This window comes from Janthinobacterium lyxosi (genome assembly GCF_051380665.1).
GTDB lineage: Bacteria > Pseudomonadota > Gammaproteobacteria > Burkholderiales > Burkholderiaceae_D > Janthinobacterium.
In genome coordinates, this window is record NZ_JBNYXM010000003.1 from 254091 (window position 1) to 295126 (window position 41036).

General features: G+C 63.1%; 39 protein-coding genes (1 of these 39 only partly in view). 29 read left to right on the forward strand and 10 right to left on the reverse strand.

What is annotated here, in order from left to right; genetic code table 11:
• The 12 genes in view from ACQ4WP_RS04495 to ACQ4WP_RS04550 are tightly spaced (at most 52 nt apart) and all read left to right on the forward strand, a layout consistent with a single transcriptional unit that may run on beyond the window.
• A protein-coding gene (locus tag ACQ4WP_RS04495) for a DUF8689 domain-containing protein (protein WP_436518866.1) crosses the window boundary here: on the forward strand, positions 1 to 350 show its final stretch. Its footprint begins 997 nt before the window's first position; the window shows 350 of its 1347 coding nt (coding positions 998-1347); its start codon lies off the left edge, out of view; its stop codon occupies positions 348 to 350.
• Positions 347 to 1195 carry a Flp pilus assembly protein CpaB gene (gene cpaB / locus ACQ4WP_RS04500; RefSeq protein WP_436518867.1) on the forward strand — a complete coding sequence of 283 codons (849 nt, stop codon included), beginning with the start codon at positions 347 to 349 and terminating at the stop codon, positions 1193 to 1195. Before ACQ4WP_RS04495 ends, cpaB begins: the two co-directional genes overlap by 4 nt.
• A 22-nt stretch (positions 1196 to 1217) precedes the next feature.
• On the forward strand, positions 1218 to 2807 hold the full coding sequence (locus ACQ4WP_RS04505) for a type II and III secretion system protein family protein (RefSeq protein WP_436518868.1): 1590 nt from the start codon (positions 1218 to 1220) through the stop codon (positions 2805 to 2807).
• Positions 2808 to 2816: 9 nt separating this feature from the next.
• A complete protein-coding gene (locus ACQ4WP_RS04510) occupies positions 2817 to 3095 on the forward strand; it encodes a hypothetical protein (protein WP_436518869.1) in 279 nt (92 codons plus the stop codon).
• 46 nt (positions 3096 to 3141) lie between these two features.
• On the forward strand, positions 3142 to 4692 hold the full coding sequence (locus tag ACQ4WP_RS04515; RefSeq protein WP_436518870.1) for a pilus assembly protein TadG-related protein: 1551 nt from the start codon (positions 3142 to 3144) through the stop codon (positions 4690 to 4692).
• A gap of 7 nt (positions 4693 to 4699) precedes the next feature.
• On the forward strand, positions 4700 to 5167 hold the full coding sequence (locus tag ACQ4WP_RS04520) for a TadE/TadG family type IV pilus assembly protein (RefSeq protein WP_436518871.1): 468 nt from the start codon (positions 4700 to 4702) through the stop codon (positions 5165 to 5167).
• A 10-nt stretch (positions 5168 to 5177) separates the two neighbouring features.
• Positions 5178 to 5696 (forward strand): TadE/TadG family type IV pilus assembly protein, encoded by a 519-nt coding sequence (locus ACQ4WP_RS04525; RefSeq protein ID WP_436518872.1) that lies wholly within the window; start codon positions 5178 to 5180, stop codon positions 5694 to 5696.
• A gap of 23 nt (positions 5697 to 5719) precedes the next feature.
• Positions 5720 to 6871: a CpaE/TadZ family protein gene (locus tag ACQ4WP_RS04530; protein ID WP_436518873.1), complete on the forward strand. Its 1152-nt coding sequence runs from the start codon at positions 5720 to 5722 to the stop codon at positions 6869 to 6871.
• A gap of 52 nt (positions 6872 to 6923) precedes the next feature.
• Complete coding sequence (locus ACQ4WP_RS04535) at positions 6924 to 8291, forward strand: TadA family conjugal transfer-associated ATPase (protein WP_436518874.1); 1368 nt, start codon at positions 6924 to 6926, stop codon at positions 8289 to 8291.
• A gap of 10 nt (positions 8292 to 8301) precedes the next feature.
• Positions 8302 to 9276, forward strand: a complete 975-nt coding sequence (locus ACQ4WP_RS04540; protein ID WP_436518875.1) for a type II secretion system F family protein — start codon at positions 8302 to 8304, stop codon at positions 9274 to 9276.
• 19 nt (positions 9277 to 9295) lie between these two features.
• Positions 9296 to 10243: a type II secretion system F family protein gene (locus ACQ4WP_RS04545; protein WP_436518876.1), complete on the forward strand. Its 948-nt coding sequence runs from the start codon at positions 9296 to 9298 to the stop codon at positions 10241 to 10243.
• A 13-nt stretch (positions 10244 to 10256) separates the two neighbouring features.
• The gene (locus tag ACQ4WP_RS04550; protein WP_436518877.1) at positions 10257 to 11276 is read left to right on the forward strand and encodes a LytR C-terminal domain-containing protein; all 1020 of its coding nucleotides are present in this window, start codon (positions 10257 to 10259) and stop codon (positions 11274 to 11276) included.
• Between the two features lie 20 nt (positions 11277 to 11296).
• On the opposite strand, the gene ACQ4WP_RS04555 is transcribed toward ACQ4WP_RS04550, so the two are convergent.
• The 3 genes from ACQ4WP_RS04555 to edd form a co-directional block, all read right to left on the reverse strand.
• Positions 11297 to 11809 carry a Rhs element Vgr protein gene (locus ACQ4WP_RS04555; RefSeq protein ID WP_436518878.1) on the reverse strand — a complete coding sequence of 171 codons (513 nt, stop codon included), beginning with the start codon at positions 11807 to 11809 and terminating at the stop codon, positions 11297 to 11299.
• Between the two features lie 76 nt (positions 11810 to 11885).
• Positions 11886 to 12515, reverse strand: a complete 630-nt coding sequence (gene eda, locus ACQ4WP_RS04560) for a bifunctional 4-hydroxy-2-oxoglutarate aldolase/2-dehydro-3-deoxy-phosphogluconate aldolase (RefSeq protein ID WP_070260457.1) — start codon at positions 12513 to 12515, stop codon at positions 11886 to 11888.
• Positions 12516 to 12518: 3 nt separating this feature from the next.
• The gene (gene edd / locus ACQ4WP_RS04565; RefSeq protein ID WP_436518879.1) at positions 12519 to 14432 is read right to left on the reverse strand and encodes a phosphogluconate dehydratase; all 1914 of its coding nucleotides are present in this window, start codon (positions 14430 to 14432) and stop codon (positions 12519 to 12521) included.
• Between the two features lie 335 nt (positions 14433 to 14767).
• Between edd and pgi the strand changes: the two genes are divergently transcribed.
• Positions 14768 to 16432, forward strand: a complete 1665-nt coding sequence (pgi, locus tag ACQ4WP_RS04570) for a glucose-6-phosphate isomerase (RefSeq protein WP_436518880.1) — start codon at positions 14768 to 14770, stop codon at positions 16430 to 16432.
• A 9-nt stretch (positions 16433 to 16441) separates the two neighbouring features.
• A complete protein-coding gene (locus tag ACQ4WP_RS04575) occupies positions 16442 to 17338 on the forward strand; it encodes an SMP-30/gluconolactonase/LRE family protein (protein ID WP_436518881.1) in 897 nt (298 codons plus the stop codon).
• Between the two features lie 70 nt (positions 17339 to 17408).
• Here the strand turns inward: ACQ4WP_RS04575 and ACQ4WP_RS04580 are convergent, their stop codons facing one another.
• Positions 17409 to 18362 carry a chemotaxis protein gene (locus tag ACQ4WP_RS04580; RefSeq protein WP_282406805.1) on the reverse strand — a complete coding sequence of 318 codons (954 nt, stop codon included), beginning with the start codon at positions 18360 to 18362 and terminating at the stop codon, positions 17409 to 17411.
• 549 nt (positions 18363 to 18911) lie between these two features.
• On the opposite strand from ACQ4WP_RS04580, the gene zwf reads away from it, so the two are divergent.
• The 3 genes from zwf to tal all read left to right on the forward strand — a co-directional run bounded on the left by zwf (position 18912) and on the right by tal (position 22527).
• The gene (zwf, locus tag ACQ4WP_RS04585) at positions 18912 to 20384 is read left to right on the forward strand and encodes a glucose-6-phosphate dehydrogenase (protein ID WP_436518882.1); all 1473 of its coding nucleotides are present in this window, start codon (positions 18912 to 18914) and stop codon (positions 20382 to 20384) included.
• 211 nt (positions 20385 to 20595) lie between these two features.
• Entirely contained in the window at positions 20596 to 21450 is an 855-nt protein-coding gene (locus tag ACQ4WP_RS04590) for an SIS domain-containing protein (protein WP_436518883.1), read from the forward strand.
• A gap of 141 nt (positions 21451 to 21591) precedes the next feature.
• Positions 21592 to 22527 carry a transaldolase gene (gene tal, locus ACQ4WP_RS04595; RefSeq protein ID WP_436518884.1) on the forward strand — a complete coding sequence of 312 codons (936 nt, stop codon included), beginning with the start codon at positions 21592 to 21594 and terminating at the stop codon, positions 22525 to 22527.
• Here the strand turns inward: tal and ACQ4WP_RS04600 are convergent, their stop codons facing one another.
• Positions 22528 to 22788 carry a hypothetical protein gene (locus tag ACQ4WP_RS04600; protein ID WP_436518885.1) on the reverse strand — a complete coding sequence of 87 codons (261 nt, stop codon included), beginning with the start codon at positions 22786 to 22788 and terminating at the stop codon, positions 22528 to 22530.
• Between the two features lie 117 nt (positions 22789 to 22905).
• Between ACQ4WP_RS04600 and ACQ4WP_RS04605 the strand changes: the two genes are divergently transcribed.
• Together ACQ4WP_RS04605 and ACQ4WP_RS04610 are read left to right on the forward strand one after the other, a co-directional pair.
• On the forward strand, positions 22906 to 24636 hold the full coding sequence (locus ACQ4WP_RS04605; protein WP_436518886.1) for a methyl-accepting chemotaxis protein: 1731 nt from the start codon (positions 22906 to 22908) through the stop codon (positions 24634 to 24636).
• Between the two features lie 130 nt (positions 24637 to 24766).
• Entirely contained in the window at positions 24767 to 25963 is a 1197-nt protein-coding gene (locus tag ACQ4WP_RS04610; protein WP_436518887.1) for a tetratricopeptide repeat protein, read from the forward strand.
• 6 nt (positions 25964 to 25969) lie between these two features.
• Here ACQ4WP_RS04610 and hemW read toward each other — a convergent pair whose 3' ends face one another.
• The 3 genes from hemW to rph form a co-directional block, all read right to left on the reverse strand.
• Positions 25970 to 27244 carry a radical SAM family heme chaperone HemW gene (gene hemW, locus ACQ4WP_RS04615; protein WP_436518888.1) on the reverse strand — a complete coding sequence of 425 codons (1275 nt, stop codon included), beginning with the start codon at positions 27242 to 27244 and terminating at the stop codon, positions 25970 to 25972.
• Positions 27241 to 27825 (reverse strand): RdgB/HAM1 family non-canonical purine NTP pyrophosphatase, encoded by a 585-nt coding sequence (gene rdgB, locus ACQ4WP_RS04620; RefSeq protein WP_425253697.1) that lies wholly within the window; start codon positions 27823 to 27825, stop codon positions 27241 to 27243. The genes hemW and rdgB overlap by 4 nt, the downstream gene beginning before the upstream one ends.
• Before the next feature lie 138 nt (positions 27826 to 27963).
• Positions 27964 to 28692: a ribonuclease PH gene (rph, locus tag ACQ4WP_RS04625; RefSeq protein ID WP_152284699.1), complete on the reverse strand. Its 729-nt coding sequence runs from the start codon at positions 28690 to 28692 to the stop codon at positions 27964 to 27966.
• Between the two features lie 277 nt (positions 28693 to 28969).
• Between rph and ACQ4WP_RS04630 the strand changes: the two genes are divergently transcribed.
• From ACQ4WP_RS04630 to ACQ4WP_RS04650, 5 genes are all read left to right on the forward strand, one after another.
• Positions 28970 to 29860: a YicC/YloC family endoribonuclease gene (locus ACQ4WP_RS04630; RefSeq protein WP_034787070.1), complete on the forward strand. Its 891-nt coding sequence runs from the start codon at positions 28970 to 28972 to the stop codon at positions 29858 to 29860.
• A gap of 3 nt (positions 29861 to 29863) precedes the next feature.
• Entirely contained in the window at positions 29864 to 30190 is a 327-nt protein-coding gene (locus tag ACQ4WP_RS04635) for a hypothetical protein (RefSeq protein ID WP_436518889.1), read from the forward strand.
• A 136-nt stretch (positions 30191 to 30326) separates the two neighbouring features.
• Positions 30327 to 30965 (forward strand): guanylate kinase, encoded by a 639-nt coding sequence (gene gmk, locus ACQ4WP_RS04640; protein ID WP_099762610.1) that lies wholly within the window; start codon positions 30327 to 30329, stop codon positions 30963 to 30965.
• 59 nt (positions 30966 to 31024) lie between these two features.
• Complete coding sequence (rpoZ, locus tag ACQ4WP_RS04645) at positions 31025 to 31228, forward strand: DNA-directed RNA polymerase subunit omega (protein WP_010400723.1); 204 nt, start codon at positions 31025 to 31027, stop codon at positions 31226 to 31228.
• Between the two features lie 81 nt (positions 31229 to 31309).
• Positions 31310 to 33592 (forward strand): RelA/SpoT family protein, encoded by a 2283-nt coding sequence (locus tag ACQ4WP_RS04650; protein WP_436518890.1) that lies wholly within the window; start codon positions 31310 to 31312, stop codon positions 33590 to 33592.
• A 39-nt stretch (positions 33593 to 33631) separates the two neighbouring features.
• Here ACQ4WP_RS04650 and ACQ4WP_RS04655 read toward each other — a convergent pair whose 3' ends face one another.
• On the reverse strand, positions 33632 to 34453 hold the full coding sequence (locus ACQ4WP_RS04655; protein WP_436518891.1) for a PEP-CTERM sorting domain-containing protein: 822 nt from the start codon (positions 34451 to 34453) through the stop codon (positions 33632 to 33634).
• A gap of 213 nt (positions 34454 to 34666) precedes the next feature.
• Between ACQ4WP_RS04655 and ACQ4WP_RS04660 the strand changes: the two genes are divergently transcribed.
• Entirely contained in the window at positions 34667 to 35377 is a 711-nt protein-coding gene (locus ACQ4WP_RS04660) for an IS630 family transposase (protein WP_436518892.1), read from the forward strand.
• 188 nt (positions 35378 to 35565) lie between these two features.
• Here ACQ4WP_RS04660 and greB read toward each other — a convergent pair whose 3' ends face one another.
• A complete protein-coding gene (gene greB, locus ACQ4WP_RS04665; protein WP_436518893.1) occupies positions 35566 to 36138 on the reverse strand; it encodes a transcription elongation factor GreB in 573 nt (190 codons plus the stop codon).
• A 115-nt stretch (positions 36139 to 36253) separates the two neighbouring features.
• Here greB and ACQ4WP_RS04670 point away from each other — a divergent pair, with 115 nt between their 5' ends.
• The 4 genes from ACQ4WP_RS04670 to ACQ4WP_RS04685 all read left to right on the forward strand — a co-directional run bounded on the left by ACQ4WP_RS04670 (position 36254) and on the right by ACQ4WP_RS04685 (position 40812).
• Complete coding sequence (locus ACQ4WP_RS04670; RefSeq protein WP_436518894.1) at positions 36254 to 36841, forward strand: hypothetical protein; 588 nt, start codon at positions 36254 to 36256, stop codon at positions 36839 to 36841.
• A gap of 17 nt (positions 36842 to 36858) precedes the next feature.
• A complete protein-coding gene (locus ACQ4WP_RS04675; protein ID WP_436518895.1) occupies positions 36859 to 38361 on the forward strand; it encodes a sensor histidine kinase in 1503 nt (500 codons plus the stop codon).
• Positions 38362 to 38391: 30 nt separating this feature from the next.
• Positions 38392 to 39039 (forward strand): response regulator, encoded by a 648-nt coding sequence (locus tag ACQ4WP_RS04680; protein WP_436518896.1) that lies wholly within the window; start codon positions 38392 to 38394, stop codon positions 39037 to 39039.
• Positions 39040 to 39240: 201 nt separating this feature from the next.
• Positions 39241 to 40812 (forward strand): diguanylate cyclase, encoded by a 1572-nt coding sequence (locus ACQ4WP_RS04685; RefSeq protein ID WP_436518905.1) that lies wholly within the window; start codon positions 39241 to 39243, stop codon positions 40810 to 40812.
• The last annotated feature ends 224 nt before the right edge of the window (positions 40813 to 41036 follow it).

Here is a 41036-nt window from a genome sequence, read left to right on the forward strand (position 1 = left end):
ACTCCTTCCTGCGCCGCATCGGCTACAAGATTCACGTGGGCCCCCTGAGCGCCTACCACTACCTGGCCGTGTTCCGCAGCACCTGCGCCCAGCTGGGCATCAATTTCGACGAAGCCTCGTACACCTATCTGCTGCACCTGCACAGCCAGTACCGGCGGCCTTTGTTGGCCTGCTATCCGCGCGACATCCTGGCACAGATCTGCGACCAGGCACGCTATGAAGACCACGCGGCGCAACTGTCTCCGGAAATCCTGTTCTGGGCATGGGAAAACTATTTCGGCAGCGATGACGACCTTGCAAGCACACATAACGGACCGGCAGCGGTCCAGCACAAAGGGGAAGCAAAATGAGAAACGCACGCGCTCTGACGATGATGGCCATCGCGGTCATCCTGGCGTTCGCCGCGGTCATCGTGGCCGCGCGCTGGATCAATGCCCAAGCCTCGGGCAATATCAACAAGGTGGCCGTGGCCCAGGTCGACATCAGCTTGGGGGCACGCCTCACGCCCGACATGGTGCGCATGGTCGACTGGCCATCGAACGCGCTGCCGCCGGGCGCCATCAACGATCCGAAACTGCTGGAAACACGCGTCACGCGCACCAGCATCCAGCACGGCGAACCGATCATGGAAGGCAAGCTGGCGCCTCCCGGCACGCAAGGCGGCCTGTCGGCCGTCGTCGCCGAGGGCAAGCGCGCCATGACCGTGCGCGTCAACGATGTGGTGGGCGTGGCCGGCTTCGCCCTGCCCGGCAACTTCGTCGACATCCTCGTCAATACCCAGGGCGAAGGGGCGCGCAAGACGCCGGACCGCGATCCGAACATTTCCAAGATCGTGCTCGAACGCATACTCGTGCTGGCCATTGCCCAGGAATCGAGCCGCGACGACACCAAACCCAAGGTGGTCAACGCCGTGACCCTGGAGCTGACGCCGGAGCAGGCGGAAAAACTCGACCTGGCGCGCAGCGTGGGCACCCTGTCGCTGGTGCTGCGCAATCAGGTCGAGGACAAGCCCGTCAACACGGAGGGCGCTACCAAGTCCAGCTTGCTCGATGAAAAAGTCGCCATTGCCGCCCCCGCCGCCATGGCACAAGCCAAGCCGCTCCCACGTCGCCGTCCTGCCGCCGCAGCTGCGCCACAGGCCGGTCCACGCGTCGATGTCATCAAGGGGCTGGAACGCAGCTCCCAACAATTCTAACCTGCACCAGAGGAGTCACGCCATGAGCACATATTGCACAGCAAGCGGAAGCCGGGTACTCAGCCTGGCGCTTGCCCTCGCCATGATCGGCGCCCTGGCGCCCCAGGCACGCAGCGAACCCGTCGCCGCTACCACCATCGCTGTTGCCGCTGAAACCGGCACAGCCAGGAGCAGCCGGGCCGCCGTCCGTCCCAAGTCCACGCCGCCGCAAAGCGAATCGCGCGCCGGCCGCACCGAAATGGCGCCGCAAATGAGCCTGGCCGAAGGCAAGTCGACCCTGATGCGCCTGCCGTTTGCCGCCAGCCGCATGTCTGTCGGCGACCCGCGCATCGCCGACGTCATCCTGCTCAACCCCAACGAGGTGTACCTGCTGGGACGTTCCGTCGGCACCACCAACCTGATCCTGTGGAACAAGAGCAACGACGCCACCATCATCGACCTGGCCGTCGGCATCGACAGCAGCAGCCTGCAGGCACGCATGGCCGAGCTGCTGCCGAACGAAAAAATCCACGTCACGGTGGCAGGCGACACCCTGATCCTGTCGGGCATGGTCAGCGATGTCGTCAAGGCCGACCAGGCCCTGTCGCTGGCCAACGCCTATGTGCAGCGCAGCGCCCGCAGCGGTAGCGCCACCTCCGGCGCCGCGCCAGCCGCAGGCGCCTCCGCTCCCGCTCCCGCAGCTGCGCCGGATGCGGGCATGCCGCGCGTGATCAATCTGCTGTCGATCGCCGCGCCGCAGCAGGTGATGCTGGAAGTGAAGGTGGCCGAAGTGTCGAAGGTGCTGGTCGACCAGCTGGGCGCCAGCCTGGGTATCAACAAGACCATCGGCAGCTGGTCGTATTCGCTGCTGTCCAGCCTGCTCAGCAACAATCCCAGCGGCTTGAGCGGCGCCAGCAAGAACAACTTCTTCAACCTCGACGCGCAAAAACGCGATGGCCTGATCAAGGTGCTGGCCGAACCGAACATCATGGCCATCAGCGGTCAGGAGGCGAGCTTCCTGGCCGGCGGCAAAATCTTCATCCCCGTCAGCCAGACCAACAATAACGGCGTACCCACCATCACGCTGGAAGAGAAGGAGTTCGGCGTGGCCGTGAAATTCACGCCCACCGTGCTGGAAGGGGGACGCATCAACCTGAAGGTGGCGCCGGAAGTGTCGGACCTGAACAAGGACGGCATCGGCATCACCGCCACCGGCATCTCGGCCACGGCCATCCTGCCTTCGTTTACGACGCGGCGCGCCACCACCACGGTGCAGCTGTTCGATGGCCAGAGCTTCGCCATCGGCGGTCTGATCAAGAACAATGTAACCAGCAATATCAAGGCCCTGCCAGGCCTGGGCGAAGTGCCCGTGCTGGGCGCCCTGTTCCGCAGCACGGACTTCCAGACGGACCGTTCGGAACTGGTCTTCATCATCACGCCGCACCTGGTCAAGCCGCTGCCGGCCGACTACAAGCTGCCCACCGACGGCTACATCCAGCCGACACGCGGCGACATATTCATGCAGGGAAAAATGGAAGGCAGCGCACCCGCGCCCGCCCCCGCAGCGCCAGCAGCGCCCATGCAGCCGCAAGCAGCCGCGCCCCAGCCTGCCGCCGGCTTCGACCTCAAATAGGAGAACACCATGAAAACCGCACATTGCCTGCCTTGCGCCACCCTGCTGGCCCTGCTGGCCGGCTGTACCGCCACCACCACGCCCGTGCTCGATTCGCACTTTGGCGAATCGGTAGCCCTGCTCAAGGCCCAGCAGATCATGTATCCGGACGCCTACCGCAATGCCAACCCGGTCAGCGGCATCGACGGCAAGGCCGGCGCCAGCGCCTACCAGCGCTACCAGAAATCGTTTGCGGCGCCGGAACCGCAACCGAATGTCTTCACCATCGGCGTGGGCGGACGCCAGTAGGCGCCAATCCCGCGATGCACTCCCCCCAGGCCACCAGGAGACAGCCATGAACACCGTATTCCGCAGGCACGACAAGCAGCAGGGCGCGATCGCCATCGTGCTGGGGCTGACCCTGGTGGTGCTGTTTGCCATGGGTGGCCTGGTGCTGGACCTGGGCCACCTGTACATCGCCAAGACGGAACTGCAGAACGGCGCCGACAGCTCGGCGCTGGCAGGGGCAGTGGAACTCAATCAAAGCGCCACCGGCATCGATAACGCGCAAGCCAAGGCCATCGCCATCGCGCAGAAGAACCGCTACGACTTTTCCACCACACTGACCATCACGGCCGCCAACATCGGCTTCGGCCCCAGCCCGGACGGTCCCTGGTCGTCCGGCGCCAGCGCCCGCACCAGCCCCCAGGGAATGACCTTCATCCGCGTCGACACGGGCAGCAAGACCTTCGCCACCTACCTGATGGGCATCGCCGGCATCGCCAGCACCAGCACCTCGGGCATGGCCGTGGCGGGCCGCTTCGTCAACGACGTCACGCCGATCGGCGTGTGCGCCGTCGATCCGGCCAACAAGACGGCGCAGTACACGTATCCGGCTGCACCGGCCGGCACGGGCCTGACGGAACTGGTGGAATTCGGCTTTCGCCGCGGCGTCACCTACAACCTGTTCGGCCTCAATCCGCTGGGCGGCCCGTCCGACCCCTACCTGATCAACCCTGTCGATGCGCCCCCTGGCGCCTGCGATTCTTCGCATTCCAGCGCCAATTCCACCGCGCCGTTCATGTGTACGGGCAGCAGCGCCGTCGTCAGCAGCGGCTCGGGCAAGGTCTACACGAACACGGGTTTGAGCGCCGGCAAGATAGCGGCCGCCCTCAATTCGCGCTTCGACGATTACTCCTCGCCGTCCGTGTGCGACCCCGCGACGGCACCGCCCGATACCAACATCAAGGAATATCCATGCAAGGGTGGCTCGTCCCCCTGCGTCGCCAGCGCGGCCAACTCGCCGCCTACCGGCTGGATGGAGCCGGGCGCCAGCACCTTGCCCAACCAGCAGTCGGTCAGCCTGGCCGGCAGCAAACCGAATTACCGCCTGCCGCCAACCTTCACCACGCCCGTGACGGCCGCCCAGGCGCAGTTCGCCGGCTACGGCGTGCTGTGGTCCTACGGCCCCGCCTACCAAAGCAATGGCGCCACCCCCGCCAAGGCCGGCACGGCTTATAGCGTCGCGGACGGCAACGCTAATCCCATGTACAGCACGGCCAAGGCGAATTACTTCGACACGGCCAGCTACCCCGTCAGCCCCGGCGCAGGCTTTCCTGCCAGTACACCGCCTTCGCCGTACAACCAGACCAGCGGCCCCACGTTCCAGGCGCCATCGGGGGCCCATCCGGGCCAGCGCAACCGGCGCATCCTCAACGTGGTGCTGGTCGATTGCCGCACGGCCCCCGTGGGGCCGGCCTCGTGCGGCGCCATGGACGCGGTGGGCATCGGCAAATTCTTCATGACGATGAAGGCCGATTTCAGCGGCGGCACCAAGCGCCTCGACGTCGAGTTCGCGGGCTTGATCGAGCCCGTGCCGAATTCCGAAATCAAACTCTACAAGTGAGGCGGCCATGCGTACCCACCTTTCCCCCCTCAAACAGCGCGGCGGCGCCGCCGTCGAATTCGGCATCGTGCTGGCCCTGCTAATCACCCTGCTGGCCGGCATCTTCGGCTTCGGCCGCGCCTTCTGGTACTACGACGCGCTGACCAAGGCCACGCGCGACGCGGCGCGCAACATGTCCGTCAAGGCCAAGGCCGGCATCGCCTCGCAGGGCGTGCCGGCGGCCAGGCAGACGGTGGTCGATGCGGCCATCAGCGCCGGCATCAGCGACTTCACCACGGCCAATGTGACGGTCACCTGCCTGGACGCGGCGTTCAACGACAGCAGTTGCACCGATGGCACGGCGCCGGGCGGCATCCGCGTCGAAGTCGTCAACTACACGCTGTCGGTGGGCCAGTACCTGCCTTTCGTGATCGGCGCGGCCAGCAGCTATGCCACACCGCTCTCGCCGCGCACCACCATGCGCTACATGCTGTAAGGAGAACGCCATGCGCCACCGCTTTTCATCGTATCCCCCAGCCAGGTGCCAGCGCGGCGCCGCCGCCGTCGAATTCGCCCTGGTGGCGCTGCTGTTTTTCACCCTGCTGTTCGGCATCCTCGAATTCGGCCGCATGCTGTACCTGTACAACACGGTGCAGGAAGTGAGCCGCCGCGCCGCGCGCGAAGCGGTGGTGCGCTGGATCGACCAGACGGACACCGTCAAGACCCTGGCCCTGTTTGGCGGTACGGCCCTGCCGGCCGCCCCGGAACTGACGGCCGCCAACATCACCATCCGCTACCTGAACAAGAGCGGCGCCGAAGTGACCTTGCCGCCGCTCGACCCGGGCGACAACCTGTCGGCCTGCGGCGACATCACGCGCACGGCCAGCTGCATCGACAGCGTGCGCGTGTCGATCGACAACGTCAGCTATACGCCGATGGTCAGCCTGTTCGGTTTTCTCAATATCGCCGTGCCAGCCTCGGTGGTGGTCATGCACGCCGAAAGCCTGGGCTTCCAGATTAACTGAATGCCTTTACCAGGGAGTGCCAAGTGAATATCGTCATCGTCTCGAAGAATGAAGCCCAGCTCAAGCGGCTCACCCGCCTGCTGCGCGAACGCAGCGCGGCCGACCGCGTCGCGCTGCTGGCGAGCATACCGGATGTATTCGACAATGGCGTCACGCCGGACTTGCTGTTGCTGGAGCAGGAGCAGACGGGCGAGGCGGAGCTGGAACGGCTGGAGCTGCTGGGCGGGCGCCATCCGAACCTGGCCATCATCGTGCAATGTCCGCAGCAAAGTCCGCAATTCCTGCTGCGCGCGATGCGCGCGGGCGTGCGCGAAGTGCTGCCGCCGGACGACGACGCGACCCTGTGCGCCGCGCTGCGCCGCATCGAGGACAAGCTGCAAAAGCAGGTCACGCGCAAAGGCCAGGTGCTGGCCTTCGTCTCGTGCAAGGGCGGCAGCGGCGCCACCTTCATCGCCGCCAACCTCGGCTACGCGCTGGCCGCCGGAGAGCAGCGCAAGGTGGCGCTGTTCGACCTGAACCTGCAGTTCGGCGACGCCGCCCTGTTCGTCTCGGACCACAAGCCGGCCACCACCCTGTCGCAGCTGTCGCAGCAGATCGTGCGCCTCGACGCCTCGCTGCTCAGCGCCAGCATGATCCAGATCACGCCCGCCTACAGCGTGCTGGCCGCCGCCGACGATCCCGCCCATGCGGCCGACGTCGAAGCGGAGCATATCGACCGTTTGTTGACCCTGGCGCGCAGCCAGTACGACTACATCCTGCTCGACGTGGGACGCGGCCTCGACCCCGTCAGCGTGCGCGCGCTGGACCGGGCCGACCTGATTTTCCCTGTGCTGCAGGCAACCTTGCCGTATGTGCGCGACGGCAAGCGCTTGCTCGATGTCTTCCGTGGCCTCGGCTACCGCGAAGACAAGATTCGCCTGATCCTGAACCGCTATGCCAGCAGCGACAGCATCCGCGTGGCCGACCTGGAAGCGGCGTATGGCAAGCACGTCTACAAATCCATCCCCAACCACTACGAGGCGGTAGCGGCCTCCGTCAGCCAGGGCGTGCCCATCCTCAAGCTGGCGTCGCACAATCCCGTCTCGCGCGCCCTGCAGGAACTGGCCGCCAGCCTGGCCGGCGAAACCCCGCCTGCCGCGCAAGGCTGGGTTTCGCGGCTGCTGGCGCGTGCCTGATGCCCCAGCCTGATACTCAAGCCGAATACGCCCCATTCACCGGAGACCGACCATGACTGCCGAAAAACTCACCCTGCGGGACCGCCTGGGCTATGCCCAGGATGACGCCAGCCTGAATGACGATGCCGCGCACCAGGGCGCAGCTAGCCAGAGCTACCAGCAACTCAAGCACCGTACCCACCAGGCGCTGCTCGACCGCGTCGACCTGGAAGGCATGCAGCGCCTGTCGCGCGAGCAGATACGCGAAGAGCTGAAAATCCTCGTCAGCGACGTGCTCACGGAAGACAATGTGGTAATCAACGAGCTGGAACGGCGCTCGCTGATCCGCGACATCCAGGACGAGGTGCTCGGCTTCGGCCCGCTCGAACCGCTGCTGGCCGATCCCGGCGTGTCCGACATCCTCGTCAACACCTACCGCCAGGTGTATGTCGAGCGCCATGGCCGCCTGGAGCTGAGCGACATCTGCTTCACCGACGATGCCCACCTGATGAAGATCATCGACAAGATCGTCTCGCGCGTGGGCCGGCGCATCGACGAATCGAGCCCCATGGTCGATGCGCGCCTGCCCGACGGTTCGCGCGTCAACGCCATCATCCCGCCGCTGGCCATCGACGGTCCGGTGATGTCGATCCGCCGCTTCTCGGCCCAGCCCCTGCGGCTGGCCGACCTGATGCTCAAGCACAGCCTGACGGAGGAAATGAGCACCACCTTGCAGGCGCTGGGCAAGGCCAAGGTCAACATCCTGATTTCGGGCGGCACGGGCAGCGGCAAGACCACCATGCTGAATGCAATTTCCGGCTTCATCAGCACGGCCGAACGCATCGTCACCATCGAGGACGCGGCCGAACTGCAGATGCAGCAGCCGCACGTGGTACGCCTGGAAACGCGTCCCGCGAACATCGAAGGCAAGGGTGAAGTGACGCAGCGGGCGCTGGTGCGCAACGCGCTGCGCATGCGGCCCGACCGCATCATCCTGGGCGAGGTGCGCGGCGCCGAGGCGCTCGACATGCTGCAGGCGATGAACACGGGCCACGAAGGGTCGATGGCCACCATTCACGCGAACACCCCGCGCGACGCGCTGACACGGCTGGAGAACATGATCAGCATGGCCTCGGCGGGCCTGCCCGTGAAAGCCATGCGCCAGCAGATCAGTTCTGCCGTCAGCGTGGTGGTGCAGGTGGCGCGCCTGACGGACGGCAAGCGCAAGATCATTTCGATCCAGGAAATCACTGGCATGGAGGGCGAAATGATCACCATGCAGGAAATCTTCACCTTCCGCCAGACGGGCATCGGCGAGGATGGCACGGTGCAGGGGCATTTCCATGCCAGCGGCGTACGGCCGCACTTCCTCGAGCGCCTGCGCGCCTTCGGCATCAGCCTGCCGGAAACCCTGTTCGATCCCGCCCGCCAGTACCATTAAGGGGAGCATCATGGACTATCTCTATTACGTATTCGCCATCCTCACCTTCATCGCCGTGGTGCTGCTGATCGAGGGCCTGTACCTGGCGTGGAACACCTCGCGCGGCCCGGAAGCGGAAAGGGTGGCGCGCCGCCTGCGCATCATGTCGGCCGGCGCGCATGGCGACACGGGCAGCTCGATGATCAAGAAGCGCCTGCTGAGCGACACTCCGGCCCTGCAGCGCGTGCTGCTCAGCGTGCCCCGCGTGCATGCGCTCGACCGCCTGCTGGAGCAATCGGGCCTGAGCTGGAGCGTGGCCAGCCTCGCCGGCGTGATGCTGGCCACGGCCGGCACCGCGTTTTTGCTGCTGAGCTACTTCAGCGTGCCGTGGCTGCTGCGCCTGCCGCTGGTGGCCGGCGCGGCCCTGCTGCCGCTGCTGCTGGTCTTGCGCGCCAAGGCCAAGCGCCTGCAGCGCATCGAACAGCAATTGCCCGATGCGCTCGACCTGATGGCGCGCGCCCTGCGCGCCGGCCATGCTTTCCCGACCGCCCTGAAAATGGTCGGCGATGAAATGAACGCGCCGCTGGCCGTGGAATTTCGCGCCACCTTCGACGAAGTCAATTTCGGCATCGCCATGCAGGACGCCCTGATGAACCTGGCCACGCGCGTGCCCAGCACGGACTTGCGCTATTTCGTCATCGCCGTGCTGATCCAGCGCGAAACGGGCGGCAACCTGGCCGAGCTGCTCGACAGCATCAGCCGCATCATCCGCGAGCGCATCAAGCTGCTGGGACAGGTGCGCGTGCTGTCGGCCGAAGGCAGGCTGTCGGCCTGGATCCTGTCGCTGCTGCCCTTCGGCGCGGCGGCCATGATCCACCTGACCAATCCGCAGTTCCTGGAAATGCTGTTTGTCGACCCGGGCGGACGCAAGATGCTCGTCGCCGCCCTGCTGATGATGGTGTGCGGCGTCTTTGTCATGCGCAATATCATCCGCATCCGTGTCTGAGCCCGCAAGGAGAATCCTCATGAACCCCGTCCATTTCACCTTTCTCGCCCTGCTCTTCATTGCTGTCTTCGGCACCGTGCTGGTCGCCATGCGCAGCTTTGCCCCCGATCCCTTGCGCCAGCGCATGGACAACGCCAGCGGCAAGAGCACGGCTGCGCCTGGCACACCCGCGCCCAGCCCCTGGCTGGCGCGCATGGTGCGCCTGAGCGGTCCGCTGGCCAAACTGTCGCTTCCCGACCAGGGCTGGGAGGGCTCCGTGATGCGCCGGCGCTTCATGAATGCCGGCTTGCGCCAGGCGTCGGCGCCCATCCTGTTCTTTTCCGCCAAGACCATGCTGGCCATCGGCCTACCCCTGCTGCTGTTCCTGGGATTGAGCGCCTCGGGTAGCCAGATGGCGGGCAAAGCTCTCCTGTTCTGGCTGCTGATCGTGGCCGCCATCGGTTACTACCTGCCCAATATTGTCCTGGCGCAAATGATCAAGCGGCGCCAGCGCGATATCTTCGAAAGCTTTCCCGATGCGCTGGACTTGATGACGGTGTGCGTGGAAGCGGGCCTGGCCATGGATGCAGCGCTGGCCAGGGTGGCGGCCGAGATCGCCCTGAAAAGCACCGTGCTGGCCGAGGAATTACATCTGGTGATGCTGGAACTACGCGCCGGCAACACCAAGGAGCGGGCGCTACGCAACCTGGCCCTGCGCACGGGCGTCGAGGATGTCGACGCGCTGGTGGCCATGCTGATCCAGGCCGAGCGCTTCGGCACCAGCATCGCCGCCTCGCTGCGCGTGCAGTCGGACCAGCTGCGCACCAAGCGCCGCCAGATGGCCGAGGAAGAAGCGGCGAAGATCGCTCTCAAGCTGCTGTTCCCGCTGATCTTTTTCATTTTCCCATCGCTGCTGGTCGTCCTGATGGGACCAGCCTTCCTGCAAATTTACCGCGTGCTCCTGCCCAGCATGGGCGGCGGCAGCTGACCGGAGAACCGCCATGTCACAGCACACCACCCTGATGCTCATGCTCGCCTGCGCCGGCCTGCTGCCCGCCTGCGGCCACCTGTCCGGCCCGGCCAGCCCAGGTCACCGCGAAGCGCCACCGCAGGCGCGCATCGATGACAGTCCCGCCACCCGCACTGCCGCTTTCTGCAAACTGGGCAAGCGCATGCAAGAACTGGGCGACCCGCGCGCGGCGCTGGCAGCGTATCGCGAAGCCCTGCTGCTGACGCCCACGTCGCCCGATGCGCGCAATGGCGCCGCCGTGCTGCACGCGCAGCTGGGCCAGCTGGAAACGGCGCGCAGCATGCTGCAGGCGCTGGCGCAGGAAGCGCCGACGGCCAGGACCTACAACAACCTCGGCTACGTGCTGTACCTGCAGGGAGAGTATGCCCAGGCGGCGACCGTGCTGCGCCAGTCGCTGCAGCTCGACAACGGCCAGCAGCCGGCGCGCGCCAACCTGGATCTGGCCATCGCGGCGCTGGCGCGCAGCATCGGAACAGTCGATGCGGTCGATGCCACCACGGACACCATCGCGCCCGACCTGGCGCCGGCGCCAACGGCCCCAGCCAGCCGCCTGCAGCTGACGCAATTGCAGCCGAATATCTTTGCGCTGAGCTGGCGCGACGCTCCCGTGGCGGCGCGCACCGCCTTGCCTGCCACGGTAAAGCCGGCCACGCCGGCGCCGCCGCTGCCGCGGCTGGAAGTCATCAACGGCAATGGCGAAACGGGGATGGCGGCGCGCATGCGCGGCATGCTCGGTGGCATGGGCATCAGCGTCCTGCGGCTGGGCAACCAGCGGCCGTACGATGTCCAGGCCAGCAGCATCGTCTACCGCCCCGGCCATGCGCAGGCGGCCGCCACCCTGGCCTTGGCCTTGGGCGGCATGCCGCAGCTGCAGGCCGCCGCCGACAGCGGCATCGGCGCGGGCGCCGACCTGCGTTTATTACTGGGCAAGGATGCGGCAGCCAGCCTGCGCGTGCCGGACGTACGCCTGGCATCGAATATGGCGCAGTAACGCCAGCATCTGCGGCGGCATCAGCGTGGCAGCAGGCGGCGGTCGGCGGGATTGATCAGGAAGCCCTGCAGGATATCCTGCAGCTGCGGCAGCTTGGCCACGTAGGCGGGGATGCCCAGCTGGCGCGCACCGAAGTAGTGGGCGATGATGTCGCCCTGCTGTTCCATGTTGAAGTCGGACAGGACCCCGCCCGCCTGCGCGTCGTAGCGGTAGGCACGCTGCCGGATGTAGCCGCCGCACAGCGCCAGCAGCACGCCATGCAGCAGCACGCAGTAGCCGAGCTGGTACTGCCACACGTGCACCATTTCGTGGATGAAGAACAGCTTGCCGCTGTTGCCTTCGCGGGAAAAATCCTCGCGGTACTGGGCCGGCATGAAGTGCAGGTTGCCGCGCGGCGTCATCGCCGTATTCTGGTCCTGCAAGCCAAACGGAAGAAAGGCGCCGCGCACGACGCGCACGCGCGCGTAGTCGATGGCGCCCTGAAAGACGCTGCGGGCCATGGCGGTTTCGCCGATGGTGAGGGGGCGGCGCAAGACTCGCATGAGAAGTAGAGAAGGAAGCGAGGGAAGAAAGCGCGGCAAGCATGAAAGCCTGCCGCGCCGGTACCGCTTACGCCGACCGTAAACCGCTGGCCGCTTTCGCGATTTCCGTGATGCGGTCCCAGTTACCGGCCGCGATCGCGTCTTTCGGTGTCAGCCACGAGCCGCCCACGCAGGCGACGTTCTTGCATGCCAGGAACTGCGACGCCGTCTCTTGCGAAATGCCGCCCGTCGGGCAGAAGGTGATGTCCGGCAGGGGGCCGTAGATGGCGTTGAGCATGCCGATGCCGCCGGCTGGCACGGCCGGGAACAGTTTCAGCTGCTGGAAGCCGTTTTCGCGCGCCGCCATCACTTCACCCGGCGTCATCACGCCTGGCAGCAGAGGCAGGCCGCTGCTTTTCGCCGCCGCCACCAGGGCCGACGTCAGGCCTGGCGAGACGCCGAAGACGGCGCCCGCATCGCGCGCCTGGGCGAATTCCTCGGGACGGGTGAGCGTACCGACGCCGACGATGGCGCCCGGCACGGCCGACATGGCGCGGATCGCTTCCAGGCCGTGCTTGGTGCGCAGGGTCACTTCCAGCACGCGGATGCCGCCCGCCACCAGCGCGCGCGCCAGCGGTACGGCGTGTTCAGGATCGTCGATCGCAATCACGGGGATCACGCTCGAGGTGCGCATAATTTCCAGTAGTGTCATGGTCATCTCTTATTTCCTAGCCAAAAAGTCTTCATCGGAACCGGGTACGGTATCACCGACATTGTCGGCGTCGTGCAAGGCGACGGTGGTGGGAATCGGCGACGGCAGGCCGAAGGTGGTGGCACCCTCTTCCGCCGCGCTGACGGTGGAACGGAACATGGAAAACAGCTCGCGGCCCATGCCGACGTGGTTCGGCGACAAATCGGCCGTTACCAGCGAACGGGCGTGCCAGACGTCGGCTGGCACCAGCGCTTCGAGCACGCCGGTGAAGGCGTCGAGGCGGATGATGTCGCCATCGCGCACCAGGCCCAGCGGGCCGCCGGCGAGGATTTCAGGCGATACGTGGATGGCGGCCGGCACCTTGCCCGATGCGCCCGACATGCGGCCATCGGTGACCAGCGCCACGTGGCGGCCCGCATCCTGCAGGTTGGCCAGCGCCGGCGTCAGCGCATGCAGTTCCGGCATGCCGTTGGCGCGCGGACCCTGGAAGCGCAGCACGGCGACGAAATCGCGGTCCAGGATGCCGGCCTTGTAGGCGGTCATGAACTCTTCCTGCGAATTGAACACCAGCGCCGGCGCTTCCACCGTGCGGTGCTGCGGCTTGACGGCCGACACTTTCATCACGGCGCGGCCCAGGTTACCGGACACCAGCACCATGCCGCCGTCCGGCGCGAACGGGTTCGAGGCGGGACGCAGCACGTTCTCGTCGGCGCTGACCTCGGGCGCGTCCTTCCAGAAAACCTTGCCGTCTTCACCCAGGAACGGTTCCATGCAATGCGCACGCAAGCCGTGGCCCAGGATGGTGTTGACGTCGTCGTGCAGCAGGCCCGCGTCCAGCAGTTCGCGGATCAAATAGCCCGTGCCGCCGGCCGCGTGGAAATGGTTCACGTCGGCGTCGCCGTTCGGGTAGATGCGCGTGAGCATCGGCACGATGGCCGACAGCTCGTTGAAATCGTTCCAGTCGATGACGATGCCGGCCGCCTTGGCGATCGCCACCAGGTGCAGGGTATGGTTGGTCGAACCGCCCGTGGCCAGCAAGCCGACGACGGCGTTGACGATACATTTCTCGTCAACGATATGGCCGACTGGCAAGTAATTGGCGCTTTGCGCCGTGATGCCGGCGGCGCGCTGGGCGGCGGCCACCGTCAGCGCGTCGCGCAGCGGCGTGTTCGGCGTGATGAAGGCGGCGCCCGGCATGTGCAGGCCCATCACTTCCATCAGCATCTGGTTGCTATTGGCCGTGCCATAGAAAGTACAGGTGCCGGCGCCGTGGTAGGCTTTCGATTCGCCTTCGAGCAAGTCTTCGCGCGTGGCCTTGCCTTGCGCATACAGCTGGCGCACCTTGGCTTTTTCCTGGTTCGACAGGCCCGACGTCATCGGACCGGCCGGCACGAAGACGGCTGGCAAATGGCCGAAGTGCAGCGCACCGATCAACAGGCCCGGCACGATCTTGTCGCACACGCCCAGGTACAGGGCCGCATCGAACATATTGTGCGACAACGCCACGGCCGTCGACATGGCGATGGTGTCGCGCGAGAACAGCGACAGTTCCATGCCCGGCTGGCCTTGCGTCACGCCATCGCACATGGCGGGTACGCCGCCGGCGAACTGGGCGACGGCGCCCACTTCGCGCACGGCTTGCTTGATGATCTGCGGGAAGCCGTCGAAGGGCTGGTGCGCCGACAGCATGTCGTTGTACGAGGAAACGATGGCCACGGACGGTTTCTTGTATTCCTTCAGCGACAGCTTGTCATTGGCAGGAAAGGCGGCAAAGCCGTGCGCAAGGTTGGTACACGACAGGGCGCCGCGCTGCACGCCCTGGATGCGGGCCGCATCCAGATGCGCCAGGTAGGCGCCGCGCGATGGCCGGCTGCGCGCGATGATGCGCGCTGTTACGGATTCGACTACTGGATGCAGCGCCATATGGATTTCCTTAAAAATGAGTATTTCGTGAAATTTTACTACAAAATGGTCGCGCAGAAGCACTCTTGCAGAGGCCAGTGGCAGAAATAATCCATTTTTCCACGACCTTTCAAGGCAAAACAACAGCGCGCCACGTCCACTCGTCTTGCTTGCCTATCTATTCCAGCATGCATAAAGCGCTGAAAAAAACGCTGAAAATGCTGTGCGCCGGCACAAACTGTAGTGAAATTACGTTTTTCTGATGTATTATTCTCATACCAACGCCGGATCCGCTGTTCGCCACCACGAACGCGCCGCGCTCCTTTCAACCGAGACAAGCACCCAAGCCGACCGCCATGCGCCAGCCAGCACCTACTCCTGCCATCACCGCCACCGCCAGTTTCCAGTCCCTGCAAACGCATGCCGCCAGCCTGCGCGAAGTGCATCTGCGCCAGCTGTTTGCGGCCGACCCCGCGCGCTTTTCCAGCATGACGGTCGATGCGGCCGGCCTGCTGCTCGATTACTCGAAGAACAGGGTCGACGCCACCGCCATGGCATTGCTGATGGATCTGGCCCGCGAGCGCGGCGTGGAAGCGCAGCGCGAAGCCATGTTCACTGGCGAGAAAATCAATCTTACCGAACATCGGGCAGTTTTGCATACCGCCTTGCGCGCGCCACGCGGCACCAGGCTGGTAGTCGATGGGCAAGATATCGATGCCGACGTGCAAGATGTGCTGCAACGCGTAAAGGTATTTACGAACAAGGTGCGCAATGGCAGCTGGCTCGGCTACACGGGCAAGCCGATTTGCGACATCGTCAACATCGGCATCGGCGGCTCGGACCTGGGCCCGAAAATGGCTTGCCTGGCGCTGCGCTCCTACGCCAACCCGGGCCTGGAAATGCACTTTGTTTCCAACGTCGACGGGCACGACATGGAAGCGACCCTGTCCAAAGTCGATCCGGAAACCACCCTGTTCATCGTGGCCTCGAAAACCTTCGTCACGACGGAAACCATGCTCAACGCCAACACGGCGCGCGCCTGGTTCCTGCTCGAAGGCGAAGAAAAGGACCTGGCCCGACACTTCGTGGCCGTCTCGACCAACTCGCAAGCCATCGTCGACTTCGGTATTTCGCCGGAAAACATGTTCCCATTCTGGGACTGGGTCGGTGGCCGCTATTCCGTCTGGTCCTCGATCGGCCTGGCCGTGGCGCTGTCCGTGGGCTTCGAGTACTTCAGCGACTTCCTCGCTGGCGCGCATGCGATGGATCAACACTTCCGCCAGGCGCCACTGGAACAGAACATGCCCGTGGTGCTGGCCATGGTGGGCTTCTGGAACCGCCAGTTCCTCGATTGCGGCTCCGTTTCCATCGCGCCGTACCACCAAGACTTGAGCCGCTTCGCCGCCTATTTGCAACAGCTGGACATGGAAAGCAACGGCAAGCGCGTCACCAAGGATGGCGTGCCCGTCGACGTGCCGACCGGCCCCGTCATCTGGGGCGATTGCGGCACGAATGCCCAGCATGCGTATTTCCAGCTGCTGCACCAGGGCACCGACATCACGCCCATCGATTTCATCGCCGCCCTGCGCGCCACGCACGATTTGCCTGGCCACCACGACGCCCTGCTGGCCAACTGCTTCGCCCAGTCGGAAGCCTTCATGACGGGCAAGACGGGCGAAGAAGTGCGCCTTGACCTGCAGGCGCAAGGCTTGCCGGAGAACGAGATCGAAGCGCTGGTGCCGCACAAGACTTTCCCAGGCAACCGCCCCAGCAACACCATCTTGATGGACCAGCTGACCCCGACCACCCTGGGCGCCCTGATCGCGCTGTACGAACACAAGACCTTCGTGCAGGGCGTCTTGTGGAACGTCAACAGCTTCGACCAGTGGGGCGTGGAACTGGGCAAGGTGCTGGCCAAGAAAATCCAGGCCGAACTGACGGGCGAAGCCCGTCCCGACCACCACGACAGCTCGACCAATGGCTTGATTGCGCTGGCTAAAGCCGCAAAAGCCGCATACTAAAAGAGATAGATGAATATTTACGAAATCAAGGTAGTCAGCGACAAAGCCATGCAAGTGGGCGAATGCCCGCTATGGCATGGCAAGGAAGCGGCCCTGTACTGGGTCGATATCGATGGCCGCGCCGTGCACCGTTTGCACCCGGCCAGCGGCAAGCATGAACAGTGGAGCATGCCGACGGAGCCGTCGGCGCTGGCCATCAATGCTGGAGGCGGTCTGATCGTGGCCTTGCGCAGCGGCTTTGCCCACCTCGACACGAAGACGGGCAGCCTGGTGGAAATCGCCCCGGCACCGTTCGACATGGCCACCACACGCTTCAACGATGGCAAGGTCGACCCTGCCGGACGCTTCTGGGTCGGCACGATTTTCGAGCCGCGCAGCGCCGATGCGGCGGAAATGTTCGTGCTGGAAAAGGGACAAGTGCGCAAGGTCTGGTCCGGTGGCATGACGGTGTCGAACGGCCTGGGCTTTTCCCCCGACGGGCGCACCATGTACCACGCGGATACCACCACGCACCGCATCGACCGCTACCATTTCGACGCGGCCACGGGTGCCATTTCCGAGCCGCAACCATTCCAGCGTTTTGCCATGGACAAGAAAGCGGCCGACTACGGCGGGCGCCCCGATGGCGCGGCCGTCGACAGCGAAGGCAATTACTGGTCGGCCATGTTTGAAGGCGGAAAAATTTTACGCTTCGCCCCCGATGGCCATGTGCTCGGTGAAATTACCGTGCCCGTGCGCTGCCCCACCATGCTGACCTTTGGCGGCCCCGACCTGCGCACCCTGTACATCACCAGCGCCAGCCACAACCGTTCCGCCGCCGAACTCGCCGACTACCCGTTGACGGGCCACGTGCTGTCCGTGCGCGTGGACGTGGCGGGCCAGCCGGAACACCTGTATCAGGCCTAATCGTTTGCCAGCATGAAAAAGCGCCGGACCCTCGCGGGTGCCGGCGCTTTTTCACATGCGAGCGCGCTGATTACCGCGCCAGCACTTTGCGTATGGTGTCAGCCAATTCCGCCGCCACAAACTTGGCCACATAACCATCGGCGCCCACGCCCTTGACGTGGTCTTCGTTGGTCGAGCCCGTCAGCGACGAGTGGATCACCACGGGGATGTTGGCGAAGCGGCCATCGTTCTTGATGTTGCGCGTCAGGGTGAAGCCATCCATTTCCGGCATTTCCAGGTCGGTCAGCACCAGCGCGACCTTGTCTTTCGCCGTCTTGCCTTCGGTCGCCGCCTGGGCCGAGATCGCCTGCAGACGTTCCCACGCTTCCTTGCCCGTCTTGGTCATGATGAAGGGCACGCCCATCGCTTCAAGGCCCTTCTCGATCAGCGAGCGGGCCAGCGAGGAATCGTCGGCCGCAAGGATCACGGCGCCGGCCGGCAAGCGCACTTGCGGGCCGATGCTGTTCTGGTCCACATCCGGGTCGCCCGACGGCAGCACGTTGCGCAGGATTTGCTCCACGTCCAGCACTTGCGCCAGGCGCGTCTTGTCCGTATCGCCATCGAGGCGCGCGATGCTGGTGACGAGGCCGCCTCCGACGCTCGATTCGGCAGATAGCACCTGGTTCCATTCCAGGCGCACGATTTCATCGACCTCTTCCACGGCAAACGCCTGGGTCGAACGGGCGAATTCCGTCACCATCAAAATCTTCAAGCCGCTGCTCTTGCAGCCGACAGCCATCGGCAAGTCGATCACGGGCACGATCTGGCCACGGATATTGACCACGCCCAGCATGTGGGGGTGCGACCCGGCCACCGCCGTGATGGCCGGCATTTCCATGATTTCACGGACTTTGAACACATTGATGCCGAAGAGTTCGCGGCTGGTCGAGTGATCACTGGTGCCCAGCTTGAACAGGAACAACTCGAATTTGTTATTGCCTGTCAGGCTGGTGCGTTCATCGACATCTTGCTGCATTGAATTCATTGTGTCCCCTTGAGCCGTCTTGTAAAGTTAAGTCGCCTACCCGTGATGCTGCGGGCAGTGCGGACTGCACGTCGCACGGACGTCGGATGGCGGGTTCGGGGCATGGCCGGCGCTAACGGTGCAGTGTAGTACAACCAATAATTGCTATCGATTTCAGCTTGAATTATACGGTTTTTTACTTTCTTCAAAGCTACTTTACGCTGCCAACGGCGATCCTGACAGCATTTCTTGATTTGCTTGTTGCTACAGCGCAAATGATGATGGGGAGAATCGAAAATTTCCCTGGCAACCATGGTTGCTTTGAAAAGCCTTGTACAAAGCGTGATGGCGTACAAGCGCCAGCGAAGGGCATATAATGGCCCTGCCAGCGCCGCTGGCAAGCATACGGGGCAAAACTGCGACGCCAGGGAATGGAATGTAGTAAAATTTCTTGCAATTGCCTGTTCTACGTAGTAAATTTACACCACCAAATATAGTAGCGACAGACTGGCACTTCCGGTCGGCCTCCTCCCCGCTCCGGCTCTTTTACTTTTGCGACGACACTCACTTATGGCACTTACCGATTTTGACCTGGTCCTGTTTGGCGGCAGCGGCGATTTAGCAATGCGCAAATTGCTGCCTGCAATGTATGCACGCGACGTCGCGAACGATTTGCCGCCGACGGCGCGCATCATCTGTGTGGGCCGCCAGGACAGCGGCCAGGATGCCTTCCTGAAGATGGTAGAGACCAACTCGCGCCCCCACATCAAGGCCAGCACCCTGAATGCCGCCACCTGGAGCAAATTCTGCGCGCGCATCGTGTATGTATCGCTCAACGCCAGCGATGCGGCCACGTACGCGCCACTGGTCGAAGCGCTGCGCGGCGACGCCGACCTGACGCGCGTATACTACCTGGCCACGCCGCCGCACCTGTTCGCGCTGATCTGCGACAACCTGGAAGAAAACGGCCTGGTGACGCCGAGCTCGCGCGTGGTGCTGGAAAAACCGCTGGGCCGCGACCTGGCCAGCGCCAAGCAGATCAATGCCGAAGTGGGCAAGGTCTTCCAGGAATCGCAGATCTACCGTATCGATCATTACCTGGGCAAGGAAACCGTGCAGAACTTGCTGGCCTTGCGCTTCGGCAACATTCTGTTCGAGCCGCTGTGGCGCCGCGAATGGATTTCCGACGTGCAGATCACCATCGCCGAGAAACTGGGCGTGGGCAACCGCATGGGTTACTACGACACCTCGGGCGCGCTGCGCGACATGCTGCAAAACCATTTGCTGCAACTGCTGTGCATCGTCGCCATGGAACCGCCGACCTCGATCGCGCCGGATGCCGTGCGCGATGAGAAACTGCAAGTGCTGCGCTCACTGAAAAAATTCACGCCCACCACCCTGGCGCAAAACATCGTGCGCGGCCAATACCGCGCCGGCCACGTCGACGGCGTCACCGTGCCGAGCTACCGCGACGAGCCGGATGCGCCCGAGCATTCGCGCACCGAGACCTTCGTCGCGCTGAAGGCGGAAATCGATACCTGGCGTTGGGCCGGCGTGCCGTTCTACCTGCGCACGGGCAAACGCATGGCTGACAGCCTGGCAGAGATCGTCGTGCGCTTCAAGCAGATTCCCCATTCGATCTTCAACCAGCCCACATCCAGCTTCCAGCCGAACTGCCTGGTGATCCGTTTGCAGCCGGACGAAGGCTTGCGCATGAATTTGATGGCGAAAACCCCGGGCGACGGCATGCGTTTGAAACCGGCGGAACTGGAACTCGATTTCCGCGAATCGTTCAAGACGCCGCGCATGGACGCCTACGAGCGTTTGCTGCTCGACGTCCTGCGCGGCCAGCTGACCCTGTTCATGCGCGGCGACGAACTGGAAGCGGCCTGGGAATGGGTCGAACCGATACTCGACAACTGGGAACAAAACGACAGCGCGCCGATTCCCTACACGGCCGGCACCTGGGGCCCTGCCGCGGCCAGCGCCCTGATCGGGCGCGACGGCTTGCAGTGGCGTGAAGAAGCGCTTCCTGAAGACTAGTTTGGAAGCGCAAGGAGTCTGGCCGTGCAAGGCCAGACCGTTACGCAGGCGTGGAGCGGTGCTCCACGAAACCCCTGCTCCACCGCTGCCAGAAGACTAGTTTGGCAACGCAAGGAGCCTGCCCATGCATGGGCAGGCCGTTACGCAGGCACGGAGCTGTGCTCCACGAAATCCCTGCTTCACCGCTTCCCGAAAACAGAAGACTAATTTAATGCTGCTTGACTCCATTCGCACCCAACTCGATTCGCTCTCCAAGTCGGAGAAGAAGGTCGCGCTGGCCGTGCTTGACCAGCCGAACCAGACGGTCAGCCAGAACATCACGGCGCTGGCGAAAAGCGCGCAGGTGTCGGAACCGACCGTGGTGCGCTTTTGCCGCACCCTGGGCTATGACGGCTGGCATGAATTCAAGCTGAAACTGGCGCAGGGACTGGCCCTGGCCATGCCGGGCGCGAACGAGCAGCCGGCGCAGGACGACCTGGCGGCCGACCTGGTGAATAAAATCTGCAGCCGCTCGATCAATACCCTGCTCGACCTGCGCAACAACCTGAACCCGGAAGCGATCCAGCGCGCGCTCGACATCCTGTCGCGCGCCAGCAAGATCGAATTCTATGGCCAAGGCACGTCCGGTATCGTGGCGGCCGATGCGCAGCACAAGTTCTTCCGCTCGGGCGTGCCGACGGTGGCCTACAGCGATCCGAACATCCACAGCATCGCCGCAGCCCTGCTGCGCGGCGGTGACTGCCTGGTGGCCATCTCGCAGCGCGGCAACAGCCCCGCCCTGGTGCGCTCCGTGAAACTGGCGCGCCGCGGCGGCGCCGACGTCGTCGTCCTGGCCCCATCGGGCACGCCGCTGGCCGAACTGGCGACGGTCCTGATCCCGATCGACCTGGTCTTCAACACCGATCCCTACACCCCGATTTCCGCCCGCCTGGCCTACCTGGTGGTGATCGACGTGCTGGCCGTGGGCCTGGCCCTGCAGCGGGGTCCTGAATTCCGCAAGAAGATGCAGAATGCGCAGAAGGCGCTGCAGGAATTCGACATGCAGTTTGATTCTTTTATTGGATAGGCAGCAGAAATCCGGGGTCTGACCCCAGCTCTCAATTTTGGGTTCCAACCACTGCATTTCTTCCGCATCAAAAGGACTGAACCGCGCCCCCGGATTAGGTACAATACTCCGGCAAGCCCTTTCACTCTTTCCCGTGCAGCCATGAACCAACTCGAACAACTCAAGCAATTTACTACCGTGGTGGCCGACACCGGCGACTTCCAATCGATCCAGGCTTACACGCCGCGCGACGCGACGACGAATCCTTCGCTGATCCTGAAGGCCGTGCAGAAGGATGAATACAAGCCGCTGCTGGAAAAGGCCGTGCGCGACCATCCGCACGCCTCCACCGCCGAAATCATCGACCGCCTGCTGATCGCGTTTGGCGTGGAAATCCTGCAAACCATCCCCGGCCGCGTCTCCACCGAAGTCGATGCGCGCCTGTCGTTCGACACGGAAGGCACGGTGGCCAAGGGCCGCGACCTGATCGCCCTGTACTCGAACGCGGGCATTGCCCGCGAGCGCGTGCTGATCAAGATCGCCTCCACCTGGGAAGGCATCCGCGCCGCCGCCATCCTGGAAAAGGAAGGCATCCGCTGCAACATGACCCTGCTGTTCTCGCTGGCCCAGGCCATCGCCTGCGCCGAAGCGGGCGCCCAGCTCATTTCTCCGTTCGTCGGCCGCATCTACGACTGGTACAAGAAATCGACGGGCATCGATTACATGGGCGCGGAAGACCCGGGCGTGCAGTCGGTCCGGCGCATCTACAATTACTACCGCAAGTTCGGCTACAAGACCGAGGTGATGGGCGCCAGCTTCCGCAATACGTCGCAAATCCTCGAACTGGCCGGTTGCGACCTGCTCACCATCAGCCCCGACCTGCTGCAAAAGCTGGCCGACAGCGAGGCGCCGGTGGAGCGCAAGCTGAGCGCCGAAGCGGCGCCATCGACCAACATCGTGCACATGTCGCTCAACGAAGAAGCCTTCCGCTTCATGATGAATGAAGACGCGATGGCGACGGAAAAACTGGCCGAAGGCATCCGCGCCTTCTGCGTCGATTCCGGCAAGCTGAAACAGATGATCGCGGCGCTGCGTTAATCACTGCCCCTCACCCTGCAAAAAGCGGCGTCCGTGCAGTGCACGGCGCCGCTTTTTGCAAGGCATCGCGGCCAGGCGCAATGGCGCCACAATAAACACCGCCACCAGCCGCCCACGCATGTTGCTTGCTTCGTCCGCCATCACCATCCGCCTGGGCCGCGCCCGCAGCGGCGATAGCGCGCTCGACAACATGATCCTCGTCTCGCCTTCGCCCGCTGGGCAGAGCAGCCGGACTTGCGCCAGGCGGGCGGTGTGTAGCACGGGCGTGGCTGCAACAGTCAGCAAGACAGGCAGTTTTTCGCTTACCTCTTGGTCACTTATCAGTGCATACTATGTCGCACAGGCAATTTAAATCCCCTCTGCGACAGGAATCCGACCATGCACGCCCTCTCCCATCTTCGTATCGGCACGCGCCTGGCTGCAGGCTTCGCGCTGGTGCTGCTGCTGTCCGTGATCTCCACCTCGTACGCGCTGTACAGCGCCAGCGTGAATGCCGAAGCGACCCGGCAAATGATGGAAAAACCGCTGGCCAAGGAACGCCTGGTATCGGACTGGTACGTGCTGATTTATTCGGCCATCGCGCGCACCTCGATGATCGCCAAAAGCACGGATGAAACGCTGTCGAGCGTGTTTGCCGAGACCATCGCCGACAGCACCAAGCAAGGCAGCGAACTGCTGAAGAAAATCGAAGCGCTGCTCGACAGCGACGAGGAAAAAAGCATTTTCAAGGCCTCCATTGCCGAGCGCGTCAAATACCAGGATGCCAAGACCCTGGTGATGAATGCGCGCAAGGCCGGCAATGCGGCGCAGGCGGAAAGTACCTACCGCGACAGCTTCGCGCCGGCGGCGACGAATTACCAGAATAACGTCAAGGCCCTGCTGGCGCAGCAGCGCAAAGCCATCGACGCCACGGCGCAAGCGATCGAAGCGGCCAACGGGCGCAGCTTCACCCTGCTGCTGACCTTGTGCGCGCTGGTGGTGGCGCTGGGCAGCATCTGCGCCTGGCTGATCACGCGCTCGATCACCGCGCCCCTGCAGGCGGCCGTGAAGGTGGCCGAGACGGTCGCTGCAGGCGACTTGCGCACACATTTCGGCACGGCGGCCAGCGATGAAATCGGCGACCTGATGCGCGCGCTGCACGGCATGAACGAGGCACTGCGCAAAGTGGTGTCGGAAGTGCAGACGGGCACCAACGCCATCGCCACGGCATCGGGCGAAATCGCCGCCGGCAACCAGGATTTGTCGGCGCGCACGGAGCAGCAAGCCAGTTCGCTGGAAGAGACGGCGTCGTCGATGGAAGAATTGACCAGCACCGTGAAGCAGAATGCGGACAATGCGCGCCAGGCCAACCAGATGGCGGTCGCCGCTTCGGGTGTGGCCGAACGGGGTGGCAGCATCGTCAGCCAGGTGGTCGACACCATGGGTGCCATTGACACGGCGTCGACGAAAATTGTCGATATCATCGGCGTCATCGACGGCATCGCCTTCCAGACGAATATCCTGGCATTGAATGCGGCCGTCGAAGCGGCGCGCGCCGGCGAACAGGGGCGCGGCTTTGCCGTCGTCGCCACGGAGGTACGCAGCCTGGCACAGCGCTCGGCGGCGGCGGCGCGCGAAATCAAGACCCTGATCGGCGACTCGGTGGAACAGGTCAACAACGGCACGCGGTTGGTACAGCAGGCTGGCAGCACCATGAGCGAAGTGGTCGACAGCGTGCGCCGCGTCACCGACATCATGGCCGAGATCACTGCCGCCAGCGCCGAGCAAAGCATGGGCATCGATCAGGTCAACCAGGCCATCGCGCAGATGGATCAGGTGACGCAGCAAAATGCGGCCCTGGTGGAAGAAGCGGCGGCCGCCGCCGAGAGCATGCAGGACCAGGCGGCGCGCCTGGCGCAAGTGGCGGCCGGTTTCCAGCTCGAACACGTGGCCACGGCAGCGCCGGTGCGCACCGCGCGCACGGCTGCTACCCAGCTGACCAAGCCAGCGGCCAGGAGCGCCGCCGCCACCACAACCGCCAGGCAGCCGACAATCGCGGCCAGGAGCGCAATCCCTGCGCGCAAGCCCCAGGCGCAGGTGGCTGGCGAGCAGGATTGGGAAGAGTTTTAAGGCTGGTAACAGGGGCAGTCAAAAGGGTTTGACAGCGCCGTGGCGCGCGAGGATACTTGTTTCAGGTGGCATGGCGCACCACCGGCAGCAACACGCGTTGCGCCTGACATCGTTCTGCGGGAGCACGAACATGAAATGTATCCGCGGTATCAGCGGCATCAGCGAACAGATGCGCCTGGGCTTGCTGTCCCCCTTGCTGCTGTGTGCCGCCCTTGCCGGTTGCGCCACGCCGCCCGCCACCCCGCCTCCACCCGAGCTGTTCAACGATGCCAGCTTTGCCGCGCCGGCCGTGCCGGTCGATCCGCAGCAGGCGTTTGCCATGAGCGACGCCATGCAGCAGTACGTGCGTGTCGATATCGCGCGCGAGGGGCGCGGCAAGAATCCCCGCCGCGCGCTCGCCGATGCCCTGCGCAACAGGGCCGGACTGCAGCTGGAATATGATGCCGCCATGACGCGCACGGCGGCACAGGCATTCGATGCGCGCAGCGGCAATTGCCTGTCCCTGGTGCTGATGACGGCCGCGCTGGCCAAGGAAATGGGGCTCGATGTGCACTACCAGCTGGTTCTGGGAGAAGAAAGCTGGAGCCGCAGCGGTGGCATGTATTTTGTTGCCGGCCACGTCAATCTCGCGCTGGAACGCCGTGCCGCCAGCAATACCGTCGGCTACGACGCCGATGCCATCCTGCTCATCGACTTCCTGCCTGGCGAAGACCTCGCCGGCCAGCGCACGCTGCAAATCGGTGAGGCGACCATCCTGGCCATGTATCTCAACAATCGCGCCGCCGAAACCATGGCCAGTGGCGAGCTCGATCAAGCCTACTGGTATGCCCGCGCCGCCATCCTGCAAGACCCCACGTTTGCGGGCGCCTTCAATACACTGGGCATCATCCAGCTGCGCCACGGCGACATCGAGCCGGCGCGGCGCACGCTCGCTTACGCACTGGAACGCTCGCCATCGAATACGGTGCTGCTGTCCAATCTGGCGCAGGCACTCGACGGAATGGGGCGTGCGGACGAGGCACAGCTGCTGCGGCGCAAATTGCTGGCCCTGCAGCCAGAGCCGCCCTTCCACTTTTTCAACCTGGGCCAGCGCGCCATGGAAAACGCCGACTACCAGGAAGCGGCACGCCTGTTCAAGCGCGAGATCGCGCGCGATCCCTACTACCATGAATTTCACTTCTGGCTGGCGCAGGCGTATGCGCGCATGGGCCAGCTGGTGCAGGCGGGCAAGCAGCTGAAACTGGCGATGGACAACAGCACCACGCGCAGCGAGCACGGGCTGTATGCGGCCAAGCTGCAACGGCTACGCGGCGCCACCGCGCATTAAGCGGCGTCAGTCTTCCAGGAACATCTGCTGCAGGTCATTCAGGAAACACAACCCCAGTTCCGTCGGACGGATGAGCTGGTGGTCGCGGTACAGCAAGCCTTTCGCTTCGGCCGCATTCAGCGGCTGCTCGATGGCATTGATGGCCAGGCCGGTGCGCTCGGAGAACAGGTTGGGCGAGAAGCCCTGCGTCAGGCGCAGGGTATTGAGCATGAATTCAAAACCCATTTCCTCGCGCGCCAGTTCGCGCTCTTCCTGCACGGGCTTACCGGCAAGTACCGCGTCCATGTAGGCGCGCGGCTGCTTGTAGCGAGCCTGGCGCAGCACGCGGTGCGGGAACGAGATTTTCGAGTGGGCGCCCGCGCCGATGCCCAGGTAGTCGCCGAACTCCCAGTAATTGCGGTTGTGCTTTGCCTGGCGGCCCGGCTGCGCATACGCCGACACTTCGTAGCGGCCATAGCCGGCTTGCGCCGCGCGTGCAGCCACCATGTCGGCGATGTCGGCGCTCTCGTCGTCGTCCGGCAGCACGGGCGGATACTTGGCGAACAGGGTGTTCGGTTCCAGGGTCAGGTGGTACAGCGACAGGTGCGGCGGCGCGAACGACAGCGCCGTTTCCAGGTCCTGCTGCGCCTCGGCCAGCGTTTGCGTGGGCAGCGCGTACATCAGGTCGAGATTGAAATTATCGAAATTGGCGTGCGCGATCTCCACCGCACGGCGCGCTTCATGATCGTCATGGATGCGTCCCAGCGCCTGCAGATGGCGGCCATTGAAGCTCTGGATGCCGATCGACAGGCGGTTGACGCCGCTGGCCCGGTAGGACTTGAATTTTTCCGCTTCAAAGGTGCCCGGATTGGCTTCCATGGTGATCTCGCAATCGGGCTCCAATGGCAGCAAGGTACGCACGTCCGACATCAGGCGGTCCAGCCCCGCCGCCGACATCAGGCTGGGCGTGCCGCCGCCGATGAAGATGGTGTGAATCTTGCGGCCCCAGATCAGCGGCAGCGCCATTTCCAGGTCCAGCCGCAGGGCGGCCAGGTATTCCGCTTCCGGCAAGTCGCCGCGCACCTCGTGCGAATTGAAATCGCAATACGGGCATTTTTTCACGCACCACGGGAAATGGATGTACAGCGACAGCGGCGGCAGGGCCGTCAGGTTCAGCGCGCCCGGCTGCAGGTACTTCAGCGCCGCCCCGGCCGCACCGGAAATGCCTTCCTGCGGCGCGGGCGAAGCTCCGGGTTTCGCTACAGATTTGGCAACAGCACCCACCAGTTTGATCGGGATCATCGCAGTTTCTCAACCAGCGCACGCAGGGCCTGGCCACGGTGCGACAGCGCGTTCTTTTCATCGGACGTCAGTTCGGCCGCGCACTTGCCCAGCGCGGGAATAAAGAAATGCGGATCGTAGCCGAAGCCGCCGTTGCCGCGCGGCGTAGCGATCATCTCTCCATTCCAGCGGCCATCGGCGATCACCGGCTGCGGGTCGTCCGCATGGCGCACATACACCAGCACGCAGTAGTAATACGCGGACTTGTCGGCATGCGCTTCCAGGTCGGCGATCAGCCTGGCGCTGTTGGCCGCGTCCGATTTCGGTTCGCCCGCATAGCGGGCCGAATACACGCCCGGTGCGCCGCCGAGCGCATTGACGCACACGCCCGAATCGTCGGCCAGCGCCGGCAAGCCCGTCAGGCGCGACGCGTGGCGCGCCTTTTGCAGGGCGTTTTCAACGAAGGTGTGGAACGGTTCGTCGCTTTCCGGCACGGCGTACTCGCCCTGGGCGTGGACGGAAAAACCGATGGTCGAAAGCAGCTCGTTGAATTCCTTGAGCTTGCCGGCGTTGTTGGAGGCGAGGATGAGGCGTTGGGTCATGTCAGTAGTCCGGTTGAAGTGCCGACATTGTAAACCTTTTGCGCTCCCCTCACCTTGGCCCACTGCTGCGCTCAACGGCGGCAGATGTGGGCTTTTTGCCCGGCGCGGCGGGCAAGCATGTGTAAATCCATGTAAAGATTACAGTCCCAGCGCCTGCTTCTGCATGACGATAAGATCGGCGATGCCACCTTGCGCCAGGTCCAGCAAGCGGTTCATGCCGGCGCGGTCAAACGCGGCACCTTCGGCCGTGCCCTGCACTTCGATGAAGTGGCCCGCTTCCGTCATCACCACGTTCATGTCCGTGTCGCAGCCCGAATCTTCCACATAGTCCAGGTCCAGCACCGGCATGCCCTGGTAGACGCCCACCGAGATGGCGGCGACAAAGCTTTTCACGGGAATGGCGGCAATCGCGCCGCGCGCCTGCAACTGGGAAAACGCGTCATACGCGGCCACCATGGCGCCCGTGATCGAAGCCGTGCGCGTGCCGCCATCGGCCTGGATGACGTCGCAATCGAGGTGCAAGGTGCGTTCGCCGAACGCTTGCAGATCAAAGGCGGCGCGCAGCGAGCGGCCGATCAGGCGCTGGATTTCCTGCGTGCGGCCGGACTGCTTGCCGCGCGCCGCTTCGCGGTCCATGCGCGTGTGCGTCGAGCGGGGCAGCATGCCGTACTCGGCCGTCAACCAGCCCTGGCCCTTGCCCTTCAGGAAACCCGGCACCTTGTCTTCGATGCTGGCGGTACAGATGACCTTGGTGTCGCCGCACTCGATCAGCACCGAGCCTTCGGCATGCTTGGTGTACTGGCGGGTGATGCGGATGGCGCGCAGCGCGTCGACGGCGCGGCCGCTCGGGCGGGATTCAAATGTCATGGGGTGTCCTGTGTGATTGGGGTTGCGGCAGCGATTTTACCACCGCGACGCCATGACCCGGCACAGGGTGGCCTGCACACAAGATCCCTACAATCCTGCCCCGCCAAACACAATTTTCTTTACAATGCCGTAAAACGCACACTATTCAGCAATTTTCAGGCCATCGCACTCTTCGGTCCTGTTTTGCGGCGCGGGCGGTATTGCCTGCGCTGGCTGATTAAGTGTATAAGTGACTGTATACAAGATCAAATCGGGGAATCCTTTGAGCATTTCAAGCATGACAGGCTACGCGGTTGCCACCAGCGAAGGTGCTGCAGGCACACTGACAATTGAAATCAAGAGCGTCAACTCGCGCTTTCTCGACCTGCAATTCCGGATCAACGACGATCTGCGGGCCTTGGAGCCGGACTTGCGCGCCGCCGTCATGTCCGCCATCACGCGCGGTAAAGTCGAGGTACGCCTGAGCTTTGGCCGCAAAGCCGCGACGGCCGGCACGCAGGCGCTGAACCTGCCCCTGCTGGCCGAACTGGCGCGCCTGCAAAACGAAGTGGGCCAGCATTTTGTCTCCGCCCCCGTCATGACGGTGGCCGAACTGCTGCGCTGGCCTGGCATTATCGAAGAAGCGCAAGTGGGGCAAGAATCCTTGCAGGCAGACGTGGGCGCGCTGACCAAACGCACCGTGGCCGCCTTCGTCGACAGCCGCAAGCGCGAAGGCGCGGCACTCGAAGCGGTGCTGGTGTCGCGCATCGAAGCGATGGAAGCCATCGTCAAGCGCATCACGCCCTTGATTCCGCAAGTGGTGGCGGCCTTCCAGCAAAAAGCCATCGAGCGCATGCAGGATGCACTGGGCCTGGCCAGCCAGGGCTCGAATTCGGCCCTGTCGCGCCAGGACGCCATGGAGCGCATCCGCCAGGAAGTCATTTTGTACGGCATCCGCATCGACGTCTCGGAAGAACTGGCACGCCTGTCGGCCCACCTGGGCGAAACGCGCCACATCCTCACCAAGGGCGGGCAAGTGGGCAAACGCCTCGACTTCATGATGCAGGAACTGAATCGCGAAGCCAATACGCTGGGCGCCAAGGCTTCCGTCAAGGAACTGGCCGACGCCTCGATGGACTTGAAGCTGCTGATCGAGCAGATGCGCGAACAAGTACAGAACCTGGAATAAACCATGGCCACGCCACGCACATGGAGACTCGCCGGCACTGCCCTCGTACTGATGGCGGCAGGCGCGCAAGCACAAACGGCGCAGCAGCCATCGCCGTACGCGATCGAAGGCTGTGCGTCGGGCTGCTTCGTGCTCAAGGAGCGCGGCGCCGCCATCTACACGGGTGCCGATGCCGCCTCCTACCGTATCTGCTCGCGCAGCAGCCTGGGCGCGGAAGTATCCGTCGACAGCGCCGTCGTGCGTCTCAGCAACCGCGACTGCACTGATGTGAATGGACGGGCCATCGTGCTGAATGCGGGCGAAATCGCACTGGGCCGGCTGCCCCGCTGAGGCAAGCCCGGCAAGTTTGTTTTTTGTCATGCCCCCAGCAGGGACTGGCTCACCGCCTTGCCTCTTGGTAAAATACCGGATTGGGCGCCGCTTGCGCAGGCATCGGCGCCAACAACACGATTATTGAAAGATCCGCATGAGCCACCCTACCGCCTTCTCCGGCAGCCTGTTCGTGGTCGCCGCGCCATCGGGCGCCGGCAAATCGACACTGGTCAATGCATTGCTGGCGCAAGAGCCCGGCATCAAATTATCGATCTCGACCACCACGCGCGCGCCCCGTCCGGGCGAGCAGCATGGCCGCGAGTACTATTTCACGACAGCGGAAGACTTTGTCGCGCGCGCCGACCAGGGCGAATTCCTGGAATGGGCGGAAGTGCATGGCAATTACTACGGCACCTCGCGCATCATGGTGGAACAGCAAATGCTGGCCGGCACCGATATCCTGCTGGAAATCGACTGGCAAGGCGCGCGCCAGGTGCGCAAGCAATTCCCCCGCGCGGCCGGCATTTTCATCCTGCCGCCATCGATCGATGCGCTGGAAGAACGCTTGAACAAGCGTGGCCAGGACGAGCAGCACGTGATCACGCGCCGCCTGCTGGCGGCCGGCGGCGAAATCGCACACGCTCCCGAGTTCGAGTATGTTATTATCAATGAAGAGTTTACGGTCGCTTTGTCCGAACTGAGCGCGATCGTGAGAGCGGCCCGTTGCCGGTTTGCGCAACAAGCGGCCCGCAACGCATCGCTATTCGCCCAGCTGGGCCTGCACGCAGAGTAATTATTCTGCACGCCAGTTCACACAGCGCCCCGCACCACGCATAAAATTTAGGAGTTACTATGGCCCGTATCACAATCGAAGATTGCCTGAAGCAGATCCCTAACCGTTTTCAGCTGACCCTGGCTGCAACCTATCGCGCACGTCAGTTGTTGCAAGGCCACACCCCAAAGGTGGAAGCCAAGGACAAGCCTACCGTGGTCGCACTGCGTGAAATCGCTGCCGGTAAAGTCGGCATCGAAATGCTGAAAAAGGTTCCGATGTAATTCGGAACCCGCGTGCCGGAACAGTGCTGCCCCCTGGTTCTATCGTTTTCTTATTGACACTGTGAAGCAACGCGACGTTTTATGAGTCTGACCCCAGCCGACACGACTTCCGCAGCACTGCCGCCCCTGGCCCCGCGCCAGGCGGCAAAATCGCAAGGCGCTTCCGCGCCCGGCACTGGCACGTCCGGCAGCAACACCCCCGCAATACCGCCAGCGCCCGCCTTGGGCGTGGCCTCAGTCAGTCATCTGGCCGACAAGCTGGCCGAATACCTGTCCCCCGCCGACCTGAAAAAAGTCAAGGAAGCCTACCGCTTCTCCGACGAAATGCACCTGGGCCAGATGCGCCGCTCGGGCGAACCGTATATCTCGCATCCAATCGCCGTCGCCGAAATCTGCGCCGACTGGAAACTTGACGCGCAAGCCATCATGGCCGCCCTGCTGCACGACGTGATGGAAGACCAGGACGTCAAGAAGGATGAATTGATCGAACGCTTCGGCGCGCCCGTGGCGCACCTGGTCGATGGCCTGTCGAAGCTGGAAAAGATCGAATTCCAGAGCCAGATCGAAGCGCAGGCGGAAAACTTCCGCAAAATGCTGCTGGCCATGGCGTCCGACGTGCGCGTGATCCTGATCAAACTGGCCGACCGCCTGCACAATATGCGCACGCTGGACTTCATGACGGCGGCAAAAAAACGCCGCATTGCCAGCGAGACCATGGAAGTGTACGTGCCAATCGCGCACCGCCTGGGCCTGAACAACATCTACCATGAGCTGCAAGACCTGTCGTTCTCGCACCTGTACCCGATGCGCTACCGCACCCTGGCGAAGGCCGTCAAGGCGGCGCGCGGCAACCGGCGCGAAGTGGTCAACAAGATCATGGAAGCGGTGAAAAGCACCCTGTCCATGGCCGAGCTCGAGGCCGACGTCACGGGCCGCGAAAAGACCCTGTACGACATCTATAAAAAGATGCGCAGCAAGCATTTGTCGTTCTCGCAAGTGCTGGACGTGTACGGCTTCCGCGTGGTGGTGGGCAGCTTTGCCGACTGTTACGTGACCCTGGGCACCCTGCACAGCCTGTACAAGCCCATGCCGGGCAAGTTCAAGGATTACATCGCGATCCGCAAGCTGAACGGCTACCAGTCACTGCACACGACCGTCATCGGCCCCTACGGCACGCCCGTCGAATTCCAGATCCGCACGCAGGAAATGCACCGCACGGCCGAATCGGGCGTGGCGGCGCACTGGCTGTACAAGAGCGGCGAATCGAACCCGTCCGACCTGCAGCAGCGCACCCATGCGTGGTTGCAATCCTTGCTCGACATCCAGCAGCAGACGGGCGACTCGGCCGAATTCCTCGAACACGTCAAGGTCGACCTGTTCCCCGATTCCGTCTACGTGTTTACGCCGAAATCGAAGATCATCGCCCTGCCGCGCGGCGCCACGGCCATCGACTTCGCCTATTCGATCCATACGGGCATCGGCGACCAGACCGTGGCCGTGAAAATCAACAACGAAACCTCACCCTTGCGCACCGAGCTGCACAATGGCGACATCGTGGAAATCATCACCGATTCCTCGTCGCGCCCCAGCCCGACCTGGCTATCGTTCGTGCGCACCGGCAAGGCCCGTTCGGCCATCCGCCACCATTTGCGCACGATCAACCTGCCTGAATCGATCGCCCTGGGCCAGCAACTGCTGTCGCAGGCACTGCACACGCTGAACATCGACGCCGACCTGCCGGCGCCGCTGGTGGAACGCCTGCTCAACGAATCGAGCGCCAATTCCATGGACGAGCTGTACGCGGACATCGGCATCGGCAAGCGCATGGCCACCCTGGTGGCGCGCCACATCTTCGGCTTGATCGGCGGAGAAGCGGCCAGCATGCCGGTGGAACACAATAGCGGCAGCGAACTCGACCCCGTCACCATCTGCGGCAGCGAAGGTGTTTCCGTGCAACTGGCGCCATGCTGCTTGCCCATTCCCGGCGACCAGATCACCGGCCAGCTGCGCCGAGACCAGGGTTTGCTGGTACACACGAGCGACTGCTCGCAAGCCAAGCGCCAGCGCGCCAAGGAACCGGACCGCTGGATCGCCGTGCGCTGGGGGACCGAACTAAACCGCCGCTTCGACTGCCGCATCAAGGTGCTGATCAACAGCGAACGGGGCATCCTGGCCCGCGTGGCCGCCGAGATCGGCGAATCGGACGCCAACATCATCTATGTGGGCATGGACGAAGACAAGGACAACGTCCTCGACCAGCTGCGCTTCACCGTGCAAGTGAAAGACCGCGTCCACCTGGCCGCCCTGCTGCGCAATGTGCGCCGCGTGGCAGGCGTCAACCGCATCCTGCGCGAACGCAATTAACTCAAGTAAAAGGGCCGGTTTGCACCGGCCCTTTTCTTCTTATGCTTCCCTTGTTGCCTGTTTCCTGCGGCGCGCCATAAAACCTGCAACGGCGAGACCACCCAACAGCATGGCGTACGTTTGCGGTTCCGGCACGGCCGGAATGCTTGGAAGGCCGCCATTCGCGGCGCCATTTACGGTAATTTCGCTGACAAAGAACAGCGGATCCAATTCGGGCCTGCTGACCGAGAAATTACTAATCGTGATCGTATCGGTCACCATGCCATCAAGCGACGTTCCCAGCAGATTGAAACGATCATTGCAAGACGTCAAATAGCATGTCGGCCCCCAGGGATCAGAGCTCAACGATACTGACTGCCCGCCGAACGAAATCGTCGCGCCGCTCAAATTTCCGGAGCCATAGGCGTTTCCCAGCGCGGTCTCGGTGGTCGGGCTGAAAAAATCGATAGTATGAATAGTGGATGGCGAAGAAAGATGAAGAGTAATCGATGACTGATCCATCGAGGAAAAGAAAAAATGATATGGATACTTGTCCAGCTTCGCGCCATCGTTCAGCGTCCCGCTGCCACCGGTGTAGTCAAACAACGGCAGCGCCGATAAGCCGCCAGGACGCCCATAATCGTACCCGGACAAATTTGAATTTGGCGTAATGGCCCCGGAATACGTGGCCGGCCAGGTCATCAGATTGGGGGTAACGCCATTTTTTATGTCATACGTTAAAACTGACTGTGCATTGGCAAGCGCCGACAGCATCAACAGACCGATTCCAGTAAGAGATAAAAGCATTTTCTTCATATTATTTTGAAATTTCTTATCAGTTAAGTGAACATCCATATTACCAAAAAGTAAATTAAAAACCAATATTACTGAAGAAAAATATTGAATATAAAATATTTAAATTTATTGATTTTTCGAAATTTGATGAAACAACCGGATGGCAGGCGCGAGCATAAATTATCAAATAATTAATTATTCATTTTTTGCTGTCAAGCCTGATAGGCAACAACGCAGGAATTGATGTGATGAAACTACTGGTACTACAACAGGCTGAACAGCAAGCATTGCGCGACATGGGTGTTTTTCATCCGCACCCACGTCCGGATACGTGCCCAAGCGATAGTTCGATTGAGCCAGGGACTGACTTTGCAGCAAACCGCGAACGAATTCCATGTTCATCTGAACAGCATTGAAGCATGGCGACAACGCTGGAACAGGCAAGGCCTGATGGGTCTTTATGAAGGCCATCATACCGGGCGCAAACGCAAATGGGCGGCCGAACAGCAAGAAGCACTACGAGCATTGGCGCAAACCGATGGGGGCAGCGCCAACAGTCTGCTACGGACCCTGGCGCAAACAGAAGGCTTGCCAGCTATCAGCCAGGAAACGGCAAGGCGATATCTGCACCAGATGCAGTTCAGCTACAAGCGCTACCGCTACAGTTTAAAAAAGCATCCGCCTGAAGCGTTCGGCAAGGCCGTACGGATAATCGGCGAGTTGGATCAACTTGCACGCGCCGGGCAATGTGAACTGCTGTTTTATGACGAATTCGGTTTCAGTCCGAATCCGCCGATTCAGTCTGGCTGGTCGCCGATTGGACAGACGCGTGGCGTCGAACCGCCGTCACATGGCGAACGCGTTAATGTAGCGGAATATTTCCAAGATCAAGATAAAGCGGGTGCGGCTGAATCAAGCCATCGTGTCGCCGTTCCACATTGCAACGGTAGCTCGACCACTTGTAATTGCCAGGGTAATGCGCCATGCCGGTGCTGGCAAACCAGCAGGTAGGTCGCATCTTGCGCCACACAGGATTTATAACGGCCATCCCATAAGGGTCCGGTCCGATGCTGCCGCCGATTGATGTAATGGCATGCCGGATACAAACATCCGTACTGTGCGGGGCATAGCATGCTTTCTTCTGCGGGAAAACCTCAAGCCTGGCACAGCTGTCAGAGCATTCTCTGCGCTACCGCAACCTACCCTTCCCCCGGCGTCGGATACGTCACCTCCAGCAACTCCAGTTCCTGCGCCCCGAGCGGCGTATTCAATACAATCACATCGCCCTCGCGCGCCTTGGTGATGGTGCGGGCCATCGGCGAGACCCAGCTGATCTTGCCGTTCAGGGGGTCGAATTCATCGATGCCGACGATGGTGATGGTGTGCGTTTCGCCGTCGCTGGTGCGGTAGGTTACGGTGGCGCCGAAAAACACCTGGTCGTTGCCATGGTGCACGCTGGGGTCGACGATGGCGGCCAGGTCCATGCGCTTGGTGAGGAAGCGGATGCGGCGGTCGATTTCGCGCAGCCGGCGTTTGCCATAGATATAGTCGCCATTTTCCGAACGGTCGCCATTCGACGCCGCCCAATGCACGATGCGCACCACTTCCGGACGGTCGACGTCGATCAGCTGCAGCAACTCTTCCTTGATGCGCTGGTAGCCGGCCGGCGTGATGTAGTTCTTGGCGCCGGCGGGAATGGCCAGCGCCAGCGCGGCCGCTTCTTCATCGTCGTCGTTGTCGTTGTCGGATTCTTTTACAAAGGCTTTATTCATCTGCCTATTGTAGCCCCGCCAGCGCGCCGCAGGCACACCGGATGCGGGGGCAAACGGGCTTTTTTGACGTATCATCGTGGCTATCGCGGAAAACCTGCGCCGCACACGGAGACGGATGAAAAAATTCTACAGAATCAGGCGCTGGCTGTTCGCGCCTCTGGTCTACCTGGCCGCCATCTTCCTGCTGATCGAGGAATGGCTGTGGGCGACGGGCGCGCGCATCATGCAGGTGGTGGCGCAATTTCCGCCCCTGCATGCGCTGGAAGCGTGGATCAAGCGCCTGCCGCCGTACTGGGCGCTGGCCATCTTCGTGCTGCCGGCCGTGCTGCTGTTTCCCGTCAAGCTGCTGGCCCTGCTGGCGATCGCGCGCGGCCATGCGTTTTCCGGCATCGGCGTGATCGTCATCGCCAAGCTGGGCGGCGCGGCCGCCGTGGCCCGCCTGTACAGCCTGACGCGCCCTACCCTGCTCAGTTTGCCGTGGTTTGCGCGCTGGCATGGCTGGTTCATGGAAACCAAGGACCGCTGGATCGCCCGCCTGCGCGCCACGCGTCCGTGGCGCCGCGTCAGCCGCCTGTCGGCCGCGCTGGGCCGCGCCCGCCGCGCCTGGTGGCAGCGCTTGCGCAAGGGCACGCCAGGCCGTCATCATTCCCGCCCAGCCAGGGTGCTGCGCCGCTTCGCCGCCTTCTGGCGCGCCCGCCGCTGATGAAGAAAGGCAACTCCATGCACGACACTCCCCGGCTGGCACCCGCCATGCGCGCGGCGGCGCCGGAAATCTACCTGTACGACGCTGCCAGCTTGCAATTGCTGGACGCCAACGATGCCGCCTGCGACAACTTGCAGTATGCACGCGAGCAATTGTTGGCAATGACGCCCTTCACCCTGGCGCCGCAGCTCGACGCACAGCAGCTGGCCGCCGTGCTGGCCGCCCTGGACGACAGCATCGGCGCGCAAGCGCTGCTGCACGTGCAGCAGCGCCGCCGCGATGGCAGCCTGTATTCGCTCAGCCTGCACCTGTCGCGCGCCAGCCGCCAGGGCCGCGCCCTGATCCTGGCCGAGGGCGAAGACTTGCGCACGCCGCAGGCGACGGCGGCCGCCCTGGCGCAGGTGCAGTCGCGCTTCAACGCCATCGTCTCGAATACGCCGGGCCTGGTGTACCAGTTCTGCCTGCATGCGGATGGGCGGGCGTCCTTTGCCTACCTGAGCGACGGCTGCCAGGCCTTGCTGGGTTTGGGGCCGGCAGAGCTGCACGCGCGTCCGGAACTGTTCTATCAATTGATACTGCCCGACGACCGCGCCTCGTATCTCGAGTCGATGCAGGCGTCGAAGTCCGCCTTGTGGAGCTGGAACTGGGAAGGCCGGATCTGGATCGATGCCTGGAAGGACGTCAAATGGATCAACCTGCGTTCCACGCCGCGCGCGCTGGCCGACGGCACGGTGCAGTGGGAAGGCATCATGACGAATATCACGGAAAGCCGGCTCGAACAGATCGAAGTGCGCCAGTCGCGCGCCCGCCTGGCCGAGCTGACGGCGCATATCGACAAGGTCAAGGAACACGAACGCACGCGCCTGGCGCGCGAACTGCACGATGACCTGGGCGGCAATTTGACGGCGATCAAGATGGCGCTGGCCATGCTGGCGCGCCGCCTGCCCCCGGACGACCCGCTGTTGCAGGAAAAGGCCGACTATGTCGATGCCCTGGTCGACCGCAGCATCGACGCCGTGCACCGTATTTCGCTGGACTTGCGCCCTTCCATGCTGGACCTGGGCCTGGTTGCCGCGCTGGACTGGCAGGTGAAGGAATTCGCGCGCCAGGCCGGCATCGAATGCCAGTTCATTTCGAACCGCCAGCATATCGAACTGGAGCTGGACCTGGCGACCAGCCTGTTCCGCATCGCCCAGGAGGCGCTGACGAATATCGCCAAACATGCGCGGGCAAGCAAGGTCAGCGTGCGCCTGGCCCGGCAGCGCCAGCATATCAGCCTGTCGATCGCCGACAATGGCGTCGGCATGCGCCTGTCCGACCGCGCCAAGCCGCAATCGTTCGGCATCCGCGGCATGGCCGAACGCGCCGCCGCGCTGGGCGGCACCCTGAGCCTGATGGATGGGCCCGATGGCGGCACCATCCTGAGCATAAAAATCCGGCTGACCACGCCGCGAGAGGCGATAATAGCGGCTGCAGCCAGTGCGCCCGCGCACAGCGGGCCGCCGCCAGACACGGCCTAGTGGGTGAATTAGATAGGAAACAACGCAGTCATGAAAGAAAAAGCCACCATCCGGGTATTCATCGCCGACGATCACGCGATCGTGCGCGAGGGCTTGAAGCAAATCCTCGCCGATACGAAGGACATCATCGTTGCCGGCGAGGCTGAAAATGGCCACGACGCCATCAAACTGTTCCGCGGCTCGAAATGCCAGGTGTTGCTGCTCGACATCTCCCTGCCCGACCGCAGCGGCATCGAGGTGCTCAAGCAGATCAAGAAGGAAAAGCCGGAACTGGCCGTGCTGATGCTCTCCATGCACCGCGAGGATCAGTACGCCATCCGTTCGCTCAAGGCAGGCGCGTCCGGCTACCTGACGAAACAGAGTGCGCCGCGCGAGCTGGTCACGGCCATCCGCCAGGTGGCGCAAGGCTTGAAATACATCAGCGCCTCGCTGGCGCAGGAACTGGCCAACACGGTGGGCGAAGACCACGAAACGGCCTTGCACGACACTTTATCGGATCGCGAATACCAGACCCTGGTCATGATTGCCTCGGGCAAGGCGGTGGGCGCCATCGCCGAAGAACTGAAATTATCCGTGAAAACCGTCAGCGAATACCGCGCCCGCTTGCTGGTCAAGATGAAACTCAAGAATAGCGCCGAACTGACGCATTACGCCATCCGCAACCAGCTGGTGGATTGATGGCAAAGCGGCATGCCCGCTGGCATCGGGCGAATTGACAGGACTTCTCCTTGCTTCTCGCACAATAAGTTCTTTGCCAACGCGCATATCATGAGGATAATGAGAAATATCTAAAAAGGCTGTGCCTACATGTCCAGTAAATTGCCATCTTCACCAGCAAGCGCTCCCGCTGGCGCCACGACTACCGCCGCCGCTGCGGCGATGAACCCGGCCGATATCGCCCGCGAAGCGTTTCGCCGCCTGGCCACGCGCCGCATCGCCCCCACGCCCAGCGCCTACCGCGATATCTACAATGAAATCGCCGGCATCAGCGAACCGGCCGATACGCCTGCCGCCCCGGCAGCCGTGCTGGCCGCCAGCGCACCGGTGGACGGCGGCGCGGAAAACGTCCTGACGCAGTTTGCCGCCAAGATGAGCGAATCGGCGGGCGAACTGGGCGACTTTGGCCGGCGCTTCCAGCGCGCCCTGAAAGCGCGCGACTGGGACAGCTATGCGCGCACGCTGGCGCAACTGGCGGAAAAACAGGTCAAGAAAGTCGGCGGCATCGAATTGCCGCCTCTACCGGACGGTGAACAGACGCGCACCCTGCGTGAATTGCTCAGCCGCACCTTGGGCTTTGCCGTGGCCACCTTGCTGACGGGCACGCCCGCACTGGTGGAAGAAGCCGAATCCCTGGGCGCGGCCATCAAGCTGGCGCACACGGAAGAAGCGCTGAACGAAGCGGCGCTGCGCCTGAAGCAGCTGTGCTACCAGATCGAACTCAAAAGCGGCGATACGGCCGAGCAGCAGGAATTGCTGCTGCGCCTGTTCAAATTGCTGCTGGACAACGTCAGCCAATTGCTCGACGACGACAGCTGGCTGCGCGGCCAGGTCGATGCCGTGCAAAACCTGATCGCCGGCCCGCTCGACCAGCGCGCGCTGGAAGACGCCACGCGCAGCCTGAAGGAAGTCATCTACAAGCAAAGCCAGCTCAAGCACAGCCTGTCCGATGTCAAGCTGACGGTCAAGAACATGATGATGACCTTCATCGACCGCCTGGGGCAAGTGGCGGCCAGCACGGGCGACTTCCATGAAAAGATCGGCGGCTATTCGGAAAAGATCAGCCAGGCGGAAAATATCAGCGAATTGAACAGCGTTCTCGACGAAGTCTTGCGCGAAACGCGCATGGTGCAGAACGAAGCCTTGCGTGCACGCGACAAGATGGTGCTGGCACGCCAGGAAGTGCAGGATGCGGAACAGCGCATCCACACCCTGGAAGCGAAGCTCCAGCATATGAGCGAACTGGTGCGGGAAGACCAGCTGACGGGCAGCCTGAACCGCCGTGGCCTGGACGATGTGTTCGAGCGCGAGACGGCCCGCTCCGACCGCCGCGGCACGCCGCTGTGCATCGCCATGCTGGACCTGGACGATTTCAAGCGCCTGAACGACACGTATGGCCACCTGGCTGGCGATGCCGCCTTGAAACACCTGGTAAAAATCGTCAAGGAAACCCTGCGCTCGATGGACGTCATCGCCCGCTTCGGCGGCGAGGAATTCCTCATCCTGCTGCCGGAAACCACGGTCGAGGCAGCCTCGTCGACGATGACGCGCTTGCAGCGCGAGCTGACCCGGCATTTCTTCCTGCATGATAACGAGAAAGTCTTGATCACCTTTTCCGCCGGCGTGGCCCTGCGCCTGCCCAACGAAGACCAGGCCGAGCTGGTCAAGCGCGCCGACCGCGCCATGTACCAGGCCAAGCAGACGGGCAAGAATCGGGTGGTGGTGGCGGACTAAACGGCAACTTGCAGGCTGTCACACACCATGCCCACCCTCCGGTGGGTTTTTTTTTGGCACACCCGGCTTGGACGTACGGCGGCGGCGCTGCAGCGGCCGACATGACTACTATATGGACGCCTCCCGTTTGGCAAGGTGATTTTGTGTGTTTCAGACAGGCTAGGCTGCAGTTCTATATCCGGCCTTGTTGCAGTTGTATTGCTCTGCGGGCCCCGATGAAATCG

Excerpts from the sequence above, each read along its gene's own strand:
- cpaB (WP_436518867.1), top strand. The coding sequence starts at position 347 with ATGAGAAACGCACGCGCTCTGACGATGATGGCCATCGCGGTCATCCTG.
- ACQ4WP_RS04505 (WP_436518868.1), top strand. The coding sequence starts at position 1,218 with ATGAGCACATATTGCACAGCAAGCGGAAGCCGGGTACTCAGCCTGGCG.
- ACQ4WP_RS04510 (WP_436518869.1), top strand. The coding sequence starts at position 2,817 with ATGAAAACCGCACATTGCCTGCCTTGCGCCACCCTGCTGGCCCTGCTG.
- ACQ4WP_RS04515 (WP_436518870.1), top strand. The coding sequence starts at position 3,142 with ATGAACACCGTATTCCGCAGGCACGACAAGCAGCAGGGCGCGATCGCC.
- ACQ4WP_RS04520 (WP_436518871.1), top strand. The coding sequence starts at position 4,700 with ATGCGTACCCACCTTTCCCCCCTCAAACAGCGCGGCGGCGCCGCCGTC.
- ACQ4WP_RS04525 (WP_436518872.1), top strand. The coding sequence starts at position 5,178 with ATGCGCCACCGCTTTTCATCGTATCCCCCAGCCAGGTGCCAGCGCGGC.
- ACQ4WP_RS04535 (WP_436518874.1), top strand. The coding sequence starts at position 6,924 with ATGACTGCCGAAAAACTCACCCTGCGGGACCGCCTGGGCTATGCCCAG.
- ACQ4WP_RS04540 (WP_436518875.1), top strand. The coding sequence starts at position 8,302 with ATGGACTATCTCTATTACGTATTCGCCATCCTCACCTTCATCGCCGTG.
- ACQ4WP_RS04545 (WP_436518876.1), top strand. The coding sequence starts at position 9,296 with ATGAACCCCGTCCATTTCACCTTTCTCGCCCTGCTCTTCATTGCTGTC.
- ACQ4WP_RS04550 (WP_436518877.1), top strand. The coding sequence starts at position 10,257 with ATGTCACAGCACACCACCCTGATGCTCATGCTCGCCTGCGCCGGCCTG.
- eda (WP_070260457.1), bottom strand. The coding sequence starts at position 12,515 with ATGACCATGACACTACTGGAAATTATGCGCACCTCGAGCGTGATCCCC.
- edd (WP_436518879.1), bottom strand. The coding sequence starts at position 14,432 with ATGGCGCTGCATCCAGTAGTCGAATCCGTAACAGCGCGCATCATCGCG.
- pgi (WP_436518880.1), top strand. The coding sequence starts at position 14,768 with ATGCGCCAGCCAGCACCTACTCCTGCCATCACCGCCACCGCCAGTTTC.
- ACQ4WP_RS04575 (WP_436518881.1), top strand. The coding sequence starts at position 16,442 with ATGAATATTTACGAAATCAAGGTAGTCAGCGACAAAGCCATGCAAGTG.
- ACQ4WP_RS04580 (WP_282406805.1), bottom strand. The coding sequence starts at position 18,362 with ATGAATTCAATGCAGCAAGATGTCGATGAACGCACCAGCCTGACAGGC.
- zwf (WP_436518882.1), top strand. The coding sequence starts at position 18,912 with ATGGCACTTACCGATTTTGACCTGGTCCTGTTTGGCGGCAGCGGCGAT.
- ACQ4WP_RS04590 (WP_436518883.1), top strand. The coding sequence starts at position 20,596 with ATGCTGCTTGACTCCATTCGCACCCAACTCGATTCGCTCTCCAAGTCG.
- tal (WP_436518884.1), top strand. The coding sequence starts at position 21,592 with ATGAACCAACTCGAACAACTCAAGCAATTTACTACCGTGGTGGCCGAC.
- ACQ4WP_RS04605 (WP_436518886.1), top strand. The coding sequence starts at position 22,906 with ATGCACGCCCTCTCCCATCTTCGTATCGGCACGCGCCTGGCTGCAGGC.
- ACQ4WP_RS04610 (WP_436518887.1), top strand. The coding sequence starts at position 24,767 with ATGAAATGTATCCGCGGTATCAGCGGCATCAGCGAACAGATGCGCCTG.
- hemW (WP_436518888.1), bottom strand. The coding sequence starts at position 27,244 with ATGATCCCGATCAAACTGGTGGGTGCTGTTGCCAAATCTGTAGCGAAA.
- rdgB (WP_425253697.1), bottom strand. The coding sequence starts at position 27,825 with ATGACCCAACGCCTCATCCTCGCCTCCAACAACGCCGGCAAGCTCAAG.
- rph (WP_152284699.1), bottom strand. The coding sequence starts at position 28,692 with ATGACATTTGAATCCCGCCCGAGCGGCCGCGCCGTCGACGCGCTGCGC.
- ACQ4WP_RS04630 (WP_034787070.1), top strand. The coding sequence starts at position 28,970 with ATGACAGGCTACGCGGTTGCCACCAGCGAAGGTGCTGCAGGCACACTG.
- ACQ4WP_RS04635 (WP_436518889.1), top strand. The coding sequence starts at position 29,864 with ATGGCCACGCCACGCACATGGAGACTCGCCGGCACTGCCCTCGTACTG.
- gmk (WP_099762610.1), top strand. The coding sequence starts at position 30,327 with ATGAGCCACCCTACCGCCTTCTCCGGCAGCCTGTTCGTGGTCGCCGCG.
- rpoZ (WP_010400723.1), top strand. The coding sequence starts at position 31,025 with ATGGCCCGTATCACAATCGAAGATTGCCTGAAGCAGATCCCTAACCGT.
- ACQ4WP_RS04650 (WP_436518890.1), top strand. The coding sequence starts at position 31,310 with ATGAGTCTGACCCCAGCCGACACGACTTCCGCAGCACTGCCGCCCCTG.
- greB (WP_436518893.1), bottom strand. The coding sequence starts at position 36,138 with ATGAATAAAGCCTTTGTAAAAGAATCCGACAACGACAACGACGACGAT.
- ACQ4WP_RS04670 (WP_436518894.1), top strand. The coding sequence starts at position 36,254 with ATGAAAAAATTCTACAGAATCAGGCGCTGGCTGTTCGCGCCTCTGGTC.
- ACQ4WP_RS04675 (WP_436518895.1), top strand. The coding sequence starts at position 36,859 with ATGCACGACACTCCCCGGCTGGCACCCGCCATGCGCGCGGCGGCGCCG.
- ACQ4WP_RS04680 (WP_436518896.1), top strand. The coding sequence starts at position 38,392 with ATGAAAGAAAAAGCCACCATCCGGGTATTCATCGCCGACGATCACGCG.
- ACQ4WP_RS04685 (WP_436518905.1), top strand. The coding sequence starts at position 39,241 with ATGAACCCGGCCGATATCGCCCGCGAAGCGTTTCGCCGCCTGGCCACG.